Consider the following 41,189-nt stretch of genomic DNA (forward strand, 5'->3'; position numbering starts at 1 on the left):
ACCGCGCGTGACGAGCAGTCTGGCTCTCACCTTCCACACAACCATCGAGCCGGGCTGCCCAGCACGCCACCCTCGACCGACCTTCAGGCTCGCAGCACCCGCTGCGGGCCCCAAGGCGCTGGCCATTTCACTAAATAGTGACCGGCTCCGGTGTCGTTCCGCCGCCGTCGAGCACGAATTTCCAGGAGCCGTCCGATTGCCGCTTCCAGATGCTCACATAGACCCCGTGGCCCTTGATCTCCCCGCCCTCGCGGAGCGTATAGCGGCCGAAGGTGTAGCCGAGGTCCTGGCTTTCGGCGATCTCCGCCTTGAGGGGCTCCCACGACAGGGCCGAGCCGGTGACCTTGGAGAAGGATTCCACGAAAGCGGACCGGCCGAGCAGCGGCATGCTGCCCGGGCGGATCATCACCGGATCCTCGGCGGAATAGGCGATGAAGGCTTTTCCCGTGCCTTCCCTCTGGGCCATGTCGTTGAAGGCCCTGTCGGTGTCGATCAGTTGCTGAACTGACATGTGTTTCGAGTACCTCGCGTGACGAACGGGCAGGGAGCCGTGCCGGCGGCCGCCGCCCATGGCTTCATGCCATCCTGCAACCCTGTAGCGCGAGTTTGCTGTCCTGCCCAGCTTGCAATCCTGTTTCCCGCCCTATTGCGGCCTCACCCCGATGCCTATATGGCAGTGCAATCATTTTCGCCCGGTACGAGCCAGGGGCGCGGCCACGCTTGCCGCGAGCCGGGCTGCTTTGCTTTGAAAGACCCCTTATGAAACTACGCAATATCGCCATCATCGCCCACGTCGACCACGGCAAGACCACCCTCGTCGACAAGCTCCTCCAGCAATCGGGCAGCTTCCGCGAGAACCAGCGCGTGGAAGAGCGCGCCATGGACTCGAACGACCTCGAGAAGGAGCGCGGCATCACGATTCTCGCCAAGGCGACCTCGGTCGTCTGGAAGGATACCCGCATCAACATCGTCGACACCCCCGGCCACGCCGATTTCGGCGGCGAGGTGGAGCGCATCCTGAGCATGGTGGACGGCGCCATCGTGCTGGTGGACGCGGCCGAAGGCCCGATGCCGCAGACCAAGTTCGTGGTCTCCAAGGCCCTCAAGATCGGCCTCAAGCCGATCGTGGCCATCAACAAGATCGACCGTCCCGATGCCCGGCACACGGAGGTCATCAACGAGGTGTTCGACCTGTTCGCGGCGCTCGACGCCACCGACGAGCAGCTCGACTTCCCGATCCTCTACGGGTCGGGCCGCAACGGCTGGATGGCGAAGTCCCCGGAAGGCCCGAGCGACGAGGGCCTGGCGCCCCTGTTCGATCTCGTGCTGGAGCACGTGCCCCCGGCCAAGACCGAGGAAGGCCCGTTCCGCATGCTCGGCACCCTGCTCGAGGCCAACCCCTTCCTGGGCCGCATCGTCACCGGCCGCATCTCCTCCGGCACCGTGAAGCCGAACCAGTCGATCAAGGTGCTCGACCGCGAAGGCAAGGTGGTCGAGACCGGCCGCGTGTCCAAGATCCTCGCGTTCCGCGGCCTCGAGCGCCAGCCCATCGAGCTCGGCGAGGCCGGCGACATCGTGTCCATCGCGGGCCTCGTGAAGGGCTCGGTGGCCGATACCTTCTGCGCGCCCGAGAACGACATTCCGATCCAGGCCCAGCCCATCGATCCGCCGACCGTGACCATGTCGTTCATCGTCAACGACTCACCGCTTGCCGGCACCGAAGGCGACAAGGTGACGAGCCGCATGATCCGCGACCGCCTGTTCAAGGAAGCGGAAGGCAACGTGACCCTCAAGATCGAGGAAGCCTCCGACAAGGACTCGTTCTACGTGTCCGGCCGCGGCGAGTTGCAGCTCGCGATCCTGATCGAGACCATGCGCCGCGAGGGCTTCGAGCTCGCCGTGTCGCGTCCCCGCGTGGTCTTCGAGAAGGACGAGGCCGGCCAGCTGCTCGAGCCCATCGAGGAAGTGGTCATCGACGTGGACGAGGAGCATTCCGGCGTCGTCGTGCAGAAGATGTCCGAGCGCCGCGCCGAGATGGTCGAGATGCGCCCCTCCGGCGGCAACCGCCAGCGCCTCGTGTTCTACGCTCCCACCCGCGGCCTCATCGGCTACCAGGGCGAGCTGATGACCGACACCCGCGGCACCGCGATCATGAACCGCCTGTTCCACGCCTACGAGCCCTATCGCGGCGAGATCGCCGGCCGCCGCAACGGCGTGCTGATCTCGAACGATTCCGGCGAGGCCGTGGCCTACGCTCTCTGGAACCTCGAGGATCGCGGCCCGATGATGATCGAGCCCGGCTGGAAGGTCTATCAGGGCATGATCATCGGCGAGCACAACCGCGAGAACGACCTTGAGGTCAACGTGCTGAAGGGCAAGAAGCTCACCAACATCCGCACGACCTCCAAGGACGAGGCGGTGCGCCTGACGCCGCCGATCCGCATGACCCTGGAGCGCTCGCTCGCCTGGATCCAGGACGACGAGCTCGTCGAGGTGACGCCGAAGTCGATCCGCATCCGCAAGGCGATCCTCGACCCGAACGACCGCAAGCGCGCCGAGAAGCAGAAGGAAGCCCTGAGCGCTTAAGCAGCGCCTTGGGAACAGTTGAAAGGCCGCTCTTCGGAGCGGCCTTTTTCATGAACGAAGATCGGGAGGCATCATGCTGAAGATCCACGGCTATGCGGGGTCCATCAACGTGCGGAAGGTCCTCTGGACCTGCGCGGAACTCGGGCTTGCCTTCGAGCGCATCGACTGGGGCGGCGGAACGCGGCCCGTCACGGACCCGGAGTTCCAGAAGCTCAATCCGGTCGGCATGATCCCGGTGCTCGAGGATGCGGGCCAGCTCTTCTGGGAATCGAACAGCATCGTGCGCTATCTCGCAGCGCGCGAAGGCCGTGACGACCTGCTGCCCACGGATCCGGCCAAGCGTGCGCATGTCGAGAAGTGGATGGACTGGCAGATCTCCGATTTCAACAACACTTGGCGTTATGCCTTCCAGGCGACCGTGCGCCGGAACCCGAGCTTTCAGGACGAGGCGCAGGTTGCGGCCTCGTGGGACAGGTTCTGCGCTTCGGTTCGGGTGATCGGGCAGGAATTGCAGCGCACCGGCGCCTACATCGCGGGGCCGCATTTCACCTGTGCCGATATCGTGATCGGCCTGTCGGTTCACCGGTGGCGGAGCATCCCGCTCGACCGGCCCGATCTGCCGGCCATCGACCGCTATTACGATCGTCTGTGCGAGCGGAAGGGTTTCGGATCTACGGGCGGGACGGGGGCTCGTAAAAGGAGAAGCCGGTTATCCCGGCTTCTCTCCAAGACGTCAGCGCATGAGCGGATCTAGCCCTCGGCCTTGTCGCTCTGCCCCTTCTTGGCACCCTCGCCCATCGGGTTCGTCGAATCCTCGCCCGCGGCCTCGGGATTCTCACGGCCCTGCGGAGTCAGGCGGGGAGCGCTGATATCTTTCTCGGTCGCTTGATTGGACTTGTCGTTCGATTGAGCCATCGTGTCACCTCGCTTGAAATCAGGAAGGACCGCCCGAGCCGTCCGTGGTGCCGGAGCCGGAATCGGAGCCCGCATCGCCCTCGTTGCCGAGGGAGCGCGAACCGCTCGGATCGGTGAGTCCGGTCGCACGGCCCCCGGCATCGGTGCCCTGGGACGCGCTGCCCTTCGGCCCGCCGGGAATGGTGCCTGACCCCACCTGGGTCTTGTTGGACGGATCCACTGCACCGCCGAGGTCGAAGCCGGGGCGATCCTTGGCGCCGGGGCCAGGGTCGCGGGCGGCGGCCTCCCGATCAGGGCGCTCGGTGGGGACGCGAGGTCCCGAATTCTTGTTCTGCGTCATGGCCGTCTCCGCATCATGAACTGGTCGAGTCGGTCGCGTCCCGGTCGCCCGCATCGGGCAGGGCGCCCGTACCCGGGGTTGCGTCCGGGTTCGTCAGCGAGGGCTTGCTGTGCGGACCCGCCGCCGGCTGCTGGCCGCCGGGCTGCTTGTCCGCCGAAGCCTGTCCGCCGCCCTGCGGCCCGTCGCCCTGCGGATCGAGCCGCTTTGACTCCACGTCCTGCTTCGTGTCTTCGGTGTGGTTGCCGTAGCCTGCATTGCCCATGGCGCTCTCCTGCTAGCCCTTGTCCTTGCCGTTGACCGCGGTCGCACGCTCGATGGCCTCGGCGGTGGCGTCCTTGTCGCCGGGCGACAGGCTGGCGTCGCTCAGGTGCTTGGTGGTCTCAGGGGTCTCGGCGGCGGTGAGCTCGTCATGGCCGTCATGCCCGGCTTTGCTCGTCTGGCCGGTCTGGCCCTGGCGATAGGCATAGGCCTCGCCGCCGGGCTGGCTCCACACGCGCCGCAAGGTGGCGTTGCCCTCGACGCCGCCGTCCCGGTTGGGATCGACAGGGCTGTCGATGCCGCCGCGCTGCTCGTTGCGGATCTGGTCCGCGTTTTGGTCCTGCAATGAATGGGGAGCTTTGCGGTCCGCCATGATGAACTCCTTGAAAACCTTTGAATTCGTATGTCGCAAGGAGAACCCGAGGGATCAGGGGAAGTTCTGGCTAAGCTTGGAGGACGCGCCAACAAAAAGGGCGGCCCGAGGGCCACCCTTTGGATCGTCTCGCCGGATGAAGGGTTCAGAGCCCTTCGAAGAGCGCGCTCGAGATGTAACGCTCGGCAAAGGAGCACGCGACCGTGACGATGCGCTTGCCCTTGAACTCGGGCCGCGAGGCCACTTCGAGGGCTGCCGCCACATTGGCGCCCGTCGAGATGCCGCCCGGGATACCTTCGAGCTTGGCGAGCTTGCGCGCCATGTCGAAGGCAGTCTGGTTGCCCACCGTGACCACCTCGTCGATCACGGAGCGGTCGAGCACGTCCGGCACGAAACCCGCGCCGATGCCCTGGATCTTGTGCGGACCCGGCTGGCCGCCGGACAGCACCGGTGAATCCTCCGGCTCCACGGCGATCACACGCAGGCCCGGCAGGCGCGGCTTGATCACCTGACCGACGCCGGTAATCGTGCCGCCGGTGCCCACCGCCGAGATAAAGGCGTCGAGTTGGCCGTTGGTGTCGTTCCAGATCTCCTCGGCGGTTGTCTTGCGATGGATCTCGGGATTGGCCGGGTTCTTGAACTGCTGCGGGATGACCGAACCCGGAATCTCGCGGAGCAGTTCCTCGGCACGGGCGATGGCGCCCTTCATGCCCTGGGGGCCGGGGGTGAGTTCGAGTTCGGCCCCGAGGAAGGCCAGCATCTTGCGCCGCTCGAGCGACATGGTCTCGGGCATCACCAGGATCAGGCGATAGCCGCGCGCCGCCGCCACGAAGGCGAGCGCAATGCCGGTATTGCCGGAGGTCGGCTCGATCAGGGTCGCGCCGGGCTTGATGTGGCCGGCAGCCTCCATGGATTCGATCATGTTGACGCCGATGCGGTCCTTCACGCTCGAAAGCGGATTGAAGAACTCGAGCTTGAGGAGAATCTCCGCATCGACCCCGTGCTCCTGCGGCAGCCGGTTCAGGCGCACGAGCGGGGTATTGCCGATGGTTTCCGTGATGGAGCCGTAGATGCGGCCGCGGCCGGGCTTCGTGCCGGTGCCCGATGCGTTGACGGTATCAGCCATGAGATCCTCCTTGCAGAACGGAGGAACCTTATCTTTTTCCGCAGCGGGTGTCGATATTTGGAATAATTCACATATCAGATCGTGAAATCAACGGTCGTGATGGAGTCGACCGCCGATTCCGCCTGCGCCTTCTGGCACAGATCCTCGACCGTCACCTTGTCGAGTTCGCTCAGGAAAGCCTCGGTGCCGCGCTGGACCAGCGGGCCGACCACGGCCTCGGCCAGGCGCGATTCGGGAACCGGCGACGAGCCATCCTCCTCCAGGGCCGCCATGGCGATGCGCACGATGTCGCCCGCCGTGATCCGCCGTCGCTCGCGGGCCAGCTCATAGCCGCCCCGCGGTCCGCGCACGCCCTTGAGGATGCCCTGGCGCACCAGCGCCTGCAGAACCGGCTCCAGATAGCGCGGCGGCAGGTTGTGCCGCGCGGCCAATGCCTTGGCTGAGACCGGCATGGGCCGGGCGTGGAGCGCGATGTCGGTGACGGCCGCGATGGCGAGAAGCGAGCGGCGTGAGAGAAAGTTCATGGCGAATGCTCCCCTACCCCAATCCCGTCGAGCCGAACCCGCCGGCGGCGCGCGGCGTGTCATCGACCTGCTGCACCTCGACCGGCTCCACCTGAAGCACCGGCGCAACGATGACTTGAGCAATGCGCATGCCGCGCGTGACGGTGAAGGACTCAGCCCCCAGGTTGACGAGCAGCACCTGCACCTCGCCGCGGTAATCCGCATCGACGGTGCCGGGCGCATTGAGCACCGTGACGCCGTGCTTGAAGGCCAGCCCCGAACGCGGGCGCACCTGGGCCTCGAAGCCCGGCTCGAGCTGAAACACGAGTCCCGTGGGAACGAGAACACGCTGCATCGGCTGCAGGACGATCGGCGCATCGGCAGGATTGGCGGCAACGAGATCCATGCCCGCAGCGCCCGCCGTCTCGTAGCGCGGCAGAGGGAGGTCGGCGGCGTGCGCGAGACGCTGGATGCGCAAACGATAGCTCATGGCGTCTTGCCTCCGACCATCGCGCCAAGACGCTCGACGAGCTTTTTCGCCACATCGGTTTTCGACAGGGTCGGCCATGTCTCCACATCCGACGCCGTGACGAGATGCACGGTGTTGCTGTCGCCGCCCATCACGCCGGTTTCCGCAGAGACATCGTTGGCGACGATGAGGTCGCAGCCCTTCTTGGCGAGCTTCTGCTTGGCATGCTCGATCACGTTCTCGGTCTCGGCCGCAAAGCCCACCATGAGCGGCGGACGATTGCTTGCGCGCCGGGCGATGGTGGCGAGGATGTCCGGGTTTTCGGTGAGCGACAGATTCGGCAGCGCGCCGTCCTTCTTCTTGATCTTCTGCTCGCCCGCATTGGCGACGCGCCAGTCGGCCACGGCGGCGGCGAAGATGCCGATATCGGCGGGCAGCGCCTGCTCCACGGCCTGCAGCATCTCGCGGGCGCTCTCCACATGCACGACCGTTACGCCCGCGGGATCCGGCAGGGTCACGGGGCCGGAGATCAGGGTGACGCGCGCGCCGGCCTCAGCGGCGGCCTTCGCGATGGCGTGGCCCTGCTTGCCGGAGGAGCGGTTGGCGATGTAGCGCACCGGATCGATGGGCTCATGGGTCGGGCCGGCGGTGACGATCACGTGCTTGCCCGCAAGTGGGCCCGAGGGCGCCAGCAGCCGCTCGACGGCCGCCGCGATCTCAAGGGGCTCCGCCATGCGGCCGGGGCCGAACTCGGCTTCCGCCATGGCGCCCTCATTGGGGCCGACCACGTGAACGCCATCCGCCAGCAAGGTCTTCAGATTGCGCTGCGTCGCCGGGTGCAGCCACATGCGCACGTTCATGGCCGGTGCAATCAGGATCGGCAGGGTGGTGGCGAGCAGCACCGTGGAGGCGAGATCGTCGGCGTGTCCGCCAGCCATCTTCGCCATGATGTTTGCGGTGGCGGGTGCCACGACGATAAGGTCCGCATCGCGGGCAAGCTTGATATGACCGATATCGGCTTCGTCCTCGCGGTCGAAGAGATCCGTGTGCGAGCGCTGTCCGGTGAGCGCGGAGGCGGCGAGCGGCGTGATGAAGGCTTGAGCGCCATTCGTGAGAATGCAACGCACGGAGGAGCCGCGTTCGCGCAGGCGGCGGATGAGATCCAAGGACTTGTAGGCCGCGATGCCGCCGCCGATGACGAGGAGGATGCGTTTGCCCGAAAGCGCCGTCATGCGAAGCCCCTGAACAGCATGATCATCAGCGAGGCCGCGATGATCCACAAGGCCGCCACGCCCCAGCGGTTGCCCCGCGCCTCGGCGCGCCCGATGGCCGCGACGCTGTCCTGATTGAGGGAAACGCCTTTGGCCGTTACGTCCTCGAGCTGGTTGAGCACCCGCTCGGCACGCAGGGCCAGCTCCGGCAGGTCGCCGATGACGCCGGCGAGGGTCCACAGGCCACGGCCTGCCTGCTCGGCGCGGCCGAGGGGGCCGAGATTGCGCTCGATCCAGTCGCGCACCACGGGCTCGGACGTGGTCCACATGTCGAGCTTCGGGTCGAGGTTGCGGGCCACGCCCTCCACCACCACCATGGTCTTCTGCAGCATGACGAGCTCGATGCGCGTCGCCATGTCGAACAGCGCCGTGATCTCGAAGAGAAGCGTCAGCAGCTTCGCCATGGAGATCTCGTCGGCCCGTCGGTCGTGGATCGGCTCGCCGATAGCGCGGATGGCTTGGGCGAAGTCCTCCACCGAATGATGCGGCGGCACATAGCCCGCCTCGAAATGCACCTGCGCGACGCGCAGGTAATCGCGGCGGATGAAGCCGAGAAGGATCTCGGCGAGGAAGCGCCGTTCCTTCATCCCGAGCCGGCCCATGATGCCGAAGTCGACGGCGACGAGACGGCCTTCCTTGTCCACGAACAGGTTGCCGGGATGCATGTCGGCGTGGAAATAGCCGTCACGGATGGCATGGCGCAGGAAGGATTGGATCACCGCACGCCCGAGCGCCACCCGGTCGAAGCCGGCGGCTTCGATGGCGGCGAGATCGTTGAGGCGGATGCCTTCGATCCACGTGGTGGTGAGCACGTCGCGGGCGGTCAAATCCCATTCCGGTTTCGGCACGCGGAAATCGGGATCGTCCTTCGTGTTCTCCGCCAGTTCCGAGACGGCGGCGGCCTCCAGGCGCAGATCCATCTCGACGGCCACGGAACGGGCCAGCGCCTCCACGATTTCGAGCGGCTTGAGGCGCTTGGCATCGGGCACCACGCGCTCGAACAGGCGGGCTGCGGCGCGCATGGCCTGAAGGTCGCGGGCGAAGCCCTCGCGAACGCCGGGCCGCACCACCTTCACGGCGACCGTTTCTTCGCCCTCTGCGGTACGGAGGCGGGCCTTGTGGACCTGCGCGATGGAGGCGGCGGCGATCGGCTCGCTGAATTCCAGAAAGAGCACGTCGATGGGGCGGCCCAGGGCGATCTCGACCATGCGCACCGCTTCCGCCCGGGGGAAGGGCGGCATGCGGTCCTGCAGACGTTCCAGGTCGCGGGCAGCCGCAACGCCCACGATGTCGGGGCGGGTCGCCAGGAACTGGCCGAACTTCACGTAGGACGGCCCGAGCCGCGTCAGTGCCTTGGAGAGCCGCGCCGCGCCGTCGCCGGCCTGAGGACGCTCGACGAGACGGGCCATCTTCAGCCCGAAGCGGGCGGCCGGCGGCAGGGCGCTCGGATCGACGAGCGCGAGCGCACCCTCACGGGCCAGGACGAAGCCGGCATGCAGGTTGCGGGCAAGATGAAAGACGCTGCCGATCACGCTTTAAATCTTCCAGCCCGAGTGAATGGCCACGACGCCGGCCGTGAGCGAGCGATGGGTCACGCGCTTGAAGCCCGCCTCCTCGATCATCCGCGCGAAGGCGGCCGGGGGCGGGAAGCGGCGGATCGACTCGACGAGGTACTGGTAGGATTCCGCATCCCCGGTCACCATCTGGCCCAGCCGCGGGATGACGTTGAAGGAATAGGCGTCATAGATCCTGTCCAGCACCGGCACGTCGACCTTGGAGAATTCCAGGCACAGGAAGCGGCCGCCGGGTTTCAGCACCCGGTGCGCCTCGCGAAGCGCCGCATCGATGCGCGGCACGTTCCGGATGCCGAAGGCGATGGTGTAGGCGTCGTATGTCTTGGATTCGAGCGGCAGTTCCTCCGCATTGGCCTCGACGAAATCGATGCGACCTTCGTAGCGGTGGCCGGCCCGCTCGGCGCCGACTTTCAGCATCTCGCCATTGATGTCGAGCACGGTCACGCGGGTCTGCGGGCCGCTCTCGTCCAGGATGCGGAAGGCCACGTCCCCGGTGCCGCCGGCCACGTCGAGGTGGCGGAAGGGCCGGTCGCGGGGCGGGCGCAGGGTGGAGATGAGGGCGTCCTTCCAGAGGCGGTGGAGGCCTGCGGACATGAGGTCGTTCATCAGATCGTAGCGGCCCGCCACCGAGCGGAAGACCTCGTTGACCTTGCCCTGCTTCTCACCCAGGGGCACGGACTGGAACCCGAAATGGGTGTTCTCGTCGGTCATGATGTCTGAGCCTCTTGTCACCTAGAGCATCGGATATATCCGATGCTCTACCCTTTGAAGCGCGCATCGTTGGGCGCGGAAAACCGAAAACCACTTTTCCGCATGATGCGCTAGTGTCGCGATCCATAGCGGAAGCGGGGCCCAAAGGCTATGTAAGAGCCCTCAAGAAGCCGAGAGATGGTTGATGCCCGAACTGCCCGAAGTCGAAACCGTGCGCCGGGGCCTGGAGCCCGCCATGGTGGGAGCCCGCTTCACCAGGGTGACCCAGCGCCGCCCTGACCTGCGCTTCCCCTTCCCCGAACGGTTCTCGGAGCGGCTGGAGGGGCAGGAGGTCAAGGCGCTCGGCCGGCGGGCCAAGTATCTGCTCGCCGATCTCTCCTCCGGCGAGGTGCTGGTCATGCATCTGGGCATGTCCGGCCGGTTTCTCGTGACGAAGGACGGGGCCACCCGGATGCCGGGCGAGTTCCACCACGAGCATGGAGGCCTGGGGGCTCACGACCATGTGGTGTTCGGGCTCTCCAACGGCACGACCGTCACCTATAACGACGCCCGCCGCTTCGGCTTCATGGATCTGGTGCCCCGCCAGGAGATCGAGACCTCGAAGCATTTTGCCGGCATGGGCATCGAGCCCCTCGGCAACGAGCTCTCGGGCGAGACCATCGCCCGGCTCTTCGCGGGCAAGCGCACCCCCCTGAAGGCGGCCCTTCTCGACCAGCGTCTGATCGCCGGCCTCGGCAATATCTATGTGTGCGAGGCCCTGTTCCGCACCGGCCTCCACCCCGAGGCTCCGGCCGGATCCCTCGTGACCAAGAAGGGCGAGCCCACCGACAAGGCGCGCCAGCTCGCCGACGTCATCCGGGACGTTCTCTCCGAGGCGGTGGAGGCCGGCGGCTCGACCCTGCGCGACCATGCGCGGGTCGACGGTTCGCTGGGCTATTTCCAGCATTCGTTCCGGGTCTACGACCGGGAGAGCGAGCCCTGCGTCACGCCCGGCTGCAAAGGCACGGTCACGCGGCTCGTGCAGTCCGGACGCTCCACCTTCTACTGCCCGGAATGCCAGAAGCGCTCCTGATCTCAGGGCAGGGCTTTTCGGATTTTCACTTGCCGGGTCATGCGCCCTCGCCTACCGGTGTCTCATCATCGAGCAGGAGATGCCCCATGGCTTTTGAGACGATTCTCACGGAGACGCGCGGCAAGGTGGGGTTGATCACCCTCAACCGGCCACAAGCCCTGAACGCCCTCAATTCCACGCTCCTGGGCGAGGTGAACCAGGCGCTCGACGCCTTCGAGGCGGACCAGAATATCGGCTGCATCGTCATCACCGGTTCGGAGAAGGCCTTTGCGGCCGGCGCCGACATCAAGGAGATGGCGGAACTCACCTACCCGCACACCTACATGGCCGATTTCTTCTCCGGTTGGGAGAAGGTGTCGGGCCGGCGCAAGCCGATGATCGCCGCGGTGGCGGGCTTCGCGCTGGGCGGCGGCTGCGAGTTCGCCATGATGTGCGACTTCATCATCGCGGCCGACAACGCCAAGTTCGGCCAGCCTGAGATCAAGCTCGGCGTGATGCCCGGCATGGGCGGCACCCAGCGCCTCACTCGGCTGATCGGCCGGGCCAAGGCCATGGAGATGTGCCTGACGGGCCGCATGATGGGCGCGGAGGAAGCCGAGCGCTCCGGGCTCGTCGCCCGCGTGGTACCGCTGGCCGACCTCATCAACGACGCCCTGAAGACGGCGGACACCATCGCGTCCATGTCGCTGCCCATCGCCATGATGACCAAGGAGACGATCAACCGGGCCGACGAGGTGTCGCTCTCGGAAGGCATCCGCTTCGAGCGGCGCCTGTTCCACGCCATGTTCGCCACCGCCGACCAGAAGGAAGGCATGACGGCCTTCGTCGGAAAGCGTTCGCCTGAGTTCAAGAACGGCTGATCGTGTTCGATCTCGGCCTGGACATGATCGCGGCGCTCGCCGCGGTCTCTCTTCTTGCGGGATTCGTGGATGCCATTGCCGGCGGCGGCGGGCTTCTGACCGTGCCGGCCCTTATGCTCGCAGGCCTCGATCCGGCGCAGGCGATCGCCACCAACAAGGTGCAGGGCTCGGTGGCGGCGGCCTCCGCCACCTATACCTTCGGCCGCAAGGGGCTGATCGAGTGGAGGAAGGCCTGGGGCTTCACCCTGGTGGCGTTCGCGAGCAGCATCGCGGGAGCCTTGTGCGTCCAGTTCCTGCCGCGCGCCGTGCTCGAGGTTCTGATCCCGGTCATGCTCATCGCGATGGCGATCTACTTCGCCCTCTCGCGCAAGATGAAGGATGAGGACGCCCATGCGCGCATGACGGCCCTCGCCTTCGGCCTCACCGCGCCCGTCGCCATCGGCTTTTATGACGGCATCTTCGGGCCGGGTGCCGGCTCCTTCTATATGCTCGCCTTCGTGACGCTGCTGGGCTACGGGGTGGTGAAGGCCACCGCCCATACCAAGCTCGTCAATTTCGCGAGCAACTTCGGCAGCCTCCTTCTCTATGGAATGACCGGCGCCGTGGTCTGGCCCCTGGGTTTCGTGATGGCCGGCGCGTCGCTGCTCGGCGCCCAGATCGGAGCCCGCCTTGCCATGCGACTGGGCTCCCGGCTCATCCGGCCGCTGCTGGTCGTGGTGTCGAGCCTGATGGCCCTGAGGCTCCTGCTCGACCCGGCCAATCCCTGGCGGCAGGCCCTGCAGAAGGCCTCCCTGGCGCTTTTTTGACGCGCAAAGGCCTATGGTCGTTGACGTTCGCAGGCATCGCGTCTATAAGCCGCCTCACATGAGCCCGCGCGTCCCGCGGGCTCTTCGGTTTCCATGCAATCAACCGATCGCTGCCGGAGCTCTCGACGAGCTTGAGCTTGGCCATCGGGATTTTAAAAAGAACGAGGATGGGCCATGGCCAACACCGTGTCCGCCAAGAAGATGACCCGCAAGATCGCGAAGCGCACCGCGATCAACAAGTCGCGTCGCAGCCGCATGCGGACCTTCGTCCGCAAGGTTGAAGAGGCCATCGCTTCCGGCAATCAGACCGAGGCTGCGGCCGCTCTGCGCGCTGCCGAGCCGGAGATGATGCGCGCCGCCCAGAAGGGCATCGTGCACAAGAACACCGCGTCGCGGAAGGTCTCGCGCCTGGCGAGCCGCATCAAGACGCTGAGCGCCTAAAAAGCAGCTCCACAAGCTGCCTTTTCATCACCGATCAGACCCGGCCGCGAGGCCGGGTTTTTTCATGCCTGAAGCCGGAATCTGCGCCTAAATTTTATCCACACGAGAGCTTGACTTTATCCCCGCTAGACAGGGTGAAAGCTCCACAGCCCAGATTCAAACTGCACATAAAAGATCAAGCTTCTTCAGGATCTTAGCAGGCAAAGCATCGCGAAGCATCAGAATCACCCTCCGAGTCACCGCGAATCGGTTCTGAATCAAGGTTGCGCGAAAACTCTTTTTTGAGCCTGCGCACAGGCTGTGGTGACACAGTGAATCAGTTGAAGAGTCAGGACTTTAAAGCCCAGATTCAAAAGCTGTGGACGAAGCTGTGAACGCCGCCGGAGCCTGTCAGGGGCTTGTGACTCGATTGGGCCATATTGCACGTCCCGCCGCACCCTGTGTAAGGTCAACTTGCTTCAGCGGCTCGCCGTTAAGTCAATCACTCAAAGATCGAATTAAAGACACCATGCGCGGGGATCAGTCATTGTTTCAATCTCGAAAGAAGCAAGTGAAGGCTCATCCTTTCCCAAGGGGTAGACTTGATAGACCTTGAGTGATGACGAAGGAGGTGGCAGCTGACGACCATCTCCACTTAAACGTAACCGAATAATCTTAGTACAATTAGGGGCGCCACGTCTTGAACAACCTGTGAGGTATCTGTGCCTTGGTGTTCAAGATGGGTCATGCGTGGGGGTTTCCCGCCTTTTAAGGGAGGAAGCCTCGTGGAGGAATTGATGTATCGCAGCGAAGATCACCGCACCTTTGCCGCTCCCAGCGAGAACGGCATGGATGCTCCGGGCGAGCAACCGGCCCCAGAGGTCTGGGCGCGGGTCAAGCGCCGCCTGCGGGCCGAACTGGGCGAGGATATCTTCGCCAGCTGGTTCGGCCGCCTGGAGCTGGACTCGGTGGTCGAGGGCTGCGCCTATCTGACCGTTCCCACGCGCTTCCTGAAAAGCTGGATCGAATCCCACTACGCCGACCGGGTGCTGACGGTTTACCGCTCCGAGTCCGGCGACGTGGAGCGCGTCTCCATCGGCGTGCGCAACACCCTCGGTCGCGATCCCGCGGCCCAGCGCCGGGCAAGCGAAGCTCCCCGTCCGGCCTCTGCTCCTTCCATGGCCATGCCGAGCATGAATCATGAGATCAAGGCTCCCTCCGCACCCTCCTCGAGCGAGGAGCGCGGCGAGGCCGGCGATCTCGGCGGCGCGCCGCTCGATCCGCGCCTGACCTTCGAGAGCTTCATCGTCGGCCGCTCCAACGCGCTGGCCCATGCGGCGGCGGATCGCGTCGCCCATGCGCAGAACGGCCAGGCGATCTACAACCCGCTCTACCTTCATGCAGGCGTGGGCCTCGGCAAGACGCATCTTCTGCACGCCATCGGCCACGCGGTGCGCGCCCAGGGCCGCCGCGTCATCTATCTCACCGCCGACCGCTTCATGTACGGCTTCGTCGCGTCCCTGAAGGCCCAGACGTCGCTCGCCTTCAAGGAGCGCCTGCGCGGCATCGACCTGCTCATCATCGACGACGTGCAGTTCATCCAGGGCAAGCAGATCCAGCAGGAATTCGGCCACACCCTGAACGCTCTCATCGATGCCGGCCGGCAGATCGTGATCGCCGCGGACCGTCCGCCGGCGGATCTGGAGAATCTCGACGAGCGCGTGCGCTCGCGTCTGGCCGGCGGCCTCGTGGTCGAGGTCAGCGCCCTCGACGAGGCGCTGCGCACCTCGATCCTCACCACCCGGATCGATGCGCTGAAGACGATCCACCCCACCTTCGACGTGGGGCCGAATGTGATCGCCTATGTGGCCCGCGCGATCACCGCCAACGGTCGCGACCTCGAAGGCGCCGTGAACCGCCTGCTGGCGCACGCGACGCTCACGAACTCCGCCATCACCCTGGAGACCGCCGAGACCGCGATCCGCGATCTCGTGCGCAACCGGGAGCCCAAGCGGGTCAAGATCGAGGACATCCAGAAGCTGGTGGCCTCGCGCTACAACGTCTCCCGCTCCGACATCCTCTCGGAGCGCCGCACCGCCGCCGTGGTGAAGCCGCGCCAGATCGCCATGTACCTGTCCAAGGTGCTGACGCTCCGCTCCCTGCCCGAGATCGGCCGCCGCTTCGGCGGGCGCGATCACACCACGGTGCTTCACGCCGTGCGCAAGATCGAGAAGGCTTTGGGCGAGGACCACGCGCTCTCCGACGAGGTCGAGCTCCTGAAAAGGATGCTGCAGGAGTAGGCCGCCAGGGCCGTTCCGGCCCGGCCTTGCTTTCTCCGGCGACAAAAGCCAATCTTGCTGCCCTGCTTGTCCTGCCCAAGGCTGACCTTGAGCGGGCGCAAGCCAAGAATTTCACCGAAACCGGGTGTCGAAGGTTATGAGAGTTACCGTTGAGCGCGCCGCTCTGCTGAAGGCGCTGGGGCATGTGCACCGCGTCGTCGAGCGCCGCAACACCATCCCGATCCTGTCCAACGTCCTGCTGCGGGCGGAGGAAGGCTCCCTGCGCCTCAAGGCCACCGACCTCGACATCGAGGTGACGGAGACGATCCCGGCCGACATCACGGAGGCCGGTTCGACCACCGTTCCGGCCTACATGATCTACGACATCGTGCGCAAATTGCCCGACGGCGCGCAGGTCTCCCTCGAGATGAGCCCGGACATGGGCCAGATGCAGATCCGCTCCGGACGCTCGCGCTTCATGCTGCAGGCTCTGCCGGAGAGCGACTTCCCGGATCTTGCCGCCGGCGACCTGCCGCACCGCTTCACGCTCGCGGCCTCCGACCTCAAGCGCCTGATCGAGAAGACGCAGTTCGCGATCTCGACGGAAGAGACGCGCTATTACCTCAACGGCATCTATCTCCACACGATCGATGCGGGCGGCACCATCGTCATGCGCGCGGTCGCCACCGACGGCCACCGTCTCGCCCGCGTGGAAATCGGGGCCCCGGCCGGCTCCGAGGGCATGCCCGGGGTGATCATCCCGCGCAAGGCCGTGGCCGAGATCGTCAAGCTCGTGGAAGACGGCTCCGAGAGCATCACCGTCGAGCTGTCCTCCGCCAAGGTGCGGCTGACCTTCGAGGGCGTGGTGCTGACCTCCAAGCTCATCGACGGGACCTTCCCCGACTACCAGCGCGTCATTCCGGCCGGGAACGACAAGGTCCTCGTGGTTGAGCGCGCCGATTTCTCCAAGGCCGTGGACCGCGTCTCCACCATCTCGTCCGAGCGCGGACGCGCGGTGAAGCTGGCCTTGAGCGACGGGCGTCTCACGCTCACCGTCAACAACCCGGATTCGGGCAGCGCGACGGAAGAGATCGAGGTCGACTACGATGCGGCGCCGATCGATATCGGCTTCAACGCCCGCTACCTCCTCGACATCGCGTCCCAGCTCGACGGCGACACCGCCGTGTTCAAGCTCGCCGACCCCGGCTCCCCCACCATCGTCCAGGACCGCGAAGGCGCAGCCGCGCTCTACGTCCTGATGCCGATGCGGGTGTGACGGCACAAGAGTCATCCCGGGGCCGCGCAGCGGAACCCGGGATCGTCTTCAAAATCAAACGCGATGTCATCACCGGCCTTGTGCCGGTGATCTCGTTTCAGGAAGACGCAGTGCTCTTCTCATCGGGATGGCCGGGACAAGCCCGGCCATGACGAACAAAGGGGCATGCCACGGTGTCCGATCAACGCTTCGGCCGTGCCGACGCTTGATCTTTCGCCCCCGCTCCTGAATGAAGGGGGCGCATGTCCTCCGCCCCGGTCGCCGCCTCCCGAATCGCCCGTCTGATCCTCCAGGATTTCCGCACCTATGCGAGCCTGGATCTCACCGTCTCGCGCCCGCTGGTGGCGCTGGTGGGCGAGAACGGCGCCGGCAAGACCAATGTGCTGGAGGCGATCTCCCTGTTCATGCCGGGACGGGGCCTGAGGCGCGCGGAACTCGCCGAGATGGCGCGCAACGAAGGGCCAGGCTCCTTCGCCGTGTCCGTGACCCTCGACGCCCCTTACGGCGAGCACCGGCTCGGCACCGGCCTGGAGCCGCCGGGCGAGACCGCACGCGCCTCGCGGGAAGGGTCCCGGGCCTCACGGGTCTGCCGCATCGACGGGATGACGGCCTCCTCGCCGACCGCCTTTGCCGAATACCTGCGCATCGTCTGGCTGACGCCCGATCTCGACGCGCTGTTCCGCGGGCCTGCCGGCGACCGGCGCCGCTTTCTCGACCGGCTCGTGCTCGCGGTCGATGCGGAGCACGGCACGCGGGTGAATGCGCTCGAGCGGGCCCTGCGCTCGCGCAACCGCGTGCTGGAGGAAAACCCCGACGACCGCCTCTGGCTCGATGCGCTGGAGCGCGAGGTGGCGGAACTCGCCATCGCGGTCGCGGCCGCGCGGCGCGAGACGGTGGAGCGCCTTGCGAGCCTGATCCTGGAAACCCGCGAGGAAGACTCCCCCTTCCCCTTCGCCACGATGGGTCTCGAGGGCGACCTCGACACCCTGGTGGCGACGCTCCCGGCCGTCGATGCGGAGGACCGCTACCGGGCCACCTTACGCGATTATCGCCCCCGCGACCGGGCCGCCGGACGCACCCTCGTCGGCCCCCAGGCTTCCGACCTGCTCGTGCGCCACGGCCCCAAGGACATCCCGGCCAACACGGCCTCCACCGGCGAGCAGAAGGCGCTGCTCATCGGCCTCGTGCTCGCCCATGCGCGGCTGGTGGCCAGCATGAGCGGCATCACGCCCTTCGTGCTCCTCGACGAGGTGGCGGCCCATCTCGACCCACGTCGCCGCGCCGGCCTCTTCGCGGCGCTGGAATCGCTGGGCGGCCAGGTCTGGATGACCGGCGCCGACCCGAGCCTGTTTGCCGAACTCGAAGGCCGGGCCGATGTGCTGCAGGTCTCCCCTGGCGTAATCGAACCTCTCAACGGACCATGACTGCCACAAATCGCTTCCTCAGACCGTTCCTTGCCCTCGCGGGCCTTGGGCTCCTCGGCATCCTCTCGCTCATCCCTTTGATCGAAGGCAGCATTGAGCAGGCAAGCCGCCTGCCCGGTGCGCCGCCGTTGCCGGATGCGGTCTTCGCGCTTCTGATTCTCGGGCAGCCGACACTCCTTCTGCTCGCTGCCGTTGCTCTTGGCGTGGCTCTTGCCGAGAAAGCCGGCCTGACCTCGCTGATCCTGCGTCGCCTTCGTGGAGAAGCGATCGGCCAGGGCGCGGACGGCTGGGGCCGGACGCTCCTCCTCGCCTTTGCTTTCGCCGCCGCGGTGGCAGCGGCGGATCTCGTTCTTCGCGGGATGTTTCCGGCCTCCCTCACGGCACTGCCCCGGCTCGACGACGTCACGCCGGCCGGCCGCATGCTCGCCCTCTTCTATGGCGGCATCACCGAGGAGCTGATGATGCGGTTCGGGCTCATGACGCTCCTGCTCTGGCTGGGCCTCCTGTTGACGGGAGGCCGCGGACGGCCCGTGCTGGTCTGGTTTGCCATCGGACTGACAGCTTTTGCCTTTGCGGCCGGTCATCTCGGCGCGGTCGCCGGAATGCAGCAGATGGACAATCAGGTTCTGATCGCCCGAATCCTTGTTCTCAACGGCGTTCTGGGCCTGCTCTTCGGCTGGCTCTATGCCTCCCGCAGCCTGGAACACGCCATGCTGGCCCATGCCGCCAGCCACGTGACCTTCTGGGGCATGACGCCCGTTCTCGCCCGGCTCGGGCAAGGCTTCGCCGGGTGACGGCAATCGTTCCGGAAGACAGGGCGAGCAGCCCGTGATGTAAACCATCACAAGAGCTGAATGGTGCATTGCGCCGGCCGGTTCTATGCTAACCTGGCATCATCTCTCCAGCGTCGATTGAAACCTATGGATCCCGCAGGCCTTCTGCTCTTCTCCTCCGCCCTCTTCATCGCCGCGGCCTCGCCGGGGCCGGGCATCGCCGCCATCGTGGCGCGGGTGCTGGGGCGCGGCCCGAAAGGCGCGGTGGCGTTCAGCATCGGCGTCGCCCTCGGCGACGTGGTCTGGCTCTCGTTCGCCATCCTCGGCCTCGCCGCCCTGGCGCAGACCTTCCACGGGGTGTTCCTGGTCATCAAGTACCTGGGCGCAGGCTACCTGCTCTATATCGCCTACAAGCTCTGGACGGCCCCTGCGGCCCGCCAGGAGGTCGAGGCGAACGTGAAGGCGGAGCACCCGGCCAAGCTCTTCCTCGCCGGTCTCGCCGTGACCATGGGCAACCCGAAAGTGATGGTGTTCTACCTGGCCCTCCTGCCCACCTTCCTCGATCTGACCCGGATCACGGCCCTGGGCTTTGCCGAACTCGTCCTGGCGACCCTGACGGTGCTCGGCGTGGTCTTTGCGGGTTACATTGCGCTCGCCGCCCGCGCCCGGCGGCTCTTCACCAGCCCAAGGGCCATCCGCATTCTCAACCGGACCACCGGCACCGTCATGGCGGGTGCGGCCGCTGCCGTTGCGGCGCGTTGATGCTGCTCTCGAGCATCTTCTGGCTCCTGATCCTCGGATTTCTCTTTCTGTGGCCGCTCGGCCTGATCCTGCTCTGGCTGCAGTGGGGCCATACGCTTTGGATGCGCCTGTTCATGATTGCATTCTGGAGCCTTCTAGCGCTCGCCTTCGCCTCCATGTTCTACGAACGTTACTGGCGCTGGGAGGATTGCTTCAACGAGCTTGGCCGTTGTTATGATTCAAAGGTCGGCGTCATGGTCGAGCAGGCCGGCTTCATCTGGGGATTTCCCACATTGGTCTTCGGGCTGCTCGCCGTCGGCAGCCTCTGGCGCCTCCTGAGGCGCCAAACCGCCCCTCAGGCACCCTGATTCGGCAGTTTTTGGTGGATTTTCAGCCCGTTTTCACGCGCGCGTATGCGCGTGGGGGTGAAATTTCAACCATTCGCACCTAAATAACTGATCTGACGAATCAAAACCTGAGCGCACGCCTGATCCCCTTTGCTGCGCTCCGAAGGATCCCAAATGGCCGAACCTGCTATCAACGTGAATGCCGACGCCTATGGCGCTGAATCGATCAAGGTGCTCAAGGGCCTTGATGCGGTGCGCAAGCGGCCGGGCATGTATATCGGCGATACCGACGACGGCTCGGGCCTCCACCACATGGTCTACGAGGTGGTGGACAACGCCATCGACGAGGCGCTCGCCGGTCACGCAACGGAAGTCACGGTCACGCTCAACGCGGACGGCTCGGTGACCGTCACCGACAACGGCCGCGGCATTCCTACCGACATCCACAAGGGCGAGGGCATCTCGGCGGCCGAGGTCATTATGACCCAGCTGCACGCCGGCGGTAAGTTCGACCAGAACTCCTACAAGGTCTCCGGCGGCCTGCACGGCGTCGGCGTCTCGGTGGTGAACGCGCTCTCGAGCTGGCTCAAGCTGCGCATCTACCGCAACGGCAAGGCCCACGAGATCGAGTTCAAGCACGGCACTGCGGTTGCGCCCCTGGCCGTCGTCGGCGACGCCGAGGGCAAGCGCGGCACGGAAGTGACCTTCCTGGCCTCCACCGAAACCTTCACCATGGTGGAGTACGACTACAACACCCTGGAGCACCGCCTGCGCGAGCTCGCGTTCCTGAACTCGGGCGTGCGCATCATCCTCACCGACAAGCGCCATGCGGAGCACAAGCGCGAAGAGCTGATGTACGAGGGCGGCGTCGAGGCCTTCGTGCGCTATCTCGACCGCGCCAAGACCCCGCTGATCCAGCAGCCGATCATGATCCGCTCCGAGAAGGACGGCATCGGCGTCGAGGTGGCCCTGTGGTGGAACGACTCGTACCACGAGAACGTGCTCTGCTTCACCAACAACATCCCGCAGCGGGATGGCGGCACGCACCTCGCGGGCTTCCGCGCAGCGCTCACCCGTCAGGTGAACGGCTATGCGGAATCCTCCGGCATGACGAAGAAGGAAAAGGTTTCGCTCACCGGCGACGATTGCCGCGAGGGCCTGACCGCCGTCGTGTCCGTAAAAGTGCCGGATCCGAAGTTCTCGTCGCAGACGAAGGACAAGCTCGTCTCCTCCGAGGTGCGCCCCGCCGTCGAGAACGTGGTCAACGAGGCGCTCAACAACTGGCTCGAGGAGCACCCGCAGGAGGCCCGCACGCTGATCGGCAAGGTGGTGGAAGCCGCCGCCGCCCGCGAGGCCGCCCGCAAGGCGCGCGAGCTCACCCGCCGCAAAGGCGCGCTCGACATTGCATCGCTTCCGGGCAAGCTCGCCGACTGCCAGGAGCGCGATCCGTCGAAGTGCGAAATCCTCCTCGTCGAGGGCGACTCGGCCGGCGGCTCCGCCAAGCAGGGCCGCGACCGCGCGTTCCAGGCCGTGCTGCCGCTGCGCGGCAAAATCCTCAACGTGGAGCGCGCGCGCTTCGACAAGATGCTCTCCAGCCAGGAGATCGGCACGCTGATCACCGCGCTCGGCACCGGCATCGGCCGCGAGGAGTTCAACCTCGACAAGCTGCGCTACCACCGCATCATCATCATGACGGACGCGGACGTGGACGGCTCGCACATCCGCACCCTGCTGCTCACCTTCTTCTTCCGGCAGATGCCGGAGCTGATCGAGCGCGGGCACCTCTACATCGCGCAGCCGCCGCTCTACAAGGCGACCCGCGGCAAGTCCTCGATCTACCTGAAGGACGAGCGCGCGCTGGAAGATTACCTCATCGGCGAGGGGATCGAGAACGCCTCGCTGCAGCTCGAAACCGGCGTGTCGTTCCAGGGCGATCAGCTCAGGGGCCTGATCGACGAGTCGCGGCTCGTGCGCCAGGTCCTCAACAGCCTGCACACCCGCTACGACCGCAAGATCGTGGAGCAGGCCGCGATTGCCGGCGCGCTTCGTCCCGACGTCGCCGAGGATCCGCAGCAGGGTCCGGCAAAGGCGGCCTACATCGCCCAGCGCCTCGACGCGATCTCGGACGAACTCGAGCGCGGCTGGACCGGCGAGGTTCGCGAGGGCGGCTATGCGTTCTCCCGCACCGTGCGCGGCGTGACGCAGACCGCCGTTCTCGACCAGGCGCTGATCGCCAGCCAAGAGGCGAAGAAGCTCGACGAGCGCGCCACCTCCCTGCAGGACGTCTACGCAAGGCCCGCGAAGCTCGTGCGCAAGAACGACGAGATGCAGATCGACGGTCCGCTCTCGCTGTTCCAGTCGGTTCTCTCCGCCGGCCGCAAGGGCCTGCAGCTCCAGCGCTACAAGGGCCTCGGCGAGATGACCGCCCAGCAGCTCTGGGAGACGACGCTCGACCGCGACGTGCGCTCCCTGCTGCAGGTGAAGGTGAAGGACACCACCGACGCCGACGACCTCTTCGTCAAGCTCATGGGCGACGTGGTGGAGCCCCGCCGCGAGTTCATCCAGGAGAATGCGCTCTCGGTGGCGAACCTGGACGTCTGATCCACCTATCCCGCCCCTCTCCGGAAAGGCGGAGCAGCTCCCGGCTGCTCCGCCTTTTTCGTTCTGCTCCCGCCTCGGCGCAGATTCTGCTTTGAATTTCAATGCAATTGCCGTTGCGGAAGGATTCTCTTAACCGATCTGTCGGAAGGTTTCATAGAACCGGCAGGACAGAGCAAGGCTCGACCCCGTGATGGATTTTCGGCGGACAGCCGCACTCTTGGCCATGCGCCACCGATCGCTCCGACAGCAGGTAACCCTGCTGGTCGGTGTCCTGTGCTTCGCGCTTGTCTGCATCGTTGCGGCCGGCGCGGCCTATATCGCTCAGAGCCGGGTTCGCGGGATCGTCATGGCCCATGAGGCGCAGCAGGCTGCCGTGATCTCGGACATTCTGGATCGGGGCATGTTCGAGCGCTACCGGGAGGCCCGCAACCTCGCGGCGATGCCGGCTCTGAAGACGATCTGGACCGGAGAGCCAGCGGGCATCCGCCAGACGCTCGAGCGAATCCAGGCGTCCTACCCGGACTATGCCTGGATCGGGTTCGCCACGCCCGACGGAACGGTACGGGCCGCAACGCAGGGCATGCTGGAAGGCCAGTCCGTGCAGGCACGGCCCTGGTTTCAGGATGGGCTCGAAGGGCCTGCCGTCGGTGACGTGCACGAAGCGAAGCTCCTGGCCAAACTGCTCGGCCCTGCGCCGAACAACGAGCCGTTCCGGTTCGTCGATGTGGCCGCTCCGGTTCGCGACGATGCCGGTCGCGTCATCGGCGTGATCGGCGTCCATCTGAGCTGGACCTGGGCCGACGAAACACGCCAGTCCATTCTCGGCAGCCAACACCAGGGGGATGGACGATCCATCTGGATTCTGTCCGCCGACGGAACGATGCTCCTGGGGCCTCGGATCGGCAGCAAGCCCTTCCCGGAGGAGCAGGTGCGGTCCATGCGCCAGGCGAAGGCTGGCGCATTCGAGCATGCAGCATCAGGTCGGGAGGCCATGCTGACGGGCTTTGCCGTCGCCGAGGGCTACAGGGATTATCCGGGCCTCGGCTGGATCGTCGTCTCACGTCAGCCCGACAGCATCGCCTTTGCCGCAACAAGAGGCATCGTGTGGATGATCATGGGGCTGGGCTGCGCCATCGCGGCCATCGGGCTGGTCTGCGCCCTGTTCATTGCAAAGGGCGTGGTCCGCCCCCTGCAGACCATCATCGAGGCCGCCAACCGGATCGGCCGCGACCCAGCCATCACCCAGTTGCCGCGCGTGACCGGATCGCTGGAGATCGTGCAGCTCTCCTCGGCCCTCCGCTCCCTGCTGCGAAGAGCCGGCGCGGCGGAGCAGCAGGTGATCGCAACTTCGTCCCAGCATGCGAAGGACGTCTCCACCCTCCGTCACCTGGCCGAGACGGATGCCTTGTCCGGGCTGCTCAACCGCCGGGGCTTCAGCCTCCTCGCCGACGACGCGTTCAGTCTCTACAGGCGCTATGAGCGCCCCCTGGCCTTGCTGATCCTGGACATCGATTTCTTCAAGACCATCAACGATACTTATGGCCATGTCGCCGGAGATGCGGTGATCCGGTCGGTCGGGGCCGCTTTGACCAAGGCCCTGCGCGCCTCCGACAAGGTGGCTCGGTTCGGCGGCGAAGAGTTCGTCGTTCTCGTGCACGAGGTGGATGCGGGCGGGATCCTCACGGTCGCCCAGAACCTGCGCCGGGCCATCGAGGCGCTCACCATCGAGCATCAGGACCATCGGATTGCGGTGACGGTCAGCGTCGGAGGCGCCATGGCGCGCCGCAGCGACGAGGACGTGCAGGAGGTCATCGAGAGGGCGGATTCAGCCCTCTACCGGGCCAAGGCGGCCGGCCGCAACCGCGTGGTCATCGACGGGATGCAGATTCAGCTCGCCAGTGCTGTCGCCTGAGGAGCCTTTGACACGGCTCAATGACACCCCTGAAGGCCTCCTCTAATCCTGGCCTTCAAACAGGCGACGATCCGGGGGCAGGAGATGAGCAGTAAGGACAATGAGCACCACCTGAAAGAGATCCTCTATCGCGAGGCTTTCGAGCGGCGCGGACGCAATGCCCAGGATGCCGCCGCAGAAGCCGATTCCAGAGCCTCGATGGTGCTGGACCCTGTGGCGAAGTGGCTGAGCGTGCGTGGGCGGATCGAGCATCGTCTCGACACCCTCAGGAAACGGCTCTCACCGATCCATGTGGATGTGAAAATTGCCCAGGTCAGGCCGCACGCCTACACGCCGCACGAATATCCCTCGATCGGGCATTTGCGGCTTGCACTCTTCGAGAACGACATGCCCACGACGAAGAGCCTCGAATTCGACGTGTCGGAAAATGGCGTCGCCCATCTCTACGCCTATCTCGCGACGGGAACGCGGCGCGCGGATATGGATCTGGACGAGCTCGACGAGGAGCGCATCGAGGCGGTTCTGCTCGACTTCGTCGACTGGGCGACCCGTTAGCGTCGTCCGCCGAAGGAGCTTTCAGCCTCCGGCGTAGGCTTTCTCCAGAAGGCCGGTGTCGAGCTTGACCATCTGCAGCATCGCCTGTGTGACCCGGCGCACCTTTGCGTTGTCCTCGTCCTTCATCATGACGCCAAGTGCTGCCGGCACGATCTGCCAGGAGACGCCGTAGCGATCCGTGATCCAGCCGCACTGCATCGGCGTACCGCCGTCGCCGAGCGCGTTCCAGAGCCGGTCGACCTCCGCCTGATCGGCGCAGCTCACGAACAGCGAGATGGCCGGCGTGAACTGGAAATACGGGCCGCCGTTCAGGGCCATGTAGCTCTCGCCCGCCAGCGTGAACTCCACCAGCATCGTGTCCCCTGGTTGTCCGCCCGGAGTCTCGACCGTGTAGGGCAGCACGGCATCGATGCGGGAATCGGGGAGCAGCGTGACGTAGAACCGCGCCGCCTCCTCGGCCTTGCCGTCGAACCACAGGCAAGGTGTGATCTTCGACATCGGATGATCCTTCCGGATGATTGTTGGGAGGTGCTTGAACGTCAGCGCAGCAGCGCCCGGATGCGCGGATCGCGCAACCAGAGCCCGACCCACAGGGCCACGCCCACATAGACGCCGAACAGGATGTGGCTGAAGAGCGGAGAACCGACCCGCACATGGGTGGCCACCGCGCCGCCGAGATAGGCGGTGATCAGGATCGCTCCGAGGAATGCCGTTCGCGGGTAGGCATAGAGAAGCGCGGAAGCGATGAGCACGATGCCGAGAGCGCGCCAGGTCACGGCATCCGCCGGCCAGCCCAGCGGGATTACCGTGTCGATCACCACCTGAAGCGGCACCAGCTTGATGGCGCCGTCGAACAGGAGGAAGAGAACGACAAGGCCGCTCAAGGCTCGTCCGCTCCAGATGAGTCCGCTGCTCGTGGGAGCGGCTTCTGCCGTTGCTGCGTGTGGCATCGTGGTCATTCGTTCTCCCCTTCCCCGGCAGCAGCCGACGGGATGTCAGCGGCCGGCCAGCTTTTCGCTCGTCCGGTCGAACCGTTCGGAGACCTCGGGCGTCATGGCCTCTGCAAAATCCGCCATTTCATAGAACGGACGAATCTCGATCTCACTCGGGCCGGGCATGGGGTTCGGGCAGCGCTTCACCCACTCGACCGCCTCGGCCATGTCCTTGACCTCCCAGAGCCAGTAGCCGGCAACCAGCTCACTGGTCTGGGCAAAAGGCCCGTCGATGACCTTGCGGTTCGGGCCGTCGAAGGCCACGCGTTTGCCTTGAGACGAAGGCTTCAGCCCGTCGCCGGCCCGCATGATGCCGGCATTGACCAGTTCCTCGTTGAACTTGCCCATGGCCTCGAGGAGCTCGGTCGAGGGCATGATGCCCGCCTCGCTGTCCTTCGTCGCTTTCACCAGAACCATCACGCGCATCGTCTTCCCTCCTGTGTTCCACGCAGGTCCCTTCGGCCTGCCGGTCTTCGCCTTGGCCGGTCGACCGTCAGGCCGATGCCATCTCGCCCATGGCCTCCTTGGCGGCGTCCATGTCCATCCACATCACTTCCCAGATGTGGCCGTCGAGGTCCTCGAAGCTGCGGCCATACATGAAGCCGTAATCCTGCTTCGGGCCGATATCGACAGTGCCGCCGGCCCCTTCGGCTCGGCTCATCGTGTCGTCAACGGCATCGCGGCTTTCGGCCGAGATGCAGATCAGCACTTCCGTGGTCTCCCGCGCATTCGCGATTGTCTTCGGCGTGAACTGGCGGAATTTGTCGTGGGTCAGGAGCATCACGTGAATGGTCTCGGAAAAGACCATGCAGGCGGCGGTGTGGTCGGTGAACTGCTCGTTGTTGACGGCGCCCAGCGCCGCATAGAACGCCATCGACCGGGACAGGTCGCTGACGGGCAGGTTCACAAAGATCAGTTTGGACATTGGGTCTCTCCCCTGGCTTGGTTTTGACATTGATTCCACGTTAAGTTATGAATAGCAACTATGAAGTTAGAAAAAATAACTAAAGAGCCGGAAGCCCGCTCCAGACGCCATTACGAAGACGCCTGTGCGGCGGCTCACGCCCTCGACCTCGTGGGCGAGCGCTGGGCGCTTCTGGTGATGCGCGAGCTCATGATGGGGCCGAAGCGCTTCAGCGACCTGCGCGAGAGCCTGCCGGGGATCAGCGCCAATGTGCTCACGCAGCGGCTCGAAGGCCTGGAGGCGGCCGGCGTTCTGGTGCGGCGAAAGCTGCCGCCGCCTGCTGCGGCGCAGGTCTACGAATTGACCGAATGGGGCTACGAGAGCGAGCCGATCTTCCAGGCCCTCGGCCGCTGGGCGGCGCGCTCGCCCCTGCATGACCCGACCCTGCCGTTCAGCACCGCATCCTTCCTGCTGTCCTTGCGAACCATGCTCGATTCCGAGCGGGCGAAAGGCCTGGAGGCGCGGGTGGGCTTCCGCCTCGGCGAGGAGACGTTTCTCGCGCATCTGACAGACGGGCAGATCGAGATCGGCCGCAGCGCTCTGGACGGCGCCGACCTGATTTTCACAGGCACGCCGCCGGTCCTGGCGGGCGCGATCTATGGCGGTCAACCGCTTGAAGTGCTGGAAGAGGCAGGAGCCCTTCAGGTCGAGGGCGACCGCGCCCTCGCCCGGCGTTTCACCGGCCTGTTCCCCCTGCCGCCGAAGGCCACAAAGCCGGTCTAGCGCAGCGTCTCGTCGAACAGCGTGAGCAGGCGCTTCCAGTGCCGCTCGGCGCCGCGCTCGTCATAGACCCTGTTGTCTGGAACGGCCCAGCCATGAGCCATGCCGACATAGTTCTCGATCACGTGGTCGATCTCGGCCCGGCGCAGGGCCTCCGCGAGACGCGCCGACTGCTCGGGCGGGAAGCTCTCGTCGATGCCGGCGCTGCCCACATAGACGTGGCCTTTGATCGTCGCCACGTGCAGGTGCGGGCTGTCGGGCGCATCGTTGGCCAGGCGCCCGCCGTGGAAGCTCGCCGCAGCCGCGATGCGCTCCGGATAGGCCGCTGCCGCGTGGATGGCACGGCTGCCGCCCATGCAATAGCCGACGGTGCCGATCCGGCCCGTGGCTCCCGCTTGGGTCAGCGCCTCGAGAAAGGCCGCACTGTCGCGCCGGGTCATGTCCTGGGTCGTGCCGCCGATCATGCTCCGCAACGTGGTGCGGGTGGGCTCTTCGCTGAAAGCCGTCCTGGCATCGAAGGGGCCGTAATCGCCGTAGCGGTAGAAGAGATCGGGCAGGAGTACGACATAACCCTCGCCCGCCAGGCGCTCGGCCATGGCATCGAGCGCGGGGCGAGGCCCGAAGGCATCCATGTAGAGGATCACGCCGGGCGCCTCCGCCGCAGGCCGGCGGCCCGGCTGGAACAGGCCGGCCTTGGCTGTTCCGTCCCGGGTCTCGATCGCAATATCCTGCTTGGCCATGTCCCTCTCCCATCGTGCCTGTCGCGGAACCGCTGCCGCCCGCCTGCGTTCCCTGCCCTCTCCTATGCCCGCATGGGAGTACCATTTCAAATCCGGCAGGCTTTTCTTACCAGGGCACTCACATGACTGCGTCATCGAAGCTGGATCGGGACCAGCAGCTCACTCTCGTGCTCGGCGGCGGCAATGCGCTGGGCTCCTATCTCGCGGGCGCCTATGAACACCTGCAGCAGCGGGAGATCGAGCCGCAATGGATCGTCGGCGGGTCCATCGGGGCCGTCACGGGAGCCATCATCGCCGGCAACGCGCCGGAGGATCGCCTGCCGCGCCTCAAGGCGTTCTGGGACGAGGCGATGATCAGCACGCCGGGCCTGCTCGGGCGCGGCACGAAGATTCGGCACACCTACAACGAGCTTCACACGATCACGGCGCTCCTGTTCGGCCGGCCCGGCCTGTTCGGGCACCGTTTTCCCGGCATGCTGTCCATGCTGCCCTGGATGCCGAGCGACGTGGCGCTCTACGATCACACCCCGCTTCAGCGGACACTGGAACGGCTCGTCGACTTCGACCGGCTGAACCGGGCCGAGATTCGCCTCACTATCGGCTGCGTCGATCTCGAAACCGGCGACGATGTTCTCTTCGACAACACCCGCGAAAAGCTCACGCCCGAACACCTCCTGGCGAGTTCCGCCATCACGCCGATCTTTCCGCCGGTCGAGATCGAAGGGCGCCTGCTCTGCGATCCGGGCTACACCAACAACCTGCCTCTCGAGGTGCCCTTCGCGGAGCCCCTGAAGGAGGATTTCACCTGCATCGCGGTCGAGCTGTTCAGCCTGCATGCCGCGCGTCCGGCCTCGCTCGATGCAGCTGCGGAACGCGTCAACGACCTGATCTTCGCAAGCCCCACGCGACGGACCCTGAGCGGGCTCAAGCGTGAATACGCCCTTCGTGAAAAGCTGGAGCCCGACGGCCCCCAGGCCACGCTGCTGCACTTGGCTTATTTCGCGGGAAGCGACGAGCGCGCGGGAAAGACCTTCGACTACTCGCCGTCCTCGATCCGCGACCGCTGGGCCGCCGGGCAGCGCGACATGGAAAAGAGCCTCGCGCTCCTGGAGGGCGCTCCCACCGAGCGGCACCGCCTCCGCTACCTGGCCCTGAGCCCCGAGCAGGAGGCAGCTTCGGCGGAAGCCGGCGTGGCGGCGGCCCGCGCCTGAACATTCAGGGCCCGCCGGCGAGCGACCCCACCACCGCCATGGTAAGTTCGTCGAGATTGACCTGGCCTTCGATGGTGATCGTCTCGGCCTCGCCGGTCCTGACGCGCAGGCCCTTCTCGCCGGCCTCGGACTGGCGCTTCAGCTCCGCCAGGATGGCTTCGCGCACTTGACCCTCGATGTTCATCGCTGCCTCCGTTCGACAAAAACATCCGGCTGTCGAACGTCGGTGCGGACAGCCCTGTTCCACATCCGCGGCCGGCGCTCAGGCTGTGGAATTGCCCGCCTTGAGAATCCTGAACGCCTCGGCGTCCATGGTGCCGCGCTCGTTGTTGCAGGCGGAGCAGGCCAGGACGAGGTTGCCGGGGGTGAGCGGGCCGCCGAAGGATCGCGGATGCACATGGTCGAGGGTCGCAAGATCCGGGGCGCGTTTCACACCGGGGCCGGGACGGCGCGCGGGGATCCCGCAATAGACGCAGCGCGCTCCGTCGCGGGCATAGACATCCTCGAAGAGCTTGATGCGTTGCGCGGCTTTCATGGGGCTGGAATGCTCTTCGCTGCGGTGAGGTCGTCGTGTGGAACCACGGGCAAGCCGGGTGGTTGCTCCTGCAATCACAGGAGCATGAGCCATGGTAGACACCCGCCGCAGGAACCGGAACCCCTTCGACGACGACAACGGCTACGGTGACGTTCCCCAGGGCGCCGTGGGCTTCCGCGGCGAGGGCCGTGAATATCCCGGCGGCTACGGCAGCGATGCCGACCCGTTTACCGGCGGCGTGATCGATGACGGACGGGGCGGCCCGCCGGACGACGAAGGCTTCGATCCCGGCTACAGCCGGCCCCGCTCCGGCTACGGCGCCTTCGGCACCCGCGATCCGAACGACGCCGATGTCCGCACCGGTCGGGATGACCGGCGCTCCTCGTCCGGCGAGCATCGCGGCCGCGGCCCCAAGGGCTACCGTCGCTCCGACGAGCGCATCCATGAGGATGTGTGCGAGCGCCTGACCGAGGATCCGTTCATCGACGCCTCGGACATCGAGGTCGCCGTCAAGGACGGCGAGGTCACCCTCACCGGCACCGTCACGAGCCGCGGCCTCAAGCGCCGCGCCGAGGACCTGGCGGAACTGGCATCGGGCATCTCGCACGTCCAGAACAATCTTCGGGTGCAGGGCGCCTCCGATATGCCGGGCGCCTCCGCCTCCTGACGGAGGAGGCTTTCATCGGCATCAGGAGGCCAGCGGCGAGCTGTCATAGTGGCGCAGCAGATCCTCGACATCGCGGTAGACCGCGATGCAGCCGGCATCCCTCAGGGCCTGCTCGGTGAAGCCCCCGGACAGCACGCCGATGGATTTCATCTGCGCCTTGCGGGCGGCCTCCGCATCGTAGGGCGTATCGCCGATCACCACCGCCTCGTCCGACGTCAGCGGAGCGAGCTTCGCGAGCGCCGCCTCGAAGATATCGGGGAAGGGCTTCGAGCGCTCCGCGTCGTCAGACGACGTGGCCGAGTCGATGAGGTCGGCGATGCCTGCGATGTCCTTGTACCGTTCGACCTCGTCCGCGTTGCCGGACGACGCCAGCACCGCTTTCTGCCCTGTCGCGCGAGTGCGCTCGAAGAGTTCGCGGACAGCGGGAAAGGCGCGCGCGCGATGAAGGTACTCGCGCTTGAAGAGATCGGAGCGGTAGTCCGTGATCTCGTCGCCCCGCTGCTCGATCACATCAGGCGGCAGAAGCCCGTGCAGGATCTGGTCGCCGCCCTTGCCGATCTGCGAACGCAGGTCGGAGAAGGCGATCTCGTAGCCGAAATGCCGGAGCGCCTTGACCCAGGCTTCGGCGTGAAGATCCACGGTGTCGATGAGCGTGCCGTCGATGTCGAAAATCGCTGCTTTGATCATGATCTGTCCCGAGCGCAGGAGAACGGCATGTCTCTCGCGGTGACCTCGGCCGCCTCCTCAGGGCACCTCCGGCTGAGGCGTCGGATGAAGCACCGGCTTGTCCGGCTCCGGCGGCTGCTCCGGCAGGGAGGACGGGACGCCGGGCGGCATGGACGGCGCAGGCGTGTCGGGCGGCATCGGGATGGCCGGAACCGGCTCCGTCGGGGGCGGCTTGGGATAGAACTCGTCCGGCTGCGGACGGCTGCTGGCGCGGTGCGGGGACAAGAAGCTCTCCATGGATCCTGCCCCTGACAACCGTTCAGCTCGAAGAAAGGTTCTCCGGCAGCCCTGCTCGACACGGGATTGGCCGGTCAGACTCGCGAAACCATAGGACAAACCCTTGCTTGACCTTACGTCCGTTTGGGGCCACCACGGCAGGGTGGAACCACGAGCCGGAAGAATCATGCGCACAGCCCGATCCCTCGCCCTCCTCGCTTTCCTCACCGCCGGGTCGAGCCTGGCTCACGCGGCCGATCCCCTGTTCTCGCCCGAACCCATCCAGAGTTCCTCGGGCTGGATTGTCACGGTGAAGGGCAACCTGCGGGTGGGGCCGTCCTATCCGGGCTCCGACGATTTCAGCGTCATCGGCTATCCGTCCTTGAGCTTCCGCCGTGCGGGAACGGTCGAGCGCTTCAGCGCTCCCGACGACGGCCTGAGCTTCTCGTTCCTGGACGAATCCGTGTTCCGCGTCGGCGTGGTCGGCCGCTTCGTGGGCGGACGCTATTACAAGGACAACCGGGAGCTCGTCGGCCTCGACAAGATCGACTGGGCGGTGGAGCCCGGCGTGTTCGTGGAATACTGGCCCCTCGAGTTCCTGCGCGCCCGTGCCGAGATCCGGCGCGGCTTCGGCGGGCATGAGGGCTTCGTGGCCGATTTCGGCCTCGACGCGGTGCAGCGCTTCGGCGCCGTGACCCTGTCGCTGGGTCCGAGGCTGTCCCTCGGCGACGGCGAGTTCACCCGCACCTATTTCGGCGTGACGCCCGAGGAGGCGGCGCTCAACGGTGCAGTGACGGCCTACCGCCCGTCCGGCGGCATCACGTCGGTGGGCGCCACGGGCGCGGTCAGCTACGACTGGTCGCCGCAATGGTCGACCACCGCCTTCGTCACCTACAGGCATCTCGTGAGCGACGCCGCCGACAGCCCCATCGTCCGGGAGTTCGGATCGGAGCACCAGTTCGGCTTGGGGCTCACCGTGTCGTATTCCTTCGGCTACACGCCGTAGCAGCGAGTCCCTGCTCCTGAAGCGAAAAAGCCGCCCGGTGAGGCGGCTTTTTCCTGTCCTGGATTGTCACAACCGATCAGGCTGCGAGGCTCTCCCGAGCCGCGGCACCCTCGCCGCGATAGATGCATCCTTCCGACGATCCGGCCATGCCGCGCTTGAGCTCGACCTCCTCGAGGCCGGGGAAGCGTTCCTTCACCAGCTTCCAGATATACTTGGTGACGTTCTCGAGCGAGGCGATCCCGATCTCGGTGTTCAGATCCAGATTGCCGTGATCGAGGCCGGATCCATGCTCGCCCTTGATCTCCTTGATGTAGTTCTCGACGTCATAGAGATTGACCGGCCAGCCATAGACGTCGTCGACGGGTCCGCCGAAGGTGAGCTTCACAATGAAGGTATGACCGTGCAGCCCTGAATAGGGAGCCACCGAATGAGCGGCTTCGAACGTGAACTCGCAATACGTCTTCATTCATCTTGCTCCAGTGATGGTGGATGAGGGCGCTCTCACAGAGCAGCGTCTGCAGGCGGATCGTGAAGAAATCTTACCTATCATAATTCACGAATCCCACCAACATCACCCGGCGGCTCAGGTTCAGGCGACCTTCACGGTGTGCTTGAGAGCAGCCAGGGTGTGCACCAGCTCCTGTGGAGGCTTGGGACGCCCGAAATAATAGCCCTGCGCGTCGGTGCATCCGGCCGCCTGGATCTGGCGCAGCTGATCTTCCGTCTCGACGCCCTCGGCCACGGTGGGCATGCCCAGGCTTCTGCCGAGATTGGCAACGGACTGCACGATCGCCAGGCAATCGGCCCGCTGCGACATTTCCCGGACGAAGGACTGGTCGATCTTGATCTTGTCGAACGGAAAGCTGCGCAGGTAGCTCAGCGACGAGTAGCCGGTTCCGAAATCGTCCATGGCGATGCGCACGCCGAGCCGGCGCAGCTGATGCAGGGTGGAGACGGTCATCTCGTTGTCCTGGAGCAGCACCGACTCGGTGATCTCCAGCTCCAGCCGCTCCGGGGCCAATCCGGATTCCGCCAGGGCGCGGCTGACGCTCTGCACCAGCCCGCGGCTGCGGAACTGCACGGGCGAGAGATTGACGGCCACATGGATGTTCCGGGGCCAGCCCGCAGCCTCCCGGCAGGCCTGCTCGATGACCCAGTCGCCCAAGGGCACGATCAGCCCCGTATTCTCGATGACCGGGATGAACTCTCCGGGGGGAACGAGCCCGCGCTCCGGATGGTGCCAGCGCAGCAGGGCCTCGTAGCCCCCGATCTCGTTGGCCCCGATGTTGATCTGAGGCTGATAGAAGAGCTCGAACTCGCCGGCTCCCATGGCCTTGCGCAGATTGACCTCCAGCGCGCGGCGGGCCTGCAGCTGCGCATCCATGTCCGGCTCGAAGAAGCGGAACGTGCCGCGACCGTCGGCCTTGGCGTGATAGAGCGCCATGTCCGCATGCTTCAGGATCTGGCTCGAGGTGACAGGACCTTGAGCCAAGGCGATGCCGATGCTCGTGCCGATGAAGATCTCCTGGCCGTTGACGCTGAACGGCTCGCGCAGGGCCTCCACGATACGCGAGGCGAGAGCCGCGCTCTCGTCGGGCCGGCGGATGCCCGTCTGCAGAATGGCGAACTCGTCGCCGCCGAAGCGGGAGATCAGGTTCCGCACCTGACCTTCGCTCGCAGGGATGCAGTCCCGAAGCCGTTCAGCGACGGCCTTGAGCAACTCGTCGCCCGTTTCGTGGCCGAAGGAATCGTTGACGTCCTTGAAGTGATCGAGATCCAGGTAGGATACGGCGATGGTGCGCCCGCTCGACCTCTTGCTCGACAGCGCCTGCTCCAGCTGGTTGCGAAGCACCACGCGGTTCGGCAGCCCCGTCAGCGCATCCTGGTGGGCCAGGACGTGCAGCTCCTCATGGGCATGCCCGAGAAGGCGGTTGTGCCGGTTGAGGAGGATGATCAGGACGATCCCGATGAGGATCAAACTCGCCGCAATGCCGGAGAAGGCCCAGTGCAGCCGGATCAGCTCCTGCTGATCCTTCTGGACGAGCGCGGCACCATGGTTGTGCGAAGCCGATGCGAGTTGCGCGAGGGGCCCCTCCAGGGGGCTCAGGATCTCGAGGGCTTCCTGTGCCGCCTCCGGCCGCCGGTCGATCTCCTCGATCAGGGGCTGCACCGCTGCAAGCCTTTCCTGAAACTCGACAAGAGTCTCGCCGTGCTCCGGATTGACCTGCAGAAGGTCCTTGAAGCTGCCTTCATTCAGGATCTGCGCTCGCCCGAGCAGGATGTCGTAGCGCAGCAGGATCTCGTCCTTGTCGAATCTGCTTTTGCCGCTGGCGAATTCGGCCAGACGCTGTTCCAGCCTCATGAACTCGGATGTGGCCTGCCCTGCCTCCCAGGCCGGATTGTAAACGGAGATCTGCCGCAGAGCGCCTTGGCGCTGAACGACCAGCACCGAAATGTAAACGGCGGCAATCAGGAAGCCCCCGATGACGAGGGCAATGACCGTTTTAAATGTGCGCAGCGACAATGGGCGGCCTCCGGACCCTGCCTGACCCTTGCTATCTCACGTCGATCCGAGCGACCTGCCAGGCCGATCGGGCATAGTAGGTCTGGCTCTTCAGATCGGGGTTGCTGTCGTAGGGATAGATGATGAACAGGGGGCCCTTGTCGCGCACGGGCATGTACTCGCCGTTGCGCTTGAGAGCCAGGATCACGTTGAACTTCCGAAAATCCTCGATCGGGATGTCGGTGGTGTAGTCGTTCAGCGCGACCACCACGACGCGCTCGCCGGTCGCGCCGACATGCTTCAGCAGCTTGTCGAGGGAGACGCCTTCGAACGTGTTCTTGCCTTCGTGCCAGGGGGTTGTGGTCTCGATGGTGGTCGTGCCGAGCGCCTCGAGCATGGCTCGATCGAACTGCGCCGTATTATCCCGATTGGTGACGCCGATCTTTCCGGAAATCGTCAGGATGGGTTTTTCGGCCGGCGCCGGCAGGGAAGCGGCATAGGCTGCCCCCAGGGCTGCAAGGAGCATAGCGAATGCCCCGAGTAAACTCGTCCTCACCTTGGCCCTCGACATGGAAGTCCCCTACGGAAAAGTAATGGAAGCTACAAAACACAGAAAATTGAGCGAAGTCTTACATAACTCCGCACGAGAGGCAAAATAACTATCAAAACACTGTTACACTTTATGAGATCTTACTTCTCCTCCGTTTGACCTCTTTAGCAGATCGAGCGCGAAGCGCTTGAGGCGCAATGCCGCAAAGAAGCATTGTTCCAAGAGAAAGCCGCCCGGCACGGGGGTGCGGGGCGGCTTATGGAGAACGCGAAAGAGCTGATGATGCCCGTTTCTAGAGAGGCTTGAGCCCCGCCTCGATCTCGGCCCGGCGCGGCTCCAGGAAGGGCGGCAGGGCGAGGCGCTCGCCGAGCTTCTCCATAGGCTCGTCGGTGGCGAAGCCCGGACCGTCGGTGGCGATCTCGAAAAGGATGCCGTTGGGCTCGCGGAAATAGAGACTCTGGAAGTAATAGCGGTCGACCGGGCCGCTCGACGGCGCTCTCAGGGATTGCAGGCGCTCCCAGCATTCCTGATAGGTCTGCTCGTTCGGCGTGCGGAAGGCCACGTGATGCACCCCGCCCGCCCCCGGACGGGCCGGCGCAAGGCCTGGCTCCACGGCCACATGCAATTCCGCAGCAGCGCCGCCCTCGCCCATCGCGAACACGTGGACCGGCGTGTCGCCGACGCGATACTCCCGAACCGCCCGCATATCCATGGCCTCGGTCAGGACCCGGGCCGTGCGCTCCAGCTTCGGCACGCTGATCCGGATCGGGCCCAGGCCGCGGATCTGATGCTCGGCCGGCACGGGGCTGCGATCCCACGGATGGGCTTCGCCCTGCCCGCCATCGTCGACGAGGCTCAGGCGCTGGCCCTCGAAATCCTCGAAGTCGAGGGAGAGGCGCCCGTCGCGCTCGACGATCTCGTCGCTGCGCACATGGAGGCTGTCGAAGCGGTCCTTCCACCATCGCAAGGCCTGCTCCCCGTTCACGCGCAGGGCCGTTTGCGCGATGCTGTGGGTGCCGCGCCGCTCGCGGTCCACGGGCCAGTCGAAGAAGGTGATGTCCGTGCCGGGGGAGGCTTGCGCGTCCGCATAGAACAGGTGATAGGCGCTCACATCGTCCTGGTTCACCGTCTTCTTCACGAGCCGCAGGCCCAGGGTCTGGGTGTAGAAGGCGTGATTGCCGCGCGCATCCGCCGTCACGGCGGTGAGATGATGAATTCCGGTCAGCTTCATGGCGCTCTCCATTCCTGGGAGCGTAAATAAGCCGGCACTCCCGCCACGGCGAGCCCTCGGACAGCCAAGCTGACTTTGCTTGAATGCAAGAACGCCCCGGTGTCGAGCCGGAGCGTTTGCAAGGTTAGCCGGATGTGAACCTCAGGCCGCCTTCGCGCGCAGATCGTCCGGGGTGACGTCGTCCGGGATCGGGCAGCGATAGGCGCGGCCGCCGGTGCGCTCCCGCAGCTCCGCCTTGGCGCGGGCGACGAGGTCGGGGTTGCGCAGGACATCGGCGGCGGTGGCCGCCATCGCCTTGGCGGCGAGCACCATGCCCTTATGCGCCGCCGGCAGGTTGCCCTGCGTGACGAGCTGCCAGGTGTGGAATGGCGTGCCGATGGCAAAGCAGGCAGTGTGGCACTGCACCGTGGGCACGATCCAGCTGACATCGCCCACATCGGTGGTGCCCATCATCACCTCCTCGCGGGCCGGCATGGCGAGCACGCCGTCGTGCAGCACCTTGGTCTTGAGGGACATGTCATACGGCTTCACGCTCGCGAGAATCTCCTCCTCGGTCAGGGCCGACTTCTGGAGCTTGTCCGCAAAGGCGAGATCGGATTCATCGAAGGCGGGCGGGCCGAGGCGGCGCATGTTCTCGTACATGGCCTCCTGCAGGGCCTTGTTGGGCACGACATTGGAGGTCGCATCCGTGATCTGCACGGATACGGAAGTCTCCGTCATCAGCGCCGCACCCTCGGCGATCTTCTTCACGCGCTCGAACAGGCGCTCCGCGTCGGGCAGGTGCGGCGAGCGCACGAGGTAGAGCGACTCGGCATAAGCCTGCACCACGTTGGGCGCATCGCCGCCGGTGTTGGTGATGGCGTAATGCACGCGGGCATCGGAGGGCATGTGCTCGCGCATGTAGTTCACGCCCACATTCATGAGCTCCACCGCGTCGAGCGCCGAGCGGCCCACATGGGGCGAGGCCGCTGCGTGCGCCGCCCGGCCCCGGAAGCGGAAATAGGCCTGGATGCAGGCAAGCGACGAGGTGGTCGAGACCTCGTTGACCACGTTCGGGTGCCAGCAGAAGGCGGCATCGAGATCGTCGAACAGGCCGGCGCGGGCCATGAAGGTTTTGCCGGACCCGCTCTCCTCCGCCGGACAGCCGTAATAGCGCACGGTGCCGGCGATGCCCTCGGCTTCCAGCGCATCTTTCAGCGCGACGGCGGCGAGCGCGGAGCCTGCTCCGAGCAGGTTGTGGCCGCAGCCATGGCCCGGCGCCCCTCTCACCGTCGGCTTGTGCTCGGCGAGGCCGGAGACCTGCGCCAGATCCGGCAGGGCATCGAACTCGCCCAGGATCCCGACCACGGGACCGCCGGAGCCCCATTCGGCCACGAAGGCCGTGGCCATGCCGCCGACATTCTTCGTGATGCGGAAGCCCTCGCGCTCCAGCATGGCCACCTGCTCGGCCACCGCGCGGTGCTCTTCGAAGGCGAGCTCGGGCGCGTCCCAGATGCGGTCGCTCAAAGCGCAGTAATCCTCGGCTTTGGCATCCACATGGCGGGCAAGGACATCGAGGCTCAGGCGGTCGTTATGCATGGTGTTTGAAAACCCAGGATGGTGGGAATGGCGCGGAGATTATCCGCGATCGTGCCGGGGTGAAAGGGAAAGAGTGGATTGGAATGCCGAGGCGATACGCTTCCTGCACGAAGCACAACGATGCGACAGCATCCCCTCTCCCGTGTGGGAGAGGGGCAGGGGTGAGGGAATGACAGTCAACCAGCAAGGCGCTGTCGTCTCCGCCTCAACACGGATCGCACAGCACCATATTCGGCACCGACCTACCCTCACCCCAACCCTCTCCCACCGGGGAGAGGGAGACGCGCCAGTTGGTTTGCTCAACCAACGATTCAAACCATCTATCCGTCAAACCGTCTCGTCCTTCACGCCCCGGCGCGGTGTGAGGAATCCGCCCGACTGGCGCGACCAGAGGCCGGCATAGAGGCCGCCGTTCTCCAGAAGCTCCTCGTGCGTCCCCTCCTCGACGATCCGGGCCTCGTCCATGACGATGAGGCGGTCCATAAGCTGCAGAGTCGAGAGGCGATGCGCGATGGCGATCACTGTCTTGCCCTCCATGAGCGTGGCGAGCGATTCCTGGATCGCCGCCTCGACCTCGGAATCGAGCGCCGAGGTGGCCTCGTCGAGGATCAGGATGGGCGCATCCTTCAGGATCACGCGGGCAATCGCGATGCGCTGCCTCTGGCCGCCGGAGAGCTTCACGCCGCGCTCGCCCACATGGGCGTCGAAGCCGCGCCGCCCGCGACCGTCCACGAGGCGCTCGATGAAATCGGTGGCGTGGGCCTGGCGCGCCGCTTCGCGCATCGCCTCCTCGCTGGCATCGGGCCGTCCGTAGAGGATGTTCTCGCGGATCGAGCGGTGCAGCAGCGACGTGTCCTGCGTCACCACCGAGATCTGCGCGCGCAGGCTCTCCTCCTGCGCGTCGGCGATGTCGTGGCCGTCGATCAGGATGCGGCCATCCTGCGGCACGAAGAAGCGCAGGAGCAGGTTGACCAGCGTGGTCTTGCCGACGCCGGAGCGGCCCACGAGGCCGATCTTCTCGCCGGGCCTCAAAGTGAGGTTCAGCCGGTCGATGACCGTGTCGCCGTCGCCGTAGGAGAAGGTCACATCCTCGAAGCGGATTTCTCCGCGCGGCACCGCCAGCGGGCGAGCGGTCGGCTTGTCCTGCATGGTGAGCGGGCGCGAGATGGTCTTCATGCCCTCCTGCACCGTGCCCAGGTTCTCGAAGATGCCCATGACCTCGAAGGCCACCCAGCCCGACATGGAGACGATCTGCGTGGAGAGCAGCAGCGCCGTGGTCATGGTGCCGGCATCGACCCGGTTGGCGCTGAAGAGCCACACGGCCACGGCCCCGGTGGCGACGAGAAAGACCGCGTTCAGGAACGTGAGCCCGGCCACGTAGAGCGTGTTGATGCGCTGCTGGCTCATGAAGGCATCGTTGAGCCGGCTGTAGCCCTCGCTGATGTATTCGTCCTCGTCCTTGCGGCGTCCGAAGAGCTTCACCGTCATGATGTTGGTGAAGCTGTCCACCACCTTGCCGGTGACGGCGGAGCGCGCCTCGCTGGAGAGGCGCGAGCGCTTCTGGATGCGCGGCACGGAAAAGCCGAGCAGCGTGGCATAGAGCACGAACCACCCGGCCATGGGCAGGGCCAAGCGCCAATCCTGCGTTCCCAGCAACCCGATGGAGGCCGCGCCGAAGATCAGGATCTGCCAGACGGCCCGCGCCACGGACAGCACGGTCTCGCGCAAGGGACGGCCCGTCTGCAGCACCCGGTTGGCGATGCGGCCGGCGAAATCCTCTTGGAAGAAGCCCAGGGGCTGGCGCACCACGTGCCAGTAGTTCTGCCAATGCACCATCGTGGTGAAGGAGACGGCGAGCGAATGGTTGACCAGCAGCCGGAACAGGATGGTGCCCACGGGCCGCACCAGCAGGATGATCGCCCCCATGGCCATCAGCAGCGGCCCGGCCTCGTCAAAGATGCCTTCGGGCGAGGTGGTCGAGAGGGCGTTCACCAGACGGCCGATGAGCCAGGGGATCAGCGCCTCAAAGATCGCGAGCACGAAGCCGAGCGCGAACAAGGCCGCAAACAGGCCCTTCGCCTGCTTGATGAAATGCCAGTAGAAGCCCCAGAGCGTATCCGGCGGCGATTCCTCCGGCGGCTTCTTCCTAAAATCGATGCGGGTCTCGAAAAAGCGGAACATCACGGCCTGCGTACGTTTCAACCCGAATCAAACGGGCCAGCGGCCGGAATAATGCAACATTCTTTGGCTTCAGGGTGGCAGTCGCGGTGAAGTGAAGGCTTAGGCTCAGGACCTATTAATTTGGCCTGAGGAGTGCTTCAGTGTCTCTGTTCTGGAGGCGCTGATGGGTGATCTGTT

Annotated in this window: 45 protein-coding genes; 19 read left to right on the plus strand and 26 right to left on the minus strand. The window is 65.6% G+C overall.

The annotated features are described in order from the left end of the window. Window positions 1-130: 130 nt before the first annotated feature. Window positions 131-511 carry a YybH family protein gene (locus JAO75_RS21260; RefSeq protein ID WP_199051149.1) on the minus strand — a complete coding sequence of 127 codons (381 nt, stop codon included), beginning with the start codon at window positions 509-511 and terminating at the stop codon, window positions 131-133. Window positions 512-759: 248 nt separating this feature from the next. On the opposite strand from JAO75_RS21260, the gene typA reads away from it, so the two are divergent. Both typA and JAO75_RS21270 read left to right on the plus strand, forming a co-directional pair. Next, on the plus strand, window positions 760-2,586 hold the full coding sequence (gene typA, locus JAO75_RS21265) for a translational GTPase TypA (protein ID WP_199051150.1): 1,827 nt from the start codon (window positions 760-762) through the stop codon (window positions 2,584-2,586). 73 nt (window positions 2,587-2,659) lie between these two features. Then, window positions 2,660-3,340, plus strand: coding sequence for a glutathione S-transferase family protein (locus tag JAO75_RS21270; RefSeq protein ID WP_199051151.1), 681 nt, complete (start codon window positions 2,660-2,662; stop codon window positions 3,338-3,340). Here JAO75_RS21270 and JAO75_RS21275 read toward each other — a convergent pair. The 10 genes from JAO75_RS21275 to ubiE form a co-directional block, all read right to left on the minus strand. After that, window positions 3,337-3,501, minus strand: coding sequence for a hypothetical protein (locus tag JAO75_RS21275; protein WP_199051152.1), 165 nt, complete (start codon window positions 3,499-3,501; stop codon window positions 3,337-3,339). The two genes, JAO75_RS21270 and JAO75_RS21275, sit on opposite strands and share 4 nt — an antisense overlap. A gap of 19 nt (window positions 3,502-3,520) precedes the next feature. Continuing rightward, entirely contained in the window at window positions 3,521-3,841 is a 321-nt protein-coding gene (locus JAO75_RS21280; protein ID WP_199051153.1) for a hypothetical protein, read from the minus strand. A gap of 13 nt (window positions 3,842-3,854) precedes the next feature. Further along, the gene (locus tag JAO75_RS21285; RefSeq protein WP_210340355.1) at window positions 3,855-4,103 is read right to left on the minus strand and encodes a hypothetical protein; all 249 of its coding nucleotides are present in this window, start codon (window positions 4,101-4,103) and stop codon (window positions 3,855-3,857) included. Between the two features lie 12 nt (window positions 4,104-4,115). After that, window positions 4,116-4,472 carry a hypothetical protein gene (locus JAO75_RS21290; RefSeq protein ID WP_199051154.1) on the minus strand — a complete coding sequence of 119 codons (357 nt, stop codon included), beginning with the start codon at window positions 4,470-4,472 and terminating at the stop codon, window positions 4,116-4,118. A gap of 145 nt (window positions 4,473-4,617) precedes the next feature. After that, complete coding sequence (cysK, locus tag JAO75_RS21295; RefSeq protein WP_199051155.1) at window positions 4,618-5,598, minus strand: cysteine synthase A; 981 nt, start codon at window positions 5,596-5,598, stop codon at window positions 4,618-4,620. Window positions 5,599-5,672: 74 nt separating this feature from the next. Next, window positions 5,673-6,122, minus strand: a complete 450-nt coding sequence (locus JAO75_RS21300) for an RrF2 family transcriptional regulator (RefSeq protein ID WP_199051156.1) — start codon at window positions 6,120-6,122, stop codon at window positions 5,673-5,675. A gap of 13 nt (window positions 6,123-6,135) precedes the next feature. Continuing rightward, a complete protein-coding gene (gene dut, locus JAO75_RS21305) occupies window positions 6,136-6,591 on the minus strand; it encodes a dUTP diphosphatase (protein WP_199051157.1) in 456 nt (151 codons plus the stop codon). Beyond that, entirely contained in the window at window positions 6,588-7,802 is a 1,215-nt protein-coding gene (gene coaBC, locus JAO75_RS21310) for a bifunctional phosphopantothenoylcysteine decarboxylase/phosphopantothenate--cysteine ligase CoaBC (protein WP_199051158.1), read from the minus strand. The genes dut and coaBC overlap by 4 nt, the downstream gene beginning before the upstream one ends. Further along, on the minus strand, window positions 7,799-9,373 hold the full coding sequence (gene ubiB, locus JAO75_RS21315; RefSeq protein WP_199051159.1) for a 2-polyprenylphenol 6-hydroxylase: 1,575 nt from the start codon (window positions 9,371-9,373) through the stop codon (window positions 7,799-7,801). Before ubiB ends, coaBC begins: the two co-directional genes overlap by 4 nt. Before the next feature lie 3 nt (window positions 9,374-9,376). Further along, complete coding sequence (ubiE, locus tag JAO75_RS21320) at window positions 9,377-10,126, minus strand: bifunctional demethylmenaquinone methyltransferase/2-methoxy-6-polyprenyl-1,4-benzoquinol methylase UbiE (protein ID WP_199051160.1); 750 nt, start codon at window positions 10,124-10,126, stop codon at window positions 9,377-9,379. Between the two features lie 184 nt (window positions 10,127-10,310). On the opposite strand from ubiE, the gene mutM reads away from it, so the two are divergent. The 13 genes from mutM to JAO75_RS21385 all read left to right on the plus strand — a co-directional run bounded on the left by mutM (window position 10,311) and on the right by JAO75_RS21385 (window position 25,192). After that, window positions 10,311-11,198 carry a bifunctional DNA-formamidopyrimidine glycosylase/DNA-(apurinic or apyrimidinic site) lyase gene (gene mutM / locus JAO75_RS21325; RefSeq protein ID WP_199051161.1) on the plus strand — a complete coding sequence of 296 codons (888 nt, stop codon included), beginning with the start codon at window positions 10,311-10,313 and terminating at the stop codon, window positions 11,196-11,198. Between the two features lie 86 nt (window positions 11,199-11,284). Further along, window positions 11,285-12,058 (plus strand): enoyl-CoA hydratase, encoded by a 774-nt coding sequence (locus tag JAO75_RS21330; RefSeq protein WP_199051162.1) that lies wholly within the window; start codon window positions 11,285-11,287, stop codon window positions 12,056-12,058. 2 nt (window positions 12,059-12,060) lie between these two features. Next, window positions 12,061-12,864 (plus strand): TSUP family transporter, encoded by an 804-nt coding sequence (locus JAO75_RS21335; protein ID WP_199051163.1) that lies wholly within the window; start codon window positions 12,061-12,063, stop codon window positions 12,862-12,864. Window positions 12,865-13,038: 174 nt separating this feature from the next. Beyond that, window positions 13,039-13,305 (plus strand): 30S ribosomal protein S20, encoded by a 267-nt coding sequence (gene rpsT / locus JAO75_RS21340; protein ID WP_036354247.1) that lies wholly within the window; start codon window positions 13,039-13,041, stop codon window positions 13,303-13,305. An 827-nt stretch (window positions 13,306-14,132) separates the two neighbouring features. Beyond that, window positions 14,133-15,584 (plus strand): chromosomal replication initiator protein DnaA, encoded by a 1,452-nt coding sequence (gene dnaA, locus JAO75_RS21345; protein WP_246742645.1) that lies wholly within the window; start codon window positions 14,133-14,135, stop codon window positions 15,582-15,584. 136 nt (window positions 15,585-15,720) lie between these two features. Beyond that, complete coding sequence (gene dnaN / locus JAO75_RS21350; protein ID WP_199051165.1) at window positions 15,721-16,839, plus strand: DNA polymerase III subunit beta; 1,119 nt, start codon at window positions 15,721-15,723, stop codon at window positions 16,837-16,839. Window positions 16,840-17,081: 242 nt separating this feature from the next. Continuing rightward, window positions 17,082-18,263, plus strand: a complete 1,182-nt coding sequence (recF, locus tag JAO75_RS21355; protein WP_199051166.1) for a DNA replication/repair protein RecF — start codon at window positions 17,082-17,084, stop codon at window positions 18,261-18,263. Next, window positions 18,260-19,057 carry a CPBP family glutamic-type intramembrane protease gene (locus JAO75_RS21360; protein WP_199051167.1) on the plus strand — a complete coding sequence of 266 codons (798 nt, stop codon included), beginning with the start codon at window positions 18,260-18,262 and terminating at the stop codon, window positions 19,055-19,057. Before recF ends, JAO75_RS21360 begins: the two co-directional genes overlap by 4 nt. Window positions 19,058-19,183: 126 nt before the next feature. Next, the gene (locus tag JAO75_RS21365; RefSeq protein ID WP_199051168.1) at window positions 19,184-19,798 is read left to right on the plus strand and encodes a LysE family translocator; all 615 of its coding nucleotides are present in this window, start codon (window positions 19,184-19,186) and stop codon (window positions 19,796-19,798) included. After that, window positions 19,798-20,145 (plus strand): hypothetical protein, encoded by a 348-nt coding sequence (locus JAO75_RS21370; RefSeq protein WP_199051169.1) that lies wholly within the window; start codon window positions 19,798-19,800, stop codon window positions 20,143-20,145. Before JAO75_RS21365 ends, JAO75_RS21370 begins: the two co-directional genes overlap by 1 nt. 153 nt (window positions 20,146-20,298) lie before the next feature. Beyond that, window positions 20,299-22,725, plus strand: a complete 2,427-nt coding sequence (gyrB, locus tag JAO75_RS21375) for a DNA topoisomerase (ATP-hydrolyzing) subunit B (protein WP_199051170.1) — start codon at window positions 20,299-20,301, stop codon at window positions 22,723-22,725. A gap of 223 nt (window positions 22,726-22,948) precedes the next feature. Further along, window positions 22,949-24,637 carry a sensor domain-containing diguanylate cyclase gene (locus tag JAO75_RS21380; RefSeq protein WP_199051171.1) on the plus strand — a complete coding sequence of 563 codons (1,689 nt, stop codon included), beginning with the start codon at window positions 22,949-22,951 and terminating at the stop codon, window positions 24,635-24,637. Between the two features lie 84 nt (window positions 24,638-24,721). Beyond that, window positions 24,722-25,192, plus strand: coding sequence for a hypothetical protein (locus JAO75_RS21385; RefSeq protein ID WP_199051172.1), 471 nt, complete (start codon window positions 24,722-24,724; stop codon window positions 25,190-25,192). 21 nt (window positions 25,193-25,213) lie between these two features. On the opposite strand, the gene JAO75_RS21390 is transcribed toward JAO75_RS21385, so the two are convergent. The 4 genes from JAO75_RS21390 to JAO75_RS21405 form a co-directional block, all read right to left on the minus strand. Then, window positions 25,214-25,690, minus strand: coding sequence for a VOC family protein (locus tag JAO75_RS21390; RefSeq protein WP_199051173.1), 477 nt, complete (start codon window positions 25,688-25,690; stop codon window positions 25,214-25,216). 41 nt (window positions 25,691-25,731) lie between these two features. Beyond that, window positions 25,732-26,151 carry a DoxX family protein gene (locus JAO75_RS21395; protein ID WP_246742643.1) on the minus strand — a complete coding sequence of 140 codons (420 nt, stop codon included), beginning with the start codon at window positions 26,149-26,151 and terminating at the stop codon, window positions 25,732-25,734. A 36-nt stretch (window positions 26,152-26,187) separates the two neighbouring features. Next, on the minus strand, window positions 26,188-26,610 hold the full coding sequence (locus JAO75_RS21400; protein WP_199051174.1) for a YciI family protein: 423 nt from the start codon (window positions 26,608-26,610) through the stop codon (window positions 26,188-26,190). A 67-nt stretch (window positions 26,611-26,677) separates the two neighbouring features. After that, complete coding sequence (locus JAO75_RS21405) at window positions 26,678-27,109, minus strand: VOC family protein (protein ID WP_199051175.1); 432 nt, start codon at window positions 27,107-27,109, stop codon at window positions 26,678-26,680. A 60-nt stretch (window positions 27,110-27,169) separates the two neighbouring features. Here JAO75_RS21405 and JAO75_RS21410 point away from each other — a divergent pair, with 60 nt between their 5' ends. Further along, window positions 27,170-27,871 (plus strand): winged helix-turn-helix transcriptional regulator, encoded by a 702-nt coding sequence (locus JAO75_RS21410; protein ID WP_199051176.1) that lies wholly within the window; start codon window positions 27,170-27,172, stop codon window positions 27,869-27,871. On the opposite strand, the gene JAO75_RS21415 is transcribed toward JAO75_RS21410, so the two are convergent. Continuing rightward, window positions 27,868-28,608: a dienelactone hydrolase family protein gene (locus JAO75_RS21415; RefSeq protein ID WP_199051177.1), complete on the minus strand. Its 741-nt coding sequence runs from the start codon at window positions 28,606-28,608 to the stop codon at window positions 27,868-27,870. The genes JAO75_RS21410 and JAO75_RS21415 overlap by 4 nt on opposite strands. 122 nt (window positions 28,609-28,730) lie before the next feature. Here JAO75_RS21415 and JAO75_RS21420 point away from each other — a divergent pair, with 122 nt between their 5' ends. Next, on the plus strand, window positions 28,731-29,819 hold the full coding sequence (locus JAO75_RS21420) for a patatin-like phospholipase family protein (protein WP_199051178.1): 1,089 nt from the start codon (window positions 28,731-28,733) through the stop codon (window positions 29,817-29,819). Window positions 29,820-29,823: 4 nt separating this feature from the next. On the opposite strand, the gene JAO75_RS21425 is transcribed toward JAO75_RS21420, so the two are convergent. Both JAO75_RS21425 and JAO75_RS21430 read right to left on the minus strand, forming a co-directional pair. Then, a complete protein-coding gene (locus JAO75_RS21425; protein ID WP_199051179.1) occupies window positions 29,824-30,003 on the minus strand; it encodes a hypothetical protein in 180 nt (59 codons plus the stop codon). Between the two features lie 78 nt (window positions 30,004-30,081). Beyond that, window positions 30,082-30,354: an HNH endonuclease gene (locus JAO75_RS21430; RefSeq protein ID WP_199051180.1), complete on the minus strand. Its 273-nt coding sequence runs from the start codon at window positions 30,352-30,354 to the stop codon at window positions 30,082-30,084. Between the two features lie 91 nt (window positions 30,355-30,445). On the opposite strand from JAO75_RS21430, the gene JAO75_RS21435 reads away from it, so the two are divergent. Further along, window positions 30,446-31,021, plus strand: coding sequence for a BON domain-containing protein (locus JAO75_RS21435; RefSeq protein WP_199051181.1), 576 nt, complete (start codon window positions 30,446-30,448; stop codon window positions 31,019-31,021). 21 nt (window positions 31,022-31,042) lie between these two features. Here the strand turns inward: JAO75_RS21435 and JAO75_RS21440 are convergent, their stop codons facing one another. Then, complete coding sequence (locus tag JAO75_RS21440) at window positions 31,043-31,708, minus strand: HAD family hydrolase (RefSeq protein WP_199051182.1); 666 nt, start codon at window positions 31,706-31,708, stop codon at window positions 31,043-31,045. 57 nt (window positions 31,709-31,765) lie between these two features. Further along, on the minus strand, window positions 31,766-31,972 hold the full coding sequence (locus JAO75_RS21445; RefSeq protein WP_199051183.1) for a hypothetical protein: 207 nt from the start codon (window positions 31,970-31,972) through the stop codon (window positions 31,766-31,768). A gap of 178 nt (window positions 31,973-32,150) precedes the next feature. Between JAO75_RS21445 and JAO75_RS21450 the strand changes: the two genes are divergently transcribed. Continuing rightward, on the plus strand, window positions 32,151-32,969 hold the full coding sequence (locus tag JAO75_RS21450; RefSeq protein ID WP_199051184.1) for a MipA/OmpV family protein: 819 nt from the start codon (window positions 32,151-32,153) through the stop codon (window positions 32,967-32,969). Window positions 32,970-33,045: 76 nt separating this feature from the next. Here the strand turns inward: JAO75_RS21450 and JAO75_RS21455 are convergent, their stop codons facing one another. From JAO75_RS21455 to JAO75_RS21480, 6 genes are all read right to left on the minus strand, one after another. After that, window positions 33,046-33,435: a 6-carboxytetrahydropterin synthase gene (locus JAO75_RS21455; RefSeq protein ID WP_199051185.1), complete on the minus strand. Its 390-nt coding sequence runs from the start codon at window positions 33,433-33,435 to the stop codon at window positions 33,046-33,048. Window positions 33,436-33,558: 123 nt separating this feature from the next. Further along, complete coding sequence (locus JAO75_RS21460; RefSeq protein ID WP_199051186.1) at window positions 33,559-35,493, minus strand: putative bifunctional diguanylate cyclase/phosphodiesterase; 1,935 nt, start codon at window positions 35,491-35,493, stop codon at window positions 33,559-33,561. A 31-nt stretch (window positions 35,494-35,524) separates the two neighbouring features. After that, on the minus strand, window positions 35,525-36,043 hold the full coding sequence (locus JAO75_RS21465) for a putative pterin-binding protein (protein ID WP_199051187.1): 519 nt from the start codon (window positions 36,041-36,043) through the stop codon (window positions 35,525-35,527). A 271-nt stretch (window positions 36,044-36,314) separates the two neighbouring features. Then, complete coding sequence (locus JAO75_RS21470) at window positions 36,315-37,253, minus strand: ring-cleaving dioxygenase (RefSeq protein WP_199051188.1); 939 nt, start codon at window positions 37,251-37,253, stop codon at window positions 36,315-36,317. A 141-nt stretch (window positions 37,254-37,394) separates the two neighbouring features. Continuing rightward, complete coding sequence (locus JAO75_RS21475; RefSeq protein ID WP_199051189.1) at window positions 37,395-38,831, minus strand: M20 family metallopeptidase; 1,437 nt, start codon at window positions 38,829-38,831, stop codon at window positions 37,395-37,397. A gap of 327 nt (window positions 38,832-39,158) precedes the next feature. Further along, the gene (locus tag JAO75_RS21480; protein WP_199051190.1) at window positions 39,159-41,012 is read right to left on the minus strand and encodes an ABC transporter ATP-binding protein; all 1,854 of its coding nucleotides are present in this window, start codon (window positions 41,010-41,012) and stop codon (window positions 39,159-39,161) included. Window positions 41,013-41,189: the final 177 nt, after the last annotated feature.

It is taken from the genome of Microvirga splendida (assembly GCF_016427565.1).
GTDB lineage: Bacteria > Pseudomonadota > Alphaproteobacteria > Rhizobiales > Beijerinckiaceae > Microvirga > Microvirga splendida.

What these genes read in the sequence shown, in the direction of transcription:
- JAO75_RS21260 (WP_199051149.1), bottom strand. Translation starts at nt 511, where the DNA reads ATGTCAGTTCAGCAACTGATCGACACCGACAGGGCCTTCAACGACATG.
- typA (WP_199051150.1), top strand. Translation starts at nt 760, where the DNA reads ATGAAACTACGCAATATCGCCATCATCGCCCACGTCGACCACGGCAAG.
- JAO75_RS21270 (WP_199051151.1), top strand. Translation starts at nt 2,660, where the DNA reads ATGCTGAAGATCCACGGCTATGCGGGGTCCATCAACGTGCGGAAGGTC.
- JAO75_RS21275 (WP_199051152.1), bottom strand. Translation starts at nt 3,501, where the DNA reads ATGGCTCAATCGAACGACAAGTCCAATCAAGCGACCGAGAAAGATATC.
- JAO75_RS21280 (WP_199051153.1), bottom strand. Translation starts at nt 3,841, where the DNA reads ATGACGCAGAACAAGAATTCGGGACCTCGCGTCCCCACCGAGCGCCCT.
- JAO75_RS21285 (WP_210340355.1), bottom strand. Translation starts at nt 4,103, where the DNA reads ATGGGCAATGCAGGCTACGGCAACCACACCGAAGACACGAAGCAGGAC.
- JAO75_RS21290 (WP_199051154.1), bottom strand. Translation starts at nt 4,472, where the DNA reads ATGGCGGACCGCAAAGCTCCCCATTCATTGCAGGACCAAAACGCGGAC.
- cysK (WP_199051155.1), bottom strand. Translation starts at nt 5,598, where the DNA reads ATGGCTGATACCGTCAACGCATCGGGCACCGGCACGAAGCCCGGCCGC.
- JAO75_RS21300 (WP_199051156.1), bottom strand. Translation starts at nt 6,122, where the DNA reads ATGAACTTTCTCTCACGCCGCTCGCTTCTCGCCATCGCGGCCGTCACC.
- dut (WP_199051157.1), bottom strand. Translation starts at nt 6,591, where the DNA reads ATGAGCTATCGTTTGCGCATCCAGCGTCTCGCGCACGCCGCCGACCTC.
- coaBC (WP_199051158.1), bottom strand. Translation starts at nt 7,802, where the DNA reads ATGACGGCGCTTTCGGGCAAACGCATCCTCCTCGTCATCGGCGGCGGC.
- ubiE (WP_199051160.1), bottom strand. Translation starts at nt 10,126, where the DNA reads ATGACCGACGAGAACACCCATTTCGGGTTCCAGTCCGTGCCCCTGGGT.
- mutM (WP_199051161.1), top strand. Translation starts at nt 10,311, where the DNA reads ATGCCCGAACTGCCCGAAGTCGAAACCGTGCGCCGGGGCCTGGAGCCC.
- JAO75_RS21330 (WP_199051162.1), top strand. Translation starts at nt 11,285, where the DNA reads ATGGCTTTTGAGACGATTCTCACGGAGACGCGCGGCAAGGTGGGGTTG.
- rpsT (WP_036354247.1), top strand. Translation starts at nt 13,039, where the DNA reads ATGGCCAACACCGTGTCCGCCAAGAAGATGACCCGCAAGATCGCGAAG.
- dnaA (WP_246742645.1), top strand. Translation starts at nt 14,133, where the DNA reads ATGGATGCTCCGGGCGAGCAACCGGCCCCAGAGGTCTGGGCGCGGGTC.
- dnaN (WP_199051165.1), top strand. Translation starts at nt 15,721, where the DNA reads ATGAGAGTTACCGTTGAGCGCGCCGCTCTGCTGAAGGCGCTGGGGCAT.
- recF (WP_199051166.1), top strand. Translation starts at nt 17,082, where the DNA reads ATGTCCTCCGCCCCGGTCGCCGCCTCCCGAATCGCCCGTCTGATCCTC.
- JAO75_RS21360 (WP_199051167.1), top strand. Translation starts at nt 18,260, where the DNA reads ATGACTGCCACAAATCGCTTCCTCAGACCGTTCCTTGCCCTCGCGGGC.
- JAO75_RS21365 (WP_199051168.1), top strand. Translation starts at nt 19,184, where the DNA reads ATGGATCCCGCAGGCCTTCTGCTCTTCTCCTCCGCCCTCTTCATCGCC.
- JAO75_RS21370 (WP_199051169.1), top strand. Translation starts at nt 19,798, where the DNA reads ATGCTGCTCTCGAGCATCTTCTGGCTCCTGATCCTCGGATTTCTCTTT.
- gyrB (WP_199051170.1), top strand. Translation starts at nt 20,299, where the DNA reads ATGGCCGAACCTGCTATCAACGTGAATGCCGACGCCTATGGCGCTGAA.
- JAO75_RS21380 (WP_199051171.1), top strand. Translation starts at nt 22,949, where the DNA reads ATGCGCCACCGATCGCTCCGACAGCAGGTAACCCTGCTGGTCGGTGTC.
- JAO75_RS21385 (WP_199051172.1), top strand. Translation starts at nt 24,722, where the DNA reads ATGAGCAGTAAGGACAATGAGCACCACCTGAAAGAGATCCTCTATCGC.
- JAO75_RS21390 (WP_199051173.1), bottom strand. Translation starts at nt 25,690, where the DNA reads ATGTCGAAGATCACACCTTGCCTGTGGTTCGACGGCAAGGCCGAGGAG.
- JAO75_RS21395 (WP_246742643.1), bottom strand. Translation starts at nt 26,151, where the DNA reads ATGACCACGATGCCACACGCAGCAACGGCAGAAGCCGCTCCCACGAGC.
- JAO75_RS21400 (WP_199051174.1), bottom strand. Translation starts at nt 26,610, where the DNA reads ATGCGCGTGATGGTTCTGGTGAAAGCGACGAAGGACAGCGAGGCGGGC.
- JAO75_RS21405 (WP_199051175.1), bottom strand. Translation starts at nt 27,109, where the DNA reads ATGTCCAAACTGATCTTTGTGAACCTGCCCGTCAGCGACCTGTCCCGG.
- JAO75_RS21410 (WP_199051176.1), top strand. Translation starts at nt 27,170, where the DNA reads ATGAAGTTAGAAAAAATAACTAAAGAGCCGGAAGCCCGCTCCAGACGC.
- JAO75_RS21415 (WP_199051177.1), bottom strand. Translation starts at nt 28,608, where the DNA reads ATGGCCAAGCAGGATATTGCGATCGAGACCCGGGACGGAACAGCCAAG.
- JAO75_RS21420 (WP_199051178.1), top strand. Translation starts at nt 28,731, where the DNA reads ATGACTGCGTCATCGAAGCTGGATCGGGACCAGCAGCTCACTCTCGTG.
- JAO75_RS21425 (WP_199051179.1), bottom strand. Translation starts at nt 30,003, where the DNA reads ATGAACATCGAGGGTCAAGTGCGCGAAGCCATCCTGGCGGAGCTGAAG.
- JAO75_RS21430 (WP_199051180.1), bottom strand. Translation starts at nt 30,354, where the DNA reads ATGAAAGCCGCGCAACGCATCAAGCTCTTCGAGGATGTCTATGCCCGC.
- JAO75_RS21435 (WP_199051181.1), top strand. Translation starts at nt 30,446, where the DNA reads ATGGTAGACACCCGCCGCAGGAACCGGAACCCCTTCGACGACGACAAC.
- JAO75_RS21440 (WP_199051182.1), bottom strand. Translation starts at nt 31,708, where the DNA reads ATGATCAAAGCAGCGATTTTCGACATCGACGGCACGCTCATCGACACC.
- JAO75_RS21450 (WP_199051184.1), top strand. Translation starts at nt 32,151, where the DNA reads ATGCGCACAGCCCGATCCCTCGCCCTCCTCGCTTTCCTCACCGCCGGG.
- JAO75_RS21455 (WP_199051185.1), bottom strand. Translation starts at nt 33,435, where the DNA reads ATGAAGACGTATTGCGAGTTCACGTTCGAAGCCGCTCATTCGGTGGCT.
- JAO75_RS21465 (WP_199051187.1), bottom strand. Translation starts at nt 36,043, where the DNA reads ATGTCGAGGGCCAAGGTGAGGACGAGTTTACTCGGGGCATTCGCTATG.
- JAO75_RS21470 (WP_199051188.1), bottom strand. Translation starts at nt 37,253, where the DNA reads ATGAAGCTGACCGGAATTCATCATCTCACCGCCGTGACGGCGGATGCG.
- JAO75_RS21475 (WP_199051189.1), bottom strand. Translation starts at nt 38,831, where the DNA reads ATGCATAACGACCGCCTGAGCCTCGATGTCCTTGCCCGCCATGTGGAT.
- JAO75_RS21480 (WP_199051190.1), bottom strand. Translation starts at nt 41,012, where the DNA reads ATGTTCCGCTTTTTCGAGACCCGCATCGATTTTAGGAAGAAGCCGCCG.